Genomic DNA, 57,227 nt, shown 5'->3' on the forward strand with positions numbered 1-57,227 from the left:
GAGTTCCGCCGCGCCTCCACCAAGGCGGCGCGACCACCTTCTCGGGCCGTCACCACCGCCTCCGGGGAGGGTCCGTCACCGCCGCCTCAGGCGAGGACCTCTCCCACCGTTCCCGCTCCGACGGTCTTGCCGCCCTCGCGGATCGCGAACCCGAGCCCGGTGTCCATCGCCACCGCCTTGCCCAGCTCCACCACCACCTCGACCGTGTCGCCGGGCAGCGCCAGAGCCGTGTCCACCAGCGAGACCACGCCGACCACGTCTCCGGTGCGGAAGTGGAACTGCGGCCGGTAGTTCGACGTGATCCCGGTGTGCCGGCCGCCCTCCGCGTGCGAGAGCAGGTACACCGACGCGCGGAACCTCGTGTGCGGCGCGACGCTGCCCGGCAGGGCCAGCACCTGGCCGCGCCGGACCTCGCCGCGCTTCACCCCGCGCAGCAGGACCGCGGCGTTGTCCCCCGCCTGAGCGTGCGACATCGGCTTGCCGAACGTCTCGATGCCGGTGGCGACCGAGGTCACCGCCGCACCGAGACCGACCACCTCGACCTGGTCGCCCAGGCCGAGCACGCCGCGCTCCACCGCGCCGGTCACGACCGTCCCGCGACCGGTGATGGTCAGGACGTTCTCGACCGGCATCAGGAACGGGCCCTCGACGTCGCGGACCGGCACCGGCACGTGCTCGTCGACGGCGTCCAGCAGCGCGACCACCGAGCGCACCCACTCCGGGTCGCCCTGCAGCGCGCGCAGGCCGGACACCCGCACCACCGGCGTGGCGTCGCCGTCGAAGCCGTACCGGGAGAGCAGGTCGCGGATCTCCAGCTCCACCAGGTCGAGCAGCTCCGGGTCGCTCACCACGTCGGCCTTGTTCAGCGCCACCACCACGTGCGGCACGCCGACGCGGTGCGCCAGCACCACGTGCTCGCGCGTCTGCGGCATTGTGCCGTCCTCCGCGGACACCACGAGGATCGCGCCGTCCAGCTGCGCCGCACCCGTGATCATGTTCTTCACGTAGTCGGCGTGGCCGGGCATGTCGACGTGCGCGTAGTGCCGCGTGGGCGTCGCGTACTCGACGTGCGCGATGTTGATCGTGATGCCCCTGGCCAGCTCCTCCGGCGCCCGGTCGATCCGGTCGAACGCCGTGAAGGACGTGCCCGAGGGGTCCATTTCGGACAGCACCTTGGTGATGGCCGCGGTGAGGGTGGTCTTGCCGTGGTCGACGTGACCCATGGTGCCGATGTTGAGGTGCGGCTTGGCGCGCACGAACTCCTGCTTCATCTTCCTGGTTCCTCGGTGAGAACTGCCGGTGGCTCAGGACCGTCGGACCGCTGCGACCCTCCTCCAGCGGTCCTGGAGGAAGGACTGGAGAAGGGTCAGGTTCGGGCGCCGGTCAGCACTGCCGAGGCGACGGCGAGCGCGCCCGCGGGAACACCCGCGCACGTGATGAGCTCAGCCGTCAGGAACATGCCGATGATCGTGGCAGAGCCCTACGGAGCTGTCATCCGGTTTTCCGCCAAGCGGATCAGCGCCCGCGCCGCCGGGCTGTGCGGGCCGGTGGCGCGCCACGCGAAGGCGAGCCTGCTGGACGGAACGGGGTCGGTGATCCGCACCGCGTGCAGGTCGGCGGGCACCATCGACTCGGCCAGCACGGCGGGGCCGAGCCCGCGCTGCGCCAGGGTGATCACCATCGGCGGTGCGGAGGCCTCGAAGGCGATCCGCGGCCGGCGCGCCCCGCACGCCTCCTCCAGCGCCCCGCGCAACCCCGTTCCCGGCGGCAGGCTGATCAGCCCGCGCTCCAGCAGCGCGTCCAGGGTGGCGGATTCCCTGCCGCACCAGGGGTCCGCGGCGGCGACGGCGGCCACGAGCGGTTCGTCCACCAGCACCCGCACCGCCAGCCCGTCGGGAGCCCGCCCCGCGTACCCGATGAGCGCGAGGTCCAGCAGACCGTCCACGAGGGACGCGACCAGCTCGTCGGAGTTGGCCTCCGCCAACGTGATCTCCACGCCGGGGAACGACGCGTGGAACGACGACAGCAGCTCCGGCACGTCCATGATCCCGCACGACACGACCATCCCGACGCGCACGACACCGCGCACCAGCCCGGCCATCTCCTCCACGGTCCGCCGGGCCGACTCCACCGACCCCAGCGCGGCCCGCGCGAGCGGCAGCACCGCCGCGCCCACGTCCGTCACGGTCACGGCTCGCCCCGACCGGTCGAGCAGGTCGTGCCCGAGCTCCCGCTCCAGCCGCCGGATCTGCGCGCTCACCCCCGGCTGCGCGACGTGCACCCGTTCCGCGGCGCGCGTGAACGAGCCCTCCTCGACCACCGCGACGAAGTACTCCAGCTGCCGAAGCTCCATAACCGATGATTATAGGAACGAGCACAACCAGCTCTTGGACATATAAGACCAGGCCAGCGACGCTGGAGGACATGCAGATCTTCCGCCCCGGCGACACCGGCTACGACGACGAACGCAGCGGCTTCCAGACCGGGCTCCGCCACGAACCCCAGGTCATCTTCGCCGTGGAGAACGCCGACGACGTGCGGGAAGCCCTCGGCCACGCGGAGGCCCACGGCCTCGACCACGCCATCCAGACCACCGGCCACGGCCTCACCGCGACGACCACCGGCGTGCTCATCTCGACCAGGCGGATGAACCGCGTCGAGGTCGACCCCGCCACGAGGACCGCCAGGGTCGAGGCCGGCGCCGTCTGGCAGCAGGTCGTCGAGAAAGCCGCACCCCACGGCCTTGCCCCGCTCAGCGGCGACGCGAGCGACGTCGGTGTCGTCGGCTACACCCTCGGCGGCGGGTTCAGCGTGCTGGCCCGCGAGTTCGGCTTCGCGAGCGACCGCGTGACGAGCACCGAGGAGGTCGGGGACGTCGTCACGGCGCTCGAGTTCGAGCTGCTGGAGGTCGACCGGGTGCACGCGGGGGAGATGTTCTTCGAGGCCGAGCACGCCGAGGCCGTGTTCGAGGCCTTCCACTCCTGGGACCTGCCCGACCACGTCACGCCGGCGCTCACCACCCTCGGCGACGTCGTGCGCGTGACCTTCGCGAGCACCCGGCCGTTCGACGTCGGGCACCTGCGCGTCGCGCCGAGGCTGAGCGAGGACTTCGGCCCCCGGCCGTTCGCGGAGGCCGCGGGCAAGCCCCTCCCGCCGCACACCTACCAGGGCGACAACGTCCTGCTCCGCGACCTGCCGCTGGACGCGGTGCAGCAGGTGAGGCGCGCTGCCGAACGCTCCAGCGTGCCGATCTTCGTCGGCGTCCTGCCGCTCGGCGGCGCCCTCGCGACCGAGGCGACCCACCTGCTCAAGCTGCTCTCGCCCCAGATCGGCGTCGAGGACCTGCACGAGGAGGTGTTCGACCTCGTGCGGCCGTACGTGATCGGCAGGACGCGGAACTTCCGGTACGCCGTCTGACTGCTGCGCGCGCAGCAACCGGGTTGGTGTGGTTGCACCTGCACGGACCGAGGCCAGGAGGTGCACTGTGAGGGGGTGGCCACGAGCTCGCTCACCGAAGCCGTGTTCTCGCTGCCGGAGACCGACCAGCGCGGCGGCGTCTCCCTCGCCCGCGAGTTCGCCCGGCACACCGCGCTGACCTGCGGTTACCGCGGCAGTCACGAGGACGTCGTGCTCGTCGTCAACGAGTTCACCACCAACGCCGTGTGCCGCGGCAGCGGCCGTCCGCTCGTGCGCATCGCCGCCGACGAGCACCGGCTGCGCGTCGAGGTGGCCGACGACGCCACCGCCGAACTGCGCGCCGGCAGCTGGGGCCTGAGGCTCGTCACGCGGCTCTGCCGGAGCTGGGGAGTCACCGAACGGGCAGGCCAGAAGGTCGTCTGGTGCGAGCTGCGGGCCTGAACCCGGGCGGACGGGGGGTGATCGTCCACCTGGCCGGGGGAGTGAGGAACACTGGACCGGTCGCAGCCATCAGGCGGTTGGGTGGGCAACAGGTTGTGATGAGGGAGCAACGGCCGTAACGTCGAACGGGTAGCCGGGTTCAGCAGCGTGCTCGGAGTCCGCGTTTCACGTGCTTCGGCCACCGGGGAGTGCTGGTGAACGAAGATCAGTTCAGGGAATCACCGCTGCTCACCGTGCGTGCCGCAGAAGTCGCCGGTGTGGTGGTCGTCGCGGTGGAGGGTGAGATCGACGTGGACACGGCGGACGAGGTGCTCGACGCGCTGCGCGCCGGGTTCTCCTCCGCGGGCCCCGCGCTCGTCGCAGATCTCACGGAGGTCAGCTTCTTCGGCTCGACCGGCATCTCCACGTTGATCACGGCCCACGAGATGGCCGACGACCACGGCAAGGACTTCCACGTCGTGGCGCCTCATCGGGCCGTCAGGAGGCCTCTGCAAGTCACCGGCGTGGCAGATGTGCTGCTGTTGCACGACTCGGTCGACGAGGCGCTGTCCGCGTTGAGACCGGTGCCCAGCGAGTAGACACCGGTCTCCGTAACCTCAGCCCGCGAGCTCCACCAGCTTCGGCACGACCTCGTCCGGGTGCGGCATGGCCGCGATCTCGGCGGCGATGCGGGCGTTCGCGGCCCGCACGTCGCCGTCGGTCAGCAGCTTCGCCGCGGTCTCCTGCACCGCGTCCGACGTGAACTGCTCCGCCACGAGCGCGGCACCCAGGCCGGTGGTCGTGACGAGCTCGCCGTTGCGGAACTGGTCGGCGCCCTGCGGCAGCACCAGCTGCGGCACGCCGTTCGCCATCGAGCTCACCGTCGTGCCGGCGCCGCCGTGGTGCACGACGAGATCTGCGTGCGCGAGCAGATCCGCCTGGGGCACCCACGGGAGCACGTGCACGTTGCCCGGCACGTCCGTCAGCGCGGACGGCTCGACCTGCGGGCCCGTCGCGACCAGCACCTCGGCGTCGACCCCGGCCAGCCCGGTGATCGCGGTCCGCAGCACGTCCGGGTTCGAGAACGCCGTGCCGAACGTGAGGTACACGAGCGGCCGGGAGCGTTCGGTCACCCATCCGGGCAATTCACCCGGTTCGGCGAACGGAACGGGACGCATCTCGATCCGATCGACGTCCGAGAGGAACTCCAGGTCCTGCAAAGACGGCGGAAATGGGTCGAGATAAGGCGATCCGAGCCCGTAATGCTGCCCATTCGGCAAGCTGATCCCGAGTTCGGCGACGTACTCGAGGAACACCTCGCTCATGGCCTCGGGAACGAGGTTCTCGTCCATCTTGCCGAATCCGTGGCAGACGGCCGGAATGCCGGCGCGCAGCGCGGCCAGGCCGGCGCCCGCGTTGATGATCTCGAAGACGACGAGGTCGGGCTTGTCGCGCTCCAGCACGGGTTCCAGGTCGTTCACGAACGCCCTGGGCAGCAGCGATCCGAACGCGTCGACCGCGGTCTGGCGCAGCATGTCGCGGCGGAACGCCGACGTGCCGTGCAGCTCGTTGGCCTGGCGGAACGCGCTCCAGATGCTCATGCCCGCGTCGACGACGGTGAGACCGAGATTTTCCACTGTCGCGTGGAATCCCGAGTCGACGGCGTAGAGGACGTCATGTCCCTGTGCACGGGCGGCGATCGCGAGCGGAAGTATCGGATAAACGTGTCCGTGCGAGCCTAAGCTCGAGAAGAGAATGCGCACTCGATCCACATTAGAGGTTCTCGCATTACGCCGGGGTCACTCTCACGAACCGCGCGTCCACCCCGCGAAACTCTCCCACCCCTGCGCGACCTCCGCCGGTGAGGGCATCCCGGCGATCTCGTCGCGCACCTCGCCGGCGGCCCGCTGCAGCTTCGAGTCCTCGACCAGCCGCGTGAGCAGCGCGGGGGTGACCTCCTCCGGCTTGGCCGCGAGCCCGGCCCCGCGCCCGCTGAGCGCCGCCGCGTGCACGGTCCGGTCGCCGGGACCCGGCTCGACGAGCTGCGGCACCCCGGCCGCGAGCGCGCCGAGCAGCGTGCCCGCGCCGCCGTGGTGCACGATCCCGTCGCAGAACGGCAGCACGCGGGGGATCGGCACCCAGCCCACGGCCTTCACGTTCTCCGGCAGGCCCTCGGTCCGCCCCGGCCGGACGAGCACGAACTCGGCGTCCACCTGCTCCGCGGCCTTCGTGACGGCCGCCATCATCCGCGTGGCGCCGGGGCCGGGGGCGGTGCTGCGGCTGACGAGGATGCGCGGCTTGCCCGACGGTTCGGCGAGCCACCGCGGCACCTCGCCGTCGCCGCTGTACGGGACGAACCGCAGCGGCCGTCCACCCAGGAACTCCGCGAGGCTCTTCGGCGCGGTGCGCAGAACCGTTGCGGGAGACCGCACGTCGGCCCTCATCCGCGCGCCGACCGCGGCCGTGAGGTCGACCCCGTCGAACAGCGACACGTCGTGGACCACCGAGGGCACGCCCAGGGCCGACCCGGCGGCGGCGAGCGGTTCGTGCACCACGATGTCGGGCCGCCAGCTCTCGGCGAGCTCGCGCAACGGCCCGTGCATCGCGTTGCCTACCGCGGCGAAGAGCCGGGACACGAAGTCGAGCCGCCCGCTGCCGCGCAGCTCGCGCTGGGCCACCAGCGGGTGCGTGAGCATGATGCGCATCGCGATCGGTCCGAACCGGACGTTCGCGGGGACCACGTCCTCGACGCGCAGGCCGGAGTCGCGGACCCGCAGCGCCTCGCCGCCGGTCGCGACCACGACGTCGTGGCCCGCGTCGCGCAGGGCGACGGCGAGCGGCATCAACGGGAACACATGGCCCAGCAGCGGCGCAGCGACCACAAGAACGCGCATACCCCCAGGCTACGGCTCGATCCGGCGCGGCACGGCGTCCTCGGTGGATCAGTTGCTCCCAGGCACGGCGAAGGGCCGCACCCGTGCGGGTGCGGCCCGTGGTCCAGCGCGGGGTCACTTGGCCATGTCGAACCAGTTGAAGCCCTCGACCATCTGACGGGTCTTGTCGCTGGGGTAGCGGTCCCCGGTCAGCTCCCAGCGCGTCACGGTCCGGTAGGTGCCCGGCTGCTGCGACTCGTCCTCGCGGGTGTCCTCGTCGTCCTTGACCGGCACGTACTCGGTGATCACGCGCTTGGTCAGCTTCACGTCGAGCGACTCGTAGGCGGACTGGGTGTAGAGGTAGTCGCCCTGCCCGCTGTCGCCCGCGCGGCCGGGGTCGGCCAGCTTCAGCGAGATGGTGTTGCCGTTGAACGAGCCGGTGGCGGACACCACGGTGACGATGTGGCCGCCGGTGCGCTGCAACGAGCCGGTGGCCGGGCCCGCCTTGTAGCGGCCGTAGACGAGCTGGATCGGGCCCTCGTTGAGCTTCTTCGCGAGCTCACCGGCGAAGTCGGGCACGTTGTTGGTGCTCACCACGCCCGCGGAGGTGGTCCAGCCGGCGTCGCGGGCGGGCTTGGTGGCGACGTCCCACGCCTTGCGCAGGTTGGTGAGGTTGGTGCCGCCGTCGTACTTCGCGTCGACGCCGATCCGCCAGATCGAGTTGGTGATGACGCTGAAGTCCGCCGGGTCCTTCGGGCTCAGGTTGCTCACCTTCGTGGTCAGCCAGCCGACCGGCGCGTTCTTCTCGTGGCCCCAGTAGTGCAGGACGTTGTAGAGCGAGGCGGGTCCGCAGTAGGCGCCGCCGTTGCCCTCGAGGCCCGCGCGGTGCTGGTCCACGTCGCTGACGCCGCACTTCTTGACGTTGAAGTCGGGGCCGGTGAGGTCCGCGGCGCCGACGCACGGCGGCGGGGTGCCGATGATCGGGTCGGCCACCGCGGTGGCGGGGGCGACGACGGCGGTGAGAGCGGCGGCGGCGATCAGGGCGTTGCGGATCATCTCGGTGTTCCCCTTGTCTCGTGTTCCCCTGTGGTGACACAAGATTCGCCGGAACGGACCCCCTCAGGCATGAGGGAGGAGCCCTCAACCCGCGGGCGGGAAAGTTGGGTGTATCAGGACCACCCCCACCGCGCTCTGTCTCAGGCCAGAACGCGGGCGAGGTCCTTGCGCCCCGCGATCCCGAGCTTCGTGTAGATGCGCCCGAGGTGGTTCTCGACGGTCTTGGGCGTCACGAACAGCTCCTGCGCGATCTCCCGGTTCGCCCGCCCGGCCGCCGCGAGGTCCGCGACCCGCCGCTCGGACGCCGTCAACGCCTCCGCGCCCAGCACGACCTGCCGGCGCGGCCGGTCGCCGAGCGCCTCCAGCGCCTCCACCGCGCGCGTCCGCGACACCGCCGAGCCGCACTCGCCCGCGAGGTCGATCGCCCGGTGCAGCGGGACGCGCGCGTCCGAGCGGCGGCGCGCCACCCGCAGCGCCTCGCCCAGGTCGACGAGCGAGCGGACGAGCTCCAGACGCGACGGCGAGTCCTCCAGGACCGACACCGACTCGGCGAGCAGCTCCAGCCGGCGGCCGGGGTCGGCGTGCGCCCGCAACCGCAGGGCCGCACCCACCTCGGTCGACGCACCCCACCGGTGCGCCACCTCGAGCTGCTCGGCCGCCAGCTCCAGCGCGAGGTCGTGCCGGCCGAGCAGCAACGCCGCCCTCGCCGCCGGTGCGCGCCACGGGATCGTCGGCGGGTCGACGTGCACCTGGTGCATGGCGTCGCGCTGCCGGTACGCCTCGGACAGCGCGCGCCGCGGGTCGCCCTCCGCCAGCGCGATCAGCGCGCGCACCTCGTGCAGCCAGATCATCGGCATGGTCAGGCGGGCGTGCGCGTGGGCGTCGTCGAACGCCGTGGTGAAGGCCTTCGCCGCCGCGACGTCGCCCCGTTCGAGCGCCGCGTAGACCGCGAAGTGCGTCGAGGTCGCGCGCAGGCTGATCACCTCGGACACCGGGTCCTCGTGCGCGACGGCGGCCAGCGCGCCCTCGGCTTCGGCCTCCACGGCCCGCATGTCCCCGATCCGCCAGTGCAGGAACAGCGACGCGTTCGCCACCATCGCGAACTCGATCGGCGAGCCGTGCCGCCGGACCTTGAGCCGGGCGCGCTCGATCTCGCGCCGCGCGGTGCCGACGCCGTCGGCGGCCATCAGCGCGAGCAGCGCCACCAGCCAGGCGACCATGGCGTCCGTGCTGCCCGTCGCGTCGTCGAGGTAGGCGCCGTTGGCCAACGCGCGCGTCGCCGTCGCGGCCACCTCGTCGTGCGGCCACACCTCGTAGCGGCCCATCTGCGCGAGGAGCCCGAGCAGCGTGCGTTCGTCCGGAGTGCTGCCCGCCAGACCCGCGTAGCCGCTGAGGTGCGCGGACGCGACCTGCCGCTGGTCGGGCAGGAACGAGCGGAACACCGCGAGCCGTGCCTCGAGGTGCAGCCGCGACTCGCCGTCCGGGCGCGCCCCGATGGCCTCGGTCAGTTCCGCGATCGCCGCCGCCGGACCCTCCAGCGCCGCCGTCGCCGACGCGGCGGCCGCCACCAGCTCCGCGTCCGGGAGGCCCTGCGCCGCCGCCTTCAGGTGCCGGTGCGCGGTCACCGCGTCCCCCGTGCGCAGCAACGCCCGGCCGAGCTCGGCGCGCAGGCCCGCGTCGCCTGGTTTCTCGTCGACCGCGCGCGCCAGGTGCCCGGCGGCCGTGTGCGCGTCGCCGGCCGCGAGCAACGCGGAAGCGGCCTTGCGCAACACCTCCACGGCGTCCGGGAGTGTCCCGTGTGGAGCGTGGACCAGGTGGGCGGCGACCCGGTCGGCCGGGGCGTGCCTGTCCCGCAACGCCTTCGCGGCCCGCGCGTGCAGCGAGGCGCGGGCGATCGGTCCGAGATCGGCCAGCACCGCTTCGCGCACGACGGGGTGCACGAACTCCAGGTGGTCGCCGGTGACGAGCACGGTGGCCGCGGTCAGCGCCTCGACCGCGGCCGGGAGGTCGGTGACCTCCGCGAGTTCCGCCGCCTGCCAGGGATCCGCGTGCGCGCCGAGGACGGCGACCGCTCCCGCGAGCGCCACGGCCTGCGCGGGCAGCCGGCCGAGCGTGGCGCGGAAGACGGTGCTCGGCCCCAGCGCGCCGACCTCGGCCGCCGTCGCGGCGTCGTCGAGCGGCAGGCCGAGCGCGGCCAGCTCGTCCACCAGGACCCCGGTGAGGAACGGGTTCCCGCCGCTGGCCGCGTGCAGGGCGGCGATCACGTCCGGGTGCCCGCCGACCAGCGCGGCGAGCGCACCGGTGGTGAGCGGCCGCGGCAGCAACCGGTCGGCCGACACGCACAGCTGCGCGAGCGGCCCGGCGTTGTCCGCGGGCGGCCTGGTCGCGACGACCAGCGCGATCGGCAGGTCGGCGATCCGGCGCGACAGGTAGACGAGGAACTGCAGCGACGAGTGATCCGCCCAGTGCGCGTCGTCCACCGTGATCAGCAGCGGGCGGGTGGACGAGAGGTCGACCGCGATCCACCACAGCGCGTGCAGCGTGCGGGCGAGCTCGGCCTCGCCCGGGTCGAGCGCGGCGTCGTCCAGCGCCCGCAGCGCCGCCCCGGACGGCCCGGCGAGGATCTTCTCGCGGACCTCGCCGGAGTACCGCGACACCGACCGCTCGACCATCTGCCGGACGACGCCCCACGCCATGGCGCTCTCCAGGGCGTCGCCGACGGCCTGCAGCCTCCCGAAACCGCGCTGCTTCGCCAGCGCGCGGCACTCCTGCACGAGCCTGGTCTTGCCGATGCCGGCGAGGCCCTCGATGACGACGACGCGACCCTCACCACGGGTGGCTGCGTCGAGAGCTGCACGGAGGTGCGCGATCTCGCCGTCTCGTTCGAGGGGTTCGCGCACTCGCTGATCGTAGCGGCCGCTCGGCGGGCTACATGCTGGTCATCGGCGGTGCAACCGGGGGACTTGATGCTCCGATCGAGTGATCGTCACCGGACGCAGGAGGGGTCCGCCGGCGCCGGCGTGCCGAGCCGCTCCTCGACGAGCCGCTGCGCCTCGACGGGGTCGACGCGGACGGCCTGACCCGTCTCGACCTCGACGGACCCGCCGGTCGGCAGCGTCGCCGAGGAGATCTTGACGGGACCGCGGAACCGCTGCGCGAACGCCAGGACGTCCCACCCCTGGTCGACCGTGATCGCCGTGCTGAGCTCGCGGGCGAGGGCCGGGGCGTTCTCCGCGGTGATCTTGGCGGCGAGCCCGGCGAGGAACGCCTGGTGCCGCCGGACCCGGTCGAGTTCGCCGCCCGGCAGCCCGCCGCGCTGGCGCAGGAACGCGAGCGCGGTGTCACCGGTGAGCGTCTGCCTGCCCGCGGGGAAGCCGGCGCCGTCGACGGTGTCCCTGCTCGGCGCGCTGAGGCAGACCTCGACGCCGCCGACGGCCTGGGACACCCTGCCGAACTCCGACATCCTGACCGCGGCGTAGTGGTCGACCTCCTCGCCGGTCATCCGCTCGACCTCGTCGACGAGCCGCTGCGGCGACTGCCGGTACAGGTCGTTGATCTTGGCCTGGCCCACGGCGACGTCCTTGGGCACCGAGATCACGGTCACCGACCCGTCCGCGCCGAAGTGCGTGAAGACGAGCGCGTCGGTGCGGTCGGCGTCGTCGATGCCGATGAGCAGGACGTTCTGCGCCGTCACCGGTGCCGTCTGCGTCGCGGGGGAGGCGTCGGTCTTCTCGAGCGCCGTCGGCACGAGCACGGCCGCGGCGGTGGCGGCCGCGGTGAGCGCGGCGACACCGGCGATCACGCCCCACGGCCGGGTGCGCTTCTTCGCCTTCTGCAGCTCGGCGAGCACGATCCGGGGGTCGACGCGCTCCTCGGCCTCGGCGGCTACGGCTTGGCGGATGAGGTCGTTCACGAGTGCACCCCCAGGGTGGCGGATCGAGCGATTTCGTGGGCGCGCAACGTCTGCAGCGCGCGGGCGAGCTGGCTGCGCACGGTCGATTCCGCGCACCCGAGCACCTGGGCGATCTCCGCGTCGGTGCAGTCCTCGTAGAACCGCAGCACCAGCGCGGCGCGTTGCTTGCGCGGCAGCACGGCGATCCGTGCGCGCATGGCCTCGCGTTCGGCGTGCGCGTCCGCCGGATCTGCCATCGACGGCACGTGCCGGGCGAGCTCGGCGCGTTCCACGGCGATCTCGCGCGCGGCCTTGCGGTGCCGCCACGACAGGTACTCGTTGGTCACCATGCGCTTCACGTAGAGGTAAGGCGCATCCATTGCCCCGATGCGCTCCCACTTGCCCTGCGCGCGCATGAGCACGTTCTGCACGATGTCCTGCGCCAAGTGCTTGTCGCAGGTGATCGCCGTGGCGTACCCCAGCAACCGGTCCAGCCGATCAGCGACGAACTGGTCGAACCCCACGCCGCCCCCTTCTCCTCGGTGGTCGTGTGGTTCGGGAAACACCTCGGGCGCCTTCGTCCGCTGCACCGGGTTTTGTGGCCCGGCCCACACGCGTCCCGATCGGGGCCCCGTCGATGCGGCCGCAACGGTTCCCGTCCGGAGCTGTCCGAGAGCAGCAGGTCCGCTAGAGCTTGCGCCCCACCCCGACGTAGACGTCCTCCGGGCCGCCCTCTCCGGCCGGGCCGAGTTCCGGGTGCCACCGCGGCGCCGGGACGACCCCCGGCGCGAGCACGTCCATGCCGTCGAACATCAGTCGGAACCGGTCGAGGGAACGGAAGTACATGGGGTCGCGGCTGTTCTTCATGGCCTCGACGACCACGCCCATCTCGTCCGGCTTGAAGTCGGCCGTCAGGTGCGACAGCGCGATCAGGCTGCCCGCGGGCATCGCGTCGCGGTAGCGGGCGACGACCTCCGCCGGGCCCTTCTCGTCCGACACGAAGTGCAGCACCGCCACCATGAGCAGGCCGACGGGCCGCGACAGGTCGATCAGGTCCTCCACCACCGGGTCGGACAGCACCTCGTCCGGCCGGCACATGTCCGCCTGCACGACGCCCGCGTTGTCGTTGCCCTCCAGGATGAGGTGGCTGTGCGAGACCGCGACCTCGTCGTAGTCGACGTAGACCACGCGCGCGTCCGGGTTCTCCCGCTGCACGATCTCGTGGACGTTGCCGACCGTCGGGATGCCCGAGCCGAGGTCGAGGAACTGGGTGATGCCCTGCTCCATCATCAGCAGTACCGCACGGCGCATGAACGAGCGGTTCGACGCGGCGATGGCCCGCCCGTCGCGCAGGACCTGCAGCACCTTGTCGCCGACGAGCCGGTCCGCCGCGAAGTTGTGGCCACCTCCCAGCAGGAAGTCGTAGACGCGCGCGGCGCTCGGCACGTCCGTGTTGATCCCGGTGGGCACCCACGAGAAAGGCTCGGCCATGCCGAGAACCTACCCGTTCGTGTGCACGCGTGTATCGGCTCGAAATGGGTGAAGCGCCCGCTCCAGCACGTGGAACGGGCTTCACCAGTGCCGATGCACCGCTTGGGCGGGCCTGTCGTCAGGGCAGCAGGTGGCGGAACGCGGCGACCAGCAGCATGCGTTGCTGGTCCACGTCCAGGCCCTCGTCGGACGCGCCGTCGCGCGCCCCGTGCGACTCGACGCGGACGGCGATGTCCACGACATCCGGTGTCATGTCCACTGTGGACTGATCGGCCGGGATCGACTCGTTCTGCCGGAACAGCTCGTAGGAGAACCGCATCCCGGTCGATCCGTCGAAGGTGGCCTGCTCGGTCGGCAGTCGCAGCGCGTCGAACACGACCTGGTAGAGCTCGGCGCCCGTCACGTGCAGCGGGGCCATGACGACGTGCGTGACGCCGAGGTCGTGGCTGCGCACGGACAGCGAGACGGTCGGGCCGTCCGGTGCGGGCGGCACCGGTTGCGGGAACACCGGCAGCTCCGACTTGCGGTCCGCGCGCCACGTCGCGACGAGCCGGTCGGCGGCGTCCACCAGGTCGATGTGCTTGCGGGGAGCCAGGAGCGGCGGCAGCGGTTCCTCGTCGAGCCGCACGATGAACAGGAAGGCGCGCCGCCGCGTCACCTCCCGCGTGAAGGCCGCGGCCCACTCCTCGACGGCCCACTCGGGACGCGCGCTTCCGGCCGACCACAGCAGGACGTGGTAGTCGGAGGTGGCGAGCGCCTCGTCGACGGCCGCCGCCGCGGTGCCCGGTGTCTCCCCCGTCTCGCCGAGGAACGCGGTGACGTTGCGCTCCTCCAGCTCCGCGCGCAGGTGCTCGGCGTGCCGGCGGTCCTCGCCCGCGAACGAGAGGAACACCTTGGGACGGGTTTCGAGCGGCACGGGCTCTCCGTTCTTCCTCAGTCGTCTGCGCAGCGGGCCGGCCGTGGTCTGGACTCCCGCGTCGCCGTACACCGACCAGCAGGCCCACTCGGCGGGGTGCCGGTCGCCGACCTCGCGCAGCGCGTGCTGCAGCGCCTGGTCCCGGGGCAGCCGGGCCAGGAACCTGTCGAACGCGTCGAGCACCGCGCGCGCCGGAGCGTCCCCCGCCGCCCAGCGCGCCGCCACGACCGCTCCCGCCCCCGCCGTGACGGCGGCGCGGGCGAACTCGGACTCGCACGCGCCGAGCACGACGGTGCCGCACGCGCTGAAGTCCATCTGCCGCAACGCTTCCGCGGTCACCCTGGTGTCACCGAGCCGCAGCCACGACTGGGCGGGGCTCAGGCGGTTGGACGCGCTGTCGGCGTCGATCCGGACGCGGTGGACGCGGTGCTGACCGAGAGCGCGCTCCAGTTCCGCGGCGTCGCGGAAGACCGCTGTCTCGTCGCCGCGCTGGCCGCGCGCCCGGCGGCGCAGCGGTGCCAGCGCGGACAGGCACGGCAGGACCGACAGCGCGTGGCCGAGGCCGAGGAAGTGGCCGGCGCCCGCCACGGGCAGGCCCGCGAACGGGACGTCCGCCAGCAGGTCGCCCGCCACGACGGCGATCCTGGTGACGTTCGGCGGCAGCGCGGCGACGACGTTCTCCAGTCCCAGCAACGCCGTCAGCTCGAGGAGCAGCGCGCCGAGCACCGTCGGTTCGTGCTGGGGTTTCCAGGCCTTGAGCCGGCGGACGGTCTCGGTGAGGTCGCTGATGTGGACCTCGGTCGTGAGGTGCGTGACGTCGCGGCCGATGATCACGTGGTGGAGCTCGTCCGGGGTCACGTGCATCATCCACACGACCTGGTCGCGCGGCAGGTGCCGCGTCGTCCTGGCGAGCCAGCGCCGGGCGGCCTTGAGGTCGGTGAACCCCGGCAGGTCGCGCGGACCGGTGAGGACCTCGGCGCGCTTGGCCGTCTCCACCGCGACCACCAGGCCGGGCAACGCCGTGCGGCCCTCGCGCCGCACCCGCCGGACCGCGGCGAGCACCCGTCCGTCGCGCTCGTCCGGGGCGGCGCGCAGCATCCGCAGCTTCGGGGCGTGCTGCTGACCGGCGGCGCCCTGCTCGACGCGACGCGACTCGCGCCAGTACCGCGCGGCCTCGCCCTCCTCGCCGGAGTCGGCGCACGCGTCGCCGAGCTTGCGCAGCGCCAGGGCTTTCAGCTCCGCGTGGTTCGACCGCGCCGCCGCCTCGTGGAAGTGGTGGGACGCCTCGTCGAACCGGTTCTCGGCGTGCGCGATCTCGGCGGCGGTGAGGTGCCACAGCGCGGAGTTCCCCTCGCCCAGCATGCCCTTCGCCTTGAGCAGCTCGCCGTTCGCGACGAGCCTGCGCACGTGGTCGAGCCGGCGTTCGAGGCGCAGCGTCCGGGTGGCGTCGGGGAGCCGGGAGATCACCTCGGGCCCGGCGGCGGACACCAGCAGCGGGAACAGCTTGCGCGCCGACCCGGCCTGCCGCGTCAGCACGAGCAGCACCGTCAGCTCGAACAGCACCGCGAACCGCAGCGAGGGCTCGACCTGGTAGCTGGTGACGGCCCGCGTCATCAGCGCGAGCGCCTCCTCGTACCGCACGTCCCGCCGCAACGCCGCCGACTGCCGCAGGAACTCCGCGGGTGTGAGCGACGTCGGCTCGGGCAGCCGCGGCACCTGGGTGGTCCTGCGCACGTCGAGCAGCAACCGGTCCCTGCCGACGTCCTCGAGGAACTCGCTGCGCCCGGCCCTCCGGAAGTGCCGCTCGGCGGCGTCGAGCTCGCTCTCCGCGGTGGGGTAGTCGTACCGGTCGGCGGCGGCGAGCGCGGCGACCCTGGCGAGCTTGGCCTGCTCCAGCTCGGAGAGCTTGCGGCGGCGCAGCTCGCGGACCTCCTGCGTGGCACCGGCGTGGTCGGTGGCGGCACTGCGGACCAGCGCCCGCAACACCCGCAGCGCGGTGTCGTCGAACTGCGCGAGGTACTCGTCGCACCGCCGGGCGGCCCTGCCGAGCGCGCCGAGGTTCAACAGCGTCGAGCAGTGGTCGTAGGTGACGACCGGACTGATCTTGGCGGCCCTGGCGTACGCGAGGTCGACCCCGAGCACGTTGCCGCGCAGTGCGGCGGACCGCGCGGCCTTGACGGCGTTCGCCAGCGGCGAGCCGGGTTCCATGTCCATCAGCGGCCCCGGACCGCCCGAACGGCGAACGTTTCTACAGCCTCGACCAACGTGATGAGAAGCCCTCTTTGGCGCATGGACGATCCTCCGTGCGTCGCAGATTAACGATCCAGACGGCCCACAGATCGTTTGTCAACTTTCTGTCCATGAACTGCCCGAACGATCTTGTCGGTCCTGGTCGCCACACTGGGAGGACACCGATCAGGAGGAGGGCTCCGTGTGCCGGGACTGCGACCACCCCGCCGACCGGGTGGAGGAACACCTGGCCACCCTGCGCCGCTGCATCGACGCGCGGGGCTGGGCCGTCCAGGTCCTGGAACGGGACAGAGCCCACCCGCCCTGGGCCTACACGGTGGGTCTCACGCTGCTGGGCCTGCCGGAACTGGTGCTGACGGGCCTCCCGGTGCTGCAGGGCGCGCGCCTGCTGGACACCACGGCCGACCACCTGACCCGCACCTGCCTCCCGTCACCGGGAAAGCGCTTCACCCCGCCCGGCGGCCCGCTGCTGGAGGTGGTGGGGGTGGCCCGGCCGTGGGCCCACCTGCTCGTGGCGGCACGCCTGTTCGGCGAGGGGATAGCGGCGCTGCAACTGGTCCACGCCGACGCCGCGGGCAGGTGGCCCTGGGACAGCGAGTACTCCGGGCTGCCGGGCGGTCAGCCGGTGCTGGGGATCAGGGCGAGGCCGCCGGACGGGTGACGCGCGAGGCGAGCCGGACAGGTCCTGGCAGCCGAGGGCGGGGCCGCCGGGCGGGTGATGCGCGAAGTGAGCCGGACAGGTTCCGGCAGTCAAGGGCGAGGCGGCCGGGCGGGTGACGCGCGAAGCGTGCCGGACAGGTCCTGGCAGCCGAGGGCGAGGCCGCCGGGGCGGGTGACGCGCGAGGCGAGCCGGACAGGTCCCGGCAGCCGAGGGCGAGGCCGCGGGGTGGGTGACGCGCGAAGCGTGCCGGGCAGATCCCGGCAGCCACTAGCGCGATGCCGGAGGCGAGCCGTCTTCCCCTGCCCCGTCGCCGATCGTCGCGCAGCGGCGATGAAAACACGCACTTCGTCACGACCCGCACGCCGGATGCGATCTCACTCCGAGGAGACGACACGCGACCTCTCGTCAGCGGTGAGCGTCGGCTCACCCGCCCCCATTCCCCGAGGCCCGCGCAAGGTGGCCCACACCATCCGAGGCCGGAGCAGCCGCCCCATGGGCGCGGACAACGTGAACGCGTCCAGGAACGCCCGAGTCACCGCGGACTCGGTCGTGGCGGTGCGCACCAGCCGATCCACGTACCCCTGCACGACCCGTCCACCGAACGAGAGCGGTTTCCCCACCGCTCCCGGGTAGAGGATGTCCTGGTTGGTGGCCATGGCCCACGCCCCGTCCACCACCTCGCCCACGGCGCGCTGGATCCGCGCGGCACCGTGCCCGGCCGCGAGACCGGCGTCCAGCGCCACGGCGCTCTGCGCCGCGATCGACATCCCGTGCCCGTAAACGGGGTTGTAGGTGGCCACCGAGTCGCCCAGCGCCAAGATCCCGGAGGGCCAGGCCTTCAGGCGCTCGAAGTGGTGCCGCCGGTTCGCCGTGCTGTGCGAGCCGTACACGGGCGACAGCGGCTCGGCGGCCGCGATCAGCTCGCCCACCACGGGGTCGCGCACCGACCGGGCGAACGGCACGAACTCCGACTCGTCGGTGGAGGGCTCGCCGCCGCGCGTGCCGGACAGCGTGACGAGCCACCGGCCGTCCTCGATCGGCAGCAGCGTCGCCGTGCGGCCGGGGTGCGGGTCGCGCGGGTTCGCCTGCACGTTGACGATCGGGAAGTCCGCGGCGGCCGCCGGGGGAGCGCGGAAGATCCGCGTGGCGTAGGCGAGTCCGGAGTCGACCGACTCCGAGGGCACCTCGGGCAGACCGAACTCGGCGAGCCACGCCGGCAGCCGCGAGGCGCGCCCGGTCGCGTCCACGACCAGGTCCGCCTCCAGCGACGTGCGCTCCTGCGAGATCCGGTCCTCGACCACGACGCCGGTCACCGCGTCCCGGTCGCCGAGCAGCGACACCGGTTCGGTGCCGGTCAGCACGGAGAACTTGGCGTCCCGCACCGCCTGGCTGCGCACGACCCAGTCGAGCAGCGCGCGGCTGCACGTGATGATGAACTGCATCTCGGGGAACCGCGGCACCCAGCCCTGCGCGCTCAGCGACACCAGGCCGTCCGGTACGCCGATGCGGTGCGCGCCGGCGGCGGACAGCGCGTCCAGCGTGCCCGGCAGCACCGACTCGATCGCCCGCGCGCCACCGGACATCAGCAGGTGCGCGTGCCGGGCCTGCGGCACGCCCGAGCGCGGCGCGGGCCCGTCCGGGAGCTTGTCCCGCTCCACCACGGTGACCTCGTCGAAGTGCCGGACGAGAACGGACGCCGAGAGCATGCCCGCGAGTCCTCCGCCGAGCACGACGGCGTGTGTGGGTGCCATCTAGTCCAGTCCCCCTGCTGCTTGCACGCGTGCCGCGTCGGCGACGGCGGCGTCCACGATCGTCGAGTGCTGGTACGCCCGCGAGATGCGCACCCACCTGTCGTGCTCGGCGTTGAGGTCGGTGCCGTCGACGGTCTCCGAGGCGGGACCGCGCCGCGCAGGCTTGGACCGGCCCGCCGTTCCCGCGGCCCGCAGCTGAGCCGCCTCCACGACGGCGGCCACGTCGTCCTCGGACAGCGCGGCCTCCCGTGCCCGCGAGGTCGCGGCCTCACCGACCGTCAGGTCGAAGTACGGCGTGAGCGCCCAGCGCCAGTCGCTGAGCTCGATGATCTGCCGCCGCACGCGGTGGTGCGGGTTGAGGAACTTGCCCGGCGCCACCAGGACGATCGCGGGGTTCACGTGCACGAGCGCGCGGTGCAGCGGCCGCAGCGCGAAGTACGTGCGCCACCGCCGCAGCCACAGCGAGGGCGACGGCCGCTGCGGCCCGAACGCGGGCAGCGCCATCGCGATCACCAGCGGGATCATGCCCAGCGAGGCCATCAGCGGCGCGGCGGTGCTCAGCACGTCGAGCCGGTGCGACCCGGCCCAGTTCGCGAGCAGCACGACCAGCTTGACGACCGCGAACGCCACCGGGAACAGGCCCGTCGCGCAGTACCAGAGCAGGCCGCGGGCGAGCCACGGCCGGGCGGAGATCGCCTCGTCGCGCGCGCCCTGCCAGCAGTGGTAGGCCTGACCGCCGCAGCCGACGGCCGTGGCGACGAGGTAGATGAGGAGGAAGACCGCGATCGTCGGCTGCGTCGCGTAGAACGTGTCGAAGTCGACCTGGCGTTCCTCGGCGATCTCGGACTCGAGGAACAGCACGGCCATCGCCGCGACGACCACCGCGTAGCCGACGACGATCAGCCGGACCCGGTGCGACGCCTGCGCGGCGGGATAACGCCAGTACAGCACCAGCGCGAACGCCGCACCGGCGAAGCAGACCACTATCGAGTACACGAGCAGCGCCGCGAAGTTCGGCACACCGCTGGTGGAGTTGATCCACGTGATGTTGGCGGGCGCGGCGAAGAGCACCGCGAACGCGCCGAAGAAGACGGTCGAGATCAGCGCCACCACGCGGGGGTTGCCCCAGCTCGACCGCAGGGCGCGGATCTTGTAGACGAGGAGGAGCACACCGACGGCACCGCACGAGAGGTAGATCAGGTCAAAGATCGCCACGACGCACCCAGCGGGATCTTCCTTCGAGTGCCTCGGCGACCCGCCGGACGTGCGCGGGTTCCTCGGTGGTCGCGGTGTCGGACCACACCCGGTGCTCGGTGAGGCGCTCCAGGAGGTGGTCGGCCAGGTTCTCCGCCTCGCGCTCCTCGTCCTCGGTGAGCGTGGTGCGCCCGGCGATGATCTGCGCCATCCGCGGCAGCAGGTGCGGCGCGAGCTTGCGCAGGCCCTCGCTGCGGCCGAGCGCGACGGGCTGGTGCCGCAGCAGCACGTGCGCGAACTCGTGCAGCAGCACGTGCAGGCGGTGGTACCAGGACGGCGAGTCCGCGCAGATGACGAGGTACGTGCCGTTCTCCAGCAACGCCGTCGCGCCGCTCAGGCAGACCGCGTTGGTGATCGCGGCGAAGCGGACGTCGACGGGACGGCCGAGGCGCTCGCTCAACAGCTCGCAGACGCGGCGGCTCGCGTCGCGGTGCGTGGCGCCGGGCGGCAGGTCGAGGTCGCGGGCGACCTCGTCGACCAGCTTGCGCAGTGTCCTGCGGTTCACCCGTCGCCTCCCTTCGATGTCGTCAGCAGCGGTCCAGACAGCGATCTTCACGCCGGCGTCGTCATCGTCACGTGTGGCCAGGGGAGGGGCGGCGGCCGTTCAACGGGAACGACCACCCCTCACCGCCCTCGAGCGCCTGTCTGAACCCTTCTACCGCAGCAGCCCGGGCCTGTGGGGAGAGTTCGCCCGTGCGTTCGGCCAGCCGGGTGACGAACTCGACGACGCCGAGCTCGCGCAGCGCGAGGAAGTCCGTGAGCTCCGAGTCGACCTTCGCCGCGAGGTCGTCGTCGAAGAAGTACGCCGGGTCGGCGCCGAAGTGGTCGGCGAGGCCCAGGATGTGCTTGAGGCGCGGGTTGTCGCTCGCCGAGCTGAGCAGCTCGCGGATGTAGCTCGCGGAGATGCTGCCGAACCGGCCGGACGAACTGATCGCCGCCGCCACCTCCTCCGGCGACCACGGCCCGCGGTCCGGCGGGTGCACGGCCTCGAAGAGCGTCGTCAACGCGCCCGAGCGCCAGCCGGGCCGTTCCGCGGGGTGCAGTTCGCCGCGACCGCCGAGGAACGCCGCCGGGTGCACGCCGAGCGCGCCCGCGAGGTCGACGATGGCCTGGCAGGTCGGGTTGTCCTTCACCCCGAGGCGCAGCTGCGAGATGTAGCCGTGCCCGATGTCCCCGCCCCGCGCCTTGACCGCGGCGGCGAGCGCCACGTTGGTCACCTTGCCCCGGCCGCCGGGCGGGTTGGTGCACAGCTCGTTGAGGACCTCGGCGAACGGCCTCACGCCACACCTCCGCGGGAGCGTCTCCTGGCCAGAAATCATTCCACTGCTGTGGAACCAAGAGAGCATAGGGCATCACAGGGGTTGAATCCACCAGTGCGTAGCCCTATGATCACACTCCGCCGCTTGCACTGATGTGTCGCGTTTGATCCGAACGACGTCACCTCAGTTGAAGGGGGCTGATCGGACCGGGCCGGAGCTGACGTCTTGGGGGACTCATGGCGACTGCGCGGCCGGATCACGGTTCCTTGCGCCTGCACGACGAAAGCGCGCCCTCGCGCTGCAACGCGTGCGCACAACCGGTCGGCGCGTGGGCGACAGACCGGCTGACGGGCCTGCTGGGCCGCTGGGGCTGGGACGACCAGGCCCCCGCCGTGTACCGCAGGGCCCAGGGCCGCTGGGAACAGGTCGCGCTGCTCGTGGTCGACCTCGACCGCTTCAAGAAGATCAACGACGAGTACGGCCACCCCGCGGGCGACGTGGTGCTGACCGACGTCGCCGACGTGCTGGCCGCCTGCACGCGCCCGACGGACCTGGTGTGCCGCTACGGTGGAGACGAGTTCCTGGTGCTGCTGCCCGACACCACGGGCACCGACGCGGCCGCTGTCGCGGAACAGGTCCTGCGCGGCATCCGCGCCCTGCGTACCGAGGTGACCACGAACGACGGCCACCACCTCGCGCTGCACGACCAGACCGCCTCCATCGGCGTCGCGGCCCACGTCCCCGGCCCCGAGGACACGCTGATCGACCTGGTCCGCGACGCCGACGCCGCCCTGCAACGGGCGAAGCGCTACGGCCGCGCCCGCGTCCAGGTGCACGACCCGCGCGCCGTGGCGGTCGACCGCAAGACCGACACCGTCGCGCTGCACCACCTGGTGGCGTTGCAGGACCTCATGAGCAGCGACCTGCTGCCCCAGGTCGTGGTCGCGCTGTCCGACGGCCCGCAGGCGATGGAAGAACTGGTCCGCGTGCTGGGCCCGCGGGTGATCCTCACCCTGGAACGACTGCAGGACAACGGTTTCGTCATCCGCAGAGCAGCCCGCTACGAACTGACCGCCGCCGCCCGCGAGTGGATCTCCGACGTGCTGCCCGCGGTGGCGGCGTGGACGAACCGCCACCGCGGAACCACCCGCTAGGCGAGCGGAGCAAGCCGCTGCTCGACCTCTTCGGCACTGGCGTGCCCGCGCGCCACCGCGTACATCTCCGACCCGCGCACGGCGATCAGCGTCGGGAACCCGGTCACCCCGAGCCGGGCCGCGAACGCGAAGTCCTCGTCCGGCACGGCACTCCCGAACGCCGCGACGACCGCATCGGCGTCGAGCCCGAAGTCCTCCGCGATGCCCCGGTAGGTGTCCGGATCGGACAGGCTGCGCCCGTCGTGGAAGAACGCCTTCTGCATGGCGACGGCCAGCTCGGCCGCCCGCTCCGGCGCCGCCTCGCGCAACGCGATGAGCCCCCGCGCCGCGGCCTCGGAGTCCATCACGAACGACCCGTCGTCGAGCACGGCGTTGAACGCGTCGCCGAACCGAGCCCCGGTCCGCGCCGTGACCTGCACGTTCGCGTCCTTGATGAACCCGAACTCGCGGATCGGCACCCGCCGCTCACCGGTGAACAGGCCGCCGGAGACCACCTGGACCGGCACGTCGGGGTGGCGGGCCGTGACCGCCTCCAGGGTGCCGGAGAAGGCGTGCGACCAGCCGCAGTAGGCGTCGAAGACGTAGAGGAGCTTCACGACCAGTACCAAGTCGGCGCGGCCGCCCGGCATTCCCGCCTCACCCGGTGGCCTCGACCCCCTTGAACCGCCCCTCCCGGAACGCGTCCACGAACAGCCGGTGGTCCTCGCGGGTCTGCTGCGCGTACTCGAGCGCGAACGACACGACCGACTCCGCGAACTCCTCGTCGCGGTCGCCGATCGCCGCCGAGATCGCCTCCTCGCACTGGAAGTCCACGAGGGTCTGCGAGGAGTCCTCGTCGGCCACGCAGTGCATCTTGGCCGTGGCGCGGCCCAGGTAGCCGAGGACCGGGAGCATGTCCGCGGGCTCGGTGAGGTCGGACCAGTCGAGGTCCGCCTCGTACGGCGAGAGCTCGGACACGACGTAGCCGACGCCGTCGATCTGGGTGTTGCCGAGCCACGGGTCGGCGTGGGCCTGCAGCGCGCGCTGGGAGACGGCCGTGCGGTGGCCGTGGTCGGTGAAGTACTCGCGGATGCGGTCGTCGTGGACGATCCGGCTGGGGGCCGCGACGTTCGCCTGCTTCATGGACAGCACGACGTCGTTCTCCAGCGCCTGCGAGCGGCCCTCGACGAGGATGTTGTAGGCGTGCAGGCCGGCCGAGCCGATGCCGAAACCGCTGCGGCCCACCACGTCCTTGACGGCGTAGGTGCGGCTGCTGGCGCGCTTGCCGGTCGGGATGGTGTCCAGATAGGACTCGAACGCCTCCTCGACGGCGGCGCGCACGTCCGGTTCCAGTTCGTGCGTGCCCTCGCGGTCGCGGCGGAACCGGCGTTCGTAGTCGACGATCGCCGTCTTCTCGTTCAGCAGGCCGATGCGGGTCTCCAGCCGGGCTCGTTGCAGCACGCGGTGCAGGGCGCCCTCGGTGCTGTCGAGGCGGAGGCTGAAGAGCTCGTCGCCGGGGTGCTCGGCGAACGTGCGGACCTGCTCGACGTAGGCCGAGACGTACGCGCGGATGAGGTCGGTGATCACGCTGTCCGGCAACGCCTTGCGCCAGCCCAGCAGGGCCATCGACGCGGCGAACCGGCGGACGTCCCACGTGAACGAACCGAGGTAGGCCTCGTCGAAGTCGTTGACGTCGAACACCAGCGTGCCCTCGGAGTCCATGTACGTGCCGAAGTTCTGCGCGTGCAGGTCGCCCTGGATCCAGATGCGACCGGTGCGGTCGTCGGCCCATTCATCGGGCAATTCGGCCATGTCGGCGTAGAAGAGGCACGCGCTGCCCCGGTAGAACGCGAACGGTTCCGCCGCCATCTTGCGGAACTTGTGCCGGAACGCGGCGGGGTCGGCCGCCATCAGCCCCGAGAACGCGTCCTCGAGCACACTCACGATGCGGTCGCCGCGATCGGTCACGGTGCCTCCCTGTCTCGTACCTGAGGACGCAGATCTCAACACGAGGATGCGCTCACCGCCCGCCGCACACGCGGGAATTCGCCGTCAGTTCCGAACGAGTTGGCCCCAGAACTCAACAAACCGGGCAAGCGCGGCGTTGAGGGGCGTCACGGGAAGACACATCCATGGGGGATGAAGTGTCCAACAGATCGCTGAGACGCGCCTTGCCCGGAGCGGGCGCGCTCACCACAGCCGCGGTGCTCGCGTTCGGCGGCGCCGCGACCGCTCAGGAGCCCGCCCCGCCGTCGGAGGCACCGCCTCGAGCGGTCCTCCGCACGACGGTCGAACTCGACAAGCCGCACTACCTCCTCCACGAGGACATGCGGATGAAGTTCACGATCACGAACATCGGCGGCCAGGTCGCCGAACGCGTGCGGTTCCGCCTGCCGCCGGGCGATCCGCACTACGACCGGTGGAACTGGGCGCCGCTGCGGGAGACCCAGGAGGGCATCCGGCTCGAACCGGGGGAGACCAGGGTCCTCGAGTTCTCCGGCGGGGTCGTCGACAGGTACAACGGCTCCACCGCGGGCATCGAGGACAAGTGGTTCGACTTCGCGGGCCGGCAGGAGACCGGCGAGGACCACTTCACCGCCGTCGCCCCCGTCACGCCGACCGAGGGCGACATCCGGGGCGTCGTGTACGCGGACAAGAACCGCAACGGCCGGCAGGACGCGGGTGAGGCCCTCGCCGGTACCGCGGTCGGCGTCCGGGGCGGGCGCCGGATGCGGGCGGAGCGCACCACGGACGCCGGCGGGCGGTTCCTGTTCGCGAAGGCACCGGGTGGCACCTGGTCGCTCTCCTACTCGCACCCGGACGGCTGGGTGGTGCCGGAGGGGGACGGATCGGTCCAGACCGTCCGCGTCACGCCGGCCGGCGTCGAGCTCTCCGTGCGCGCCGAGCGGCCGGCCTCCGACTCGGTCCAGGCGGAGCTGGCCCTCGACAGGACCGTCTACCGGCCGGGGGACCCCGTCACGATCACGGCCACGCTGACCAACAGCGGCGCTCGTGCGGTGGAGGGGGTCCAGGCGACCTGCCTCGACCACGGCAGCAAGCACCACGTCGGCTCGGGGGCCGGCTGGGGCGACCTGGCGCCGGCGGGACCCGGCGTGACCATCGCCGCGGGCGAGACCAGGACGTTCAGCGTCACCGACGTGGTGCCGCGGGAAGCCCTGGCCCGTGGTGAGGTGCTCGCGGTCTGCCGGTTCGGGCCGCACGTCCTGGACGGCGCCGGCTACGCCGAGGCCACGGCGAGCGCCGCGGTCACCGGGGAGCCGGAGGAGACCTCGCCGCCGACGCCCGGCCCGGTCCCGCCGGGTCCGGGAGGAGCGGCGGTGCCCGAACCGGCCGCCCGCGTGGCGCTGGCCAGGACGGGCGCCGCGGTGCTCGGCCTGGGCCTGCTGGGCGTGCTGCTGGTGGCGTCCGGGGCGGGCTTGCTCAGAGCGAGCAGGAATCGAGAAGCCCGGGACGCGGACCACGCCTAACGTCGGCGGCATGTGCTTCATGTTCGGTGCCGCCGAGGACCACGTCGCACGCGTGCTCGCCGAACTGGCGGAGCACGCCGGCCCGGCGGCGGACGAGATGACGGCGGGCGCGGCGCTCGTGCCCCCACCGGCTCACGCCCGGCACTCCAGCAGCGACTGCGCCGACCCGCCGCCGTAGGCGCTCGGGTCCACCGCGGAGCAGTGCCCGGAGATCCACTCCTGGCGGCCGTGATCACCGCGGCCGCCGGGACCACCGCCCATCCGGTCGCCACCGCTGAGCACGAACTTGAGCCTGCCCTCGGCGACCCAGGTCTGCAGCTGGCCGACCGACGGCGCGTCGTCCGAACCGGAGAACCCGCCCATGCCGATCACGACGTCGTCCGAGCCGAGGATGAACGGCGCGGCGGCCTGCGACGACCCGGCGACCGCGAGCGTGATCTCCGCGCCGCCGCTGTGCGCCCTGGCGTAGTCCAGGATCCGCTTCTGCTCGTCGCTCAGCGTGGCCCGGTCGCCGCCGGGCCCGTTCCGCCGTGGCCGCGGAGCTCCGCCGGGCGGCTGCTGCCCGCCGCGGAAGATCTGCACGCCACCACCGGGCGTGGCCGGTCCGGCTGCGGGGATGCCGCCACCGGAACCGGCCGTCGCGGCCGTGGCCGCCGACCACACCGCGGGCGTCAGCAGCACCGCCACCACCGCCGCCACCAGTCCGGCCCGGCGCAGTCCGAGCAGCAGCACGACGACCGCCACCGCCGCGACCGCGAGCACCGCCCACCGCGTCCAGCCGTGGAACGCCGTGTCGCGCGAGACCACGACGAACGCCCACACCGCCGTGACCGCCACCGACACCGGCAGCAGGAACCGCACGAAGCTCCTGGCGCGCCAGAACATCACGAGCCCGGCCGCGCCGATCGCCGCGACCGCCGGGGCGAGCATCGTCGTGTAGTAGGGGTGGAAGATGCCCTGCGCGAAGCTGAACACCACCGCCGTGACCAGCAGCCAGCCGCCCCACAGGAACCAGCCCGCGCGTTCGGCCGGGTCGCCGGGGACCCCGCGCCGCCACCGCAGCACGCCCGCCACCGACACCGCGCCGAGCACCAGCAGGCACAGCGGCAGCAGCCACGAGATCTGCCCGCCGACCGCCGCGTCGAACATGCGGCCGGCGCCGGGCTGCCCGCCGAACATCGCCCCGCCGCCGGGCCCGCCGACCTCGCCGCCGGGCGGCAGCTGACCGGACGGGAACCGGCCCGGCGGCACCTGACCGAGCTGCCCGCCACCGCGGTTGCCGCTCCCGCCGAACACCCGGCCGAGCCCGTTGTACCCGATGATCAGGTCCCACGCGCCGCCGTCCGTGCTGCCCCCGATGTACGGCTTGGCCCCCGGCCACACCGCGTGCAGCACCACCCACCAGAACGACGACACCACCAGCACCGCACCGGCCGCGAGCAGGTCGAGCACCCGCCGCGTGACCGCCGCACCGGAGCCCACCAGGTAGGCGAGCGCGAACCCCGGCACCACGATCCACGCCTGCAGCATCTTCGTCAGGAACCCGCAGCCGACGAAGAACGCGCACCACAGCAGCCACTTCGTCCGCGGGCGGCTCTCCGCCGACCTGACCGAGCGCGTGAAGGCGTACGCGGCGGCGACGAGGAGCAGCACCAGCAGCGTGTCGGGGTTGTTGTCGCGGTTGATCGCCACGGTGATCGGCGTCAGGGCGAAGATCAGCGCGGCGAGCAGAGCCACCTCCTCGCCCGCCCACAGCCGGACCGCGCGGTGCAGCAGGAACACCGCCGCGACACCTTCGAGCACCTGCGGCAGCAGCACGACCCAGCCGTGGAAGCCGAAGATCCACACAGCGACCGCCTGCGGCCACAACGCCAACGGCGGTTTGTCGACCGTCACCACGCCCGCCGGGTCGAACGAGCCGAACAGGAAGTTCGTGAACGAGGTCGACATCGACTTCGCGGCGGCCGAGTAGTACGAGTTGCCGATCTGCCCGCCCCAGATCGCCCACGTGTACAGGGCACCCGCCAGCACGCAGATCGCGACGAGAACCCAGACGTGCCAACGGGACCGCTGTGCTCCGGCCGGTCGTCCGGCCGGAGCGGCCACTGCGGCAGTGGCGGTCATGCGTCGTCCTTTCGGTCGTCCCTGCGGAACACCCAGCTCCGCAGCAGGAAGAAGCGCCCCACCGTGCCGAGGGCGGAAGAGCCCAGCAGCACCACCAGTTCCAGTGCGCGCGGCGGATTGGGGGAGGCCGCGTGCAGCACGAGCAAAGCGGCCGAGGTGAACGCGTAGTAGAGCCCGAACACCACGAGGCCCTGCAGGTGCGTCTTGCCGCGGGCGGCGTTGCGTGCGGTGAAGGTGAAGCGGCGGTTGGCCTCGGTGTTGACGAGGGTGGTGATCACCAGCGCGGCGAGGTTGGCCGCGAGCACCGGCCACCACAGCCGGAACACCCCGTACAGCGCCAGGTTCGCGAGCGTGGAGAGCACGCCGATCACCGCGAACGACAGCATCTGCCACGACAGCCCGCCCTCGCTGCGGCTCAGCACGGCGTCGGGGTGGATCGCCTTCGGTTCCGGCCGCCGCGGCAGGCCGGAGACCCGCGCGGTGCCGTTGGCCTTCGCTCTGGCCACCCGGACCAGCCCCTTGATGTCGTCGACCGCGGTGCCGACCACGTCGACCCGGCTGTCGACGTCCTCGACCCAGTCCACCGGCACCTCGTGCACGCGCAGGCCATTGTGCTCGGCCAGCAGCAGGAGTTCGGTGTCGAAGAACCACGCCTCGTCGCGCGCCTGGCCGAGCAGCGGCCGGACGACGTCCGTGCGGGCGGCCTTGAAACCGCACTGGGCGTCGCTGAACCGGGCGCCGTGCGTGAGCCGGATCAGCGCGTTGTAGGCCCGCGAGACCAGTTCCCGGCGCGGCCCGCGGACCGTGCGCGACCCCGGTGCGAGCCGGGAGCCGATCGCGAGGTCCGAGTGCCCGTTGAGCAGCGGCGCGACCAGCGGCAGCAGCCCGTCGAGGCCGGTCGACAGGTCGACGTCCATGTAGACGACGACCGCCGCCTCGCTGGCGCCCCACGACTCCCGCAGCGCGAGCCCCCGGCCCTTGCGGTCGAGGTGGTGCACGCGCACCCGCTCGTACTTCTCCTCCAGCTCCCGGGCGACTTCGAGGGTCCGGTCGGTGCTGGCGTTGTCGACGACCACGATCGACCAGTCGAACGGGAACTGCTCGCTCAGGAACCGGTGCAGCACCTCGACGCAGCCCGGCAGCGCGCGTTCCTCGTCGTAGACGGGGATCATGATGTCGACTGTTCCCGTGGCCTGCGCGGTCATCACCGCCATGAGGTTCTCCGTTCCACTGTGGACACCGAAGTGGCCGTTGTGCAACCGAGCGTGCTGACGTCGCCGTGAGAACGTCCTTGGCCCGCGCTGAGAGAATCGTGAGAGCGCCGATGCACAGGTGGCTCACAGGCTCCGGCCCTACCGTCGCTGCCATGAGACTGCTGGTGGTGGACGACGACCCGGACGTGCGGGACAGTCTGCGCCGCAGTCTCGAGTTCGAGGGCTACGAGGTCACGACGGCCGCGGACGGGGCCGAGGCGCTGACCAGGCTGCCCGGCGCCGACCTCGCGATCCTCGACCTGATGATGCCCGTGCTCGACGGGTCGGAGGCGTGCCGACGGCTGCGCGCGGCGGGGGAGCGCCTGCCCGTGCTGATGCTCACCGCCCGCGACGCGCTGGGCGACCGGGTCACCGGCCTGGACGCGGGTGCCGACGACTACCTGGTCAAACCGTTCGCGCTGGAGGAGCTGCTGGCCCGCGTGCGCGCGCTGCTCAAGCAGAACCGGAACCGGCCGGTGCCGCGGCTGCTGCAGTTCGCCGACCTGCGGATGGACCCGGACGCCCGCGAGGTCGTGCGCGGCGGCGAGCGGCTCGACCTGACGCCGACCGAGTTCGACCTGCTGGCCGTGTTCCTGGCCGAACCGGACCGGCTGCTGACCAAGAACCACCTCAAGCACGCCGTGTGGGGCAAGGACCCCGGCACGAACCTCCTCGAGGTCTACATCGGCTACCTGCGCCGCAAGACCGAGTCCGGCGGGCGGCCGCGGCTGCTGCACACCGTGCGGGGCCTGGGTTTCCTGCTGCGCGAGTCGCCGTGACCCGCCCGGTCCTGCTGCGCAGCAAGCTCGCGCTGATCACCGCGTTCGTCGTGGCGGTCGCGATCGCCGGGATCAGCGTCGTCACGTGGCTCGCGACCGAGCACAACCTGCGCTCGCAGCTCGACAGGTCGCTGCAGGCGAGCCTCCCGCCGCGGATCAAGATCCGGTGCGACGCGAGCGTCCCGGCGGAGGGCCTGCGGCAGGTCCTGCAGGGCATCCAGACACTGGGCCCCGACGGCGGCACGTGCGCGCCGCCCGGCGTCGACCCCGTGGTGACCACCGCCGGCGACCTCGTGACCACGCGGACCTTCCGCGACGGCGTCACGCAGTCCGGCGCCGAGGCACGGGTCCTGCTGCAACCGCTGGAGAACGGCGAGGTGCTGGTCCTCAGCCGCAGCACCGCCGAGATCGACACCACCCTGGCCACGCTCGCGGGCGTCCTCGTCGGGGTGTCCGTCCTGGGCGCGGTGGTCGTCGCCGCCGGAGGGCTGTGGCTGACGCGCCGCGCGTTCGCCCCGATGGAACGCCTCACCGAGGCCGTCGAGCACATCGCCCGCACCGAGGACCTCACCACGCCGGTCACCGTCTCCGGCCGCGACGAGGTGGGGCGCCTCGGCCGTGCGTTCACGTCGATGACCGCGGCGCTGGCCGAGTCGCGGCGGCGGCAGCGAGACCTCGTCAACGACGCCGCGCACGAGCTGCGCACGCCGCTGACCTCGTTGCGCACCAACATCGACCTGCTCGTCCGCAGCGAGCGCACCGGCCGCCCGCTGCCCCAGCGCGGCGAGGTCCTCGACCGCCTCCAGGCCCAGAGCCGGGAGTTCGGCGACCTCGTCACCGAGCTCGTCGTGCTGGCCCGCGACGACCGCGAGCTGGCCAGGGACCCGGTCGACGTCGCCGGGGTGATCGACCGGGCCGTCCGGCGCGCCCGCAGCCGTGCCCACGACCACGTCTTCGACGTCGAGCGCGCGGACTGGTCGATCGTCGGCGACGCGGGCGCGTTGGAGCGCAGCGTGCTCAACCTGCTCGACAACGCCGTGAAGTTCTCCCCGGCGAGCTCCACGATCACCGTCCGCTCGAAGCCGGGCTGGCTCACCGTCAGCGACGAGGGGCCCGGCCTCCCGTTCGAGCACCGGCGGTCGGCCTTCGAACGGTTCTGGCGCGCGCCCGATGCCCGCGGCCTGCCCGGCTCCGGCCTGGGGCTCGCGATCGTGGCCGACGTCGTGGCGGTGCACGGCGGCACGGTGCGGTTCGTGCCGAGGCCGCGCGGCGCGTCGGTGTTCGTCCAACTGCCCGAATTCCGTTGAGCAGCAGACGATCGACGGTGGTTCGCGAGGGCCGCTCTGCACCACGGTGGTCACATGGACCGCAGACACCGGCGCCCTGCCCTGCTGATCACCGCGTTCCTCTCGGTCGCGATGGTCACCGCCGGCAACTCCGCCGCAGCCCCTTCCCCCGAACAGCCGTCGAACCACTGGCAGTACGACCACTGGCTCCAGCAGCAGCCGTGGCAGCAGTCGGGTGAGACCGCGCGGGTCTTCGCGCAGAACGGTTTCCCCGGCCCGATCGACCCGCAGAACTGGGTCAACCCCGACCACATGACGTGGGAACGCGACTACCGGAAGATCCCCGGCACCAACTGGGCCGACCCGTCGGTCAAGGGTTCGGTGCGCAACTTCAAGGGCGCACTGGTCCTGCTGGACTACCCGAACCAGCCTTTCGTCGTGACGCAGCCGGGCGGCTCCACGGTGTTCGGCAACCCGAGCACCGAGGCGAGCGGCGTCCCGCGCGCCCAGGTCGGCCAGTTCTACCAGGACTTCCTCAACAAGCCGGGCGCGCTCAACCGCGGCCACACCGTGCACGAGTACTGGATGGAGACCTCCGGCGGTCGCTACGGCGTCGAGCTGAACGCGTTCGGCCCGTACACGATGCCGGGCAAGGACCACGAGTACGCCATGGAGTTCCAGGGCGGCACCGGCTGTCCCGCGGGCGACAACTGCAACCGCAACATCCGCACCGACGGCCGTGCGGCGTGGGTGGCGGACGTGGGCTCGCAGGTGCCCGCGGGCTACGACTTCATCTACTACCTGTCGGCGGGCCAGGACGAGTCCGGCACCTGGCAGGAGTTCGGGATGATGAAGTTCCGGACCAAGGAGGACGTGACCGACGACTTCGGCCCGCCGGACCCGGCGCTGCCGAACTGGTCGAACACCCGTTACGTCGACTGGACGTCGTGGGCGGCGGGCTCGTCGATCTGGCCGAACGCGGGCGGCGGCTCGTCCACCCAGGCCGAGAGCTCCGGCCAGGGCGTGTACGCGCACGAGCTGAGCCACATCCTCGGCATCGGCGACAACTACAACAACCCGTACGGCTCCCCGCCGCGCCGTGACTACAGCGGCCCGTGGGACATGCTGTCGCGCGGCTCGTTCAACGGCCCCGGCGGCCCGCACTCGCGGTGGACGATCCCGGCCACCGGCGGCGGTTCGCTCGGCGCCCAGCAGACGTTCCGCAACCGGATCAAGCTCGGGATCGTGGACGAGCAGAACGTCCTGCGGCTCTCGCGCGAGGCGCTGGCCGGGTCCGGCACGGTCATCGCGAAGATCACCGCCCGCGAGGTGAACCCGGGCTCCGGCGGCTTGACGGGCATCAACCTGGCGATGGGCACCGGCGACAAGACGCCGTCGTGCAACGTCTCCACGAACCCGTTCTGCGACGGCGGCGGTTACAACAACTACACGCTCGAAGTCGTCGACCGCATGGGCGCCGACTCGTTCACCCCGGACTCGGGCGTGCTGCTGGCCAAGACGAAGAACGCCGACGCCGCACCGTTCACGTGGGTGATCGACGCCAACCCGCAGGACATCGGCATGACCGACTACGTGCTGCCCGACGGCACCAGGGTCCCGATCACGATCGGCGACTACCGCCAGCTGTCCGACGCCCTGTTCCACGCGGGCACGAACTCGGGCAGCGAGTACGAGTTCGTCGACCAGGCCAACCGCCTGCACTTCTACGTGCTGGACCTGCAACGCGACTCGCGCGGCGTCCTGTCGTACACGGTCGCGGTCCGGTCCCTGGACGGCGCCGGCCCGCAGCAGCGCGGCGTGCGCGTCACGCCCACCGCCGCCCGTGCCGGTGCGGACGGCGTGGCGACGTGCCGCTTCCCGCTGACCAACACCGGCCGTGCCGCCACCCCCGGCTCGCAGCACCCGGAGCCCGTCGACCAGTACCTCGACGGCGACGTGTACCGCGTGACCGCGACGGCTTCCGCCGGCTGGACCGTCTCGGTGCCGAACGCGTTGGCCACGGCCAAGTTCGGCGGCCGCGTCGACGTGCCGGTGCACGCCCAGCGCGGCAGCGGGCAGGTCATGTCGAAGGTGACGCTGACCGCGGTGTCGGAGAGCAACCCGGCGAAGACCGCCACCGCCACCTGCACGGTGACCGGCTAGCGGTTCCTGCTCCGGGCCGGTCTCGGCCGGCTCGGAGCACGTCGCCGTTGGGGCGCACCGGGTCCGGACGTCAGCATCACGAAGCACGCCGTCAGCAGGATCGCCCCGCACGCCACCCACGTGAGCGTTCTGACCACCGCCACCGGCGCGGGCACCCCGATCCCGAGCAGCAGCAACGGCATCCCGAGCGCGTAGGTGACCCCGGCCGCGAACGTGCGCCCGTTCCCGTTGAGCAGCAACGGAACCGCGCCGATGGCCACCAGCACGGCGAATGCCAGCCACGCGTACGTCAGTCCCCGGTGCAGCCCGACCGTGACGTCGATGCCCTGCTGCGCGCGGATCGCCTGCTCGGCCGCCGCCGCGGTGGCGAACCCGACCGCGGCCGTCGTGCCCGCGATGGCCGCGGTGAGCAGCAGCGACGCACCCAGGATCGTGCGACCGCGCCGCACCGGGTCGACTCGCTTCCTGGTGTCCACGAACCCCAGTCTGTTGCCGGGAGCGCTCCCCGCTCCACCGCACACGCCGAGGTGCACTCAGTAGTGGTACGGAATGCGCGCCATCGGCTCGACCAGCTCACGCTCCTCATAGGACAGGTGCGACAGCAACGTGTCGGTGAGCAGGTCGACGGCCTGCGCCACCTCCGTGATCCTCTTCGGCTCGGCGACCGTGTTCACCAGGGCGGCGTCCAGCCGTTCGAGCACGTCGTGGATCACCAGGTGCTCCTCGGACAGCCGGTCCAGCACCGGCCCGAGCCGCGCGTCCCCCGCCCGGAGCTGGGGGTAGAGGCTCCGGTCCTCCAGCGTGTGGTGGAGGGTGACGAGCCGGCAGTAGGTCTCGCAGTAGGCGCCCATCGTCCAGTTGTTCTGGCGCATGGTCATCGCGTTGATCTCGTCCCGCGCGTCGCCGATGTCGGTGATGCCGTCCGCGACCTGCCGGACGACCTGGCGGATCTTGGTCAGCTCCTCGCGCAGGTGGTCGTGCACGCCGACGAGCTGACGGCTGTGCGCCCGCCCGGCCGCGGTGTAGACGGCGTCCTTCTCCGGCTTGGGCCCCCGTGGCCGCGCGGCCTCGTCCCACAAGGTCTCCGCGGAGAGGCGTTGCCCGTCGTCAGGCGTGGGCGTCACGCCCAGCGCTTTGGGGAGGGCATCCCGTTCCTTCCTCACCATCTCCCGCACGGCCGGCGCGACCTCCTCCGCGAACGCCCGCACCTCGTCGTCGGTGTCGACCATGAGGATGAACCCGCTGATGCCGTGCTCGAGCGCCAGTTCCGTGAGTTGCTCGGCCGTGAAGCCGGGCGAGATGTTGTAGAGCCGCTTCACGTCGCCGGGCTCTCGCCCCGCCTCACGAGCCGCGTCGTCGATGATCGCGTTCATCGCCCCGAGCTGCTCGGGCGGCGCGTACGAGCTGGACGGCAGCCACCCGTCCGCGGCGCGTCCGGTGAGCTGCAGCATCCGCTTCTTGTAGGCCCCGAGCCAGATCCCGACGTCGTGCGCCGGGAACGGCCCGGGCCGCGCACCGCCGAGCGAGTAGTGCTCCCCCGCGATCCGCGTGGTCCTGCCCGGCGTCCACAACGCCCGGATCACCGCAATGGCCTCGTCGAGGGCCTTCACGGACTCACCGGGCGTCCTCACCGGCCCACCCATGGCCCCGATGGCGTCCCAGAACGCCCCGGCCCCGAGCCCCAGCTCGACCCGACCACCCGTGATGGCGTCCAGGCTCGCCACCGCGCGCGCCAGCATCGCGGGCGGCCGCAACGGCAGGTTGGCGACGTTGGGGAACACCCGCACGTTCGTCGTGCTGGCCGCGATGACGGCCAACGACGTCCACGTGTCGAGGTGCGTGGCGTTGTACGGGTGGTCCTGGATGCTCACGAAGTCGAGTCCCAGCACGTCAGCGGCCTGGGCCAGCCGCAGAGCGCTGTCGAACCGTTCGGCGGTGGGCGCCAGGAACACCCCGAACTCGACCGGGTGACCGTAATCTGTCATGCCGAAAGTATGCCATGCAGATGTTCTGCTGAGCAGACGTTCTGTCGCCGCTATCATTGCGGGGGTGACGGCTCTGGAGGACGACTTCGGCTGGACCCTCGGCGTGGTCTTCCGCGCTTTCGTGAAGGCGACCAACGCCGCCGTGGGCGACCTGCCCGGCGGCCACCGCGGCTACCAGGTCCTCACCGCGGCGGTGCGCGACCAGCCGGAAAGCCAGTCCGCGCTGTCCCAGCAACTGGGCGTGGACCGCACGGTGATGACGTACCTGCTGGACGACCTGGAGCGCGCCTCCCTGGTCTCCCGCAGGCCTGCGCCGACCGACCGCCGAACCCGCCTGGTCGTGGCCACCCCCGCCGGCCGCGAACGTTTGCGCGACCTGGAACTCCGCCTGTCGCACGCCGAGGCCCACGTCCTGTCCGGCCTGCCCGAGGCGGACCGCTCGACGTTCCGGTCCCTGCTGCGCCGGTTGGCGGGGCACGTCAACGAGCTGGACCCGGTGCCGAGCGCGTGCGCGGCGGTGCAGGACATCGCGGCGGGCACGCCTTAGCCGGACAGCTCGCGCACGTTGCCGGTGACGCTGCCTGGCAGGATCACCGGTCGTGGCGGTGACCAGGAGCACGGTGCGGAAGCTGGCCGACGAGAAGTCCTTCGAGCGGGGAGAGCGGTACTTCGCGGCCGGTCAGGTCCGGCGGATCGAGGTGGACGGGGCGACCGTGACCGCGGCGGTGGACGGCACCCGCACCTACCGCGTGCGGCTCGAGGTGACGCCGAAGGGCCTGCGCGGGCGGTGTTCCTGTCCGTACGGAGCCGAGGGCGTGTTCTGCAAGCACTGCGTCGCGACGTCGCTGGCGTGGCTGGAGCAGGGCGGCGAGGTGGGGGAGCCGCGCGCGAAGCCGTTGTCGGACAAGCGGTTGCGGTTGTTCTTGCGCGGCTGTGAGCAGGAGTGGCTGATCGACGAGCTGATGAGGGCCGCGAAGTCGGACCGGGTGCTGCGTGCGCGGCTCGCCGCCGCGGCCGGTCAGCGGGACGCGTTCGACGACCACGACATCAGGGAACGTCTGGAACGCGCGATCGACATCCCCGACTTCGTCGACCACGCCGAGGCGTACGGCTACTTCCTGCACGTCGGTGACGCGCTGGACGAAGTCGAACGACTGGTCGGAGCCGGGTTCGCCGATGCCGCCATCGCCCTCGCCGAGCACGCGCTGGAACTCCTGGAGACCGCTGCCGAACGGGTGGACGACTCCGACGGAGGGTTGTCCGAGGCCTTGGCCCGCGTCGAGGAGATCCACCTGGTGGCCTGCGCGGCGGGCTCCCCGGACCCGGTGGAACTGGCCGAACGCCTGGTCGCGCGGGCGTTGAGCAGCGAGTACGAGGTGTTCCTCGACGTGCTGTCCGAGTACCGGGACGTGCTGGGCCCGGCGGGCCTGGCCCGGTACCGGGGACTCGTCGAGCAGGCGTGGCGGGAACTGCCGCCGAAGAAGGCGAACGACCACAGCGCCCGCCGTTTCGCCATCGCTCATCTCATGGAGAACCTGGCCGAGGCGTCGGGAGGGGCGGACGGGTTGGTGGAGGTGCTGGCCCGGGACGTGACGAGCTCCTACGACGTGCTCCGCATCGCCGAACGGCTGTGCGCCGACGACCGTGACGACGAGGCGCTGACCTGGCTGGAGCGCGGCCTGTCGGACTTCGAACCGGACTTCCGCCTGCGCGACCTGGCCGCCGAGGTCCACGTGCGCGCGAACCGGCGCGACCGGGCGGGCGAGCTGCTGTGGGCCAACTTCACCGACCGCCCGTGCCTGGCGACCTTCCGCGCGCTCCGCGAGGCCACGGCCGGAGACTTCCCGCGGTGGCGGGAACGCGCGCTGGCCTTCCTCGCCGAACTGCCGCCGGTCCGTTCCACGCTCGTGGAGGTCCTGCTGGCCGAAGGGGAGGACGAGGCCGCCTGGCGAGCCGCTGTCGACGGCGGCTGCTCGGAGAGCCTGTGGCTGCGCCTCGCGCGCGTCCGGGCCGCGAGTCATCCGGCCGACGCCATCCCGATCCTGCTCGGCGCTGCCGATCGGGCGATCGAGGTCCGCAACCGTGACGCCTATCAGGCAGCCGTCCGGCTGCTGGTCGAGGCCGGGGCGTTGTTCGCCCGCTGCGACCGCGACGACGACTTCCGCGCCCACTTGGCCGCCGTGCGCGACGCGCACCGCACCAAGTGGGCCCTGCGGCAGGAACTGGACTGGGCCCGGTTGCCCTGACCGGCCGGGGTCAGAAGCGTCCGAAGAACACGCTGCCCGGCACGTCGGGGTCGTTGGACAGGTAGTGCTCGCGCACCGCCCGGATGAACTCGTGGCGGGAGATCGCCCCGTCCCCGTCGGTGTCCAGCTGGTGGAACGAGTCGAGGGCCTCGGGCGCGTCGGAACGCCAGACGTCCCGCAGGAACCGCGCGAACTCGTCGTTGCCGATCTCGTTGTCACCGTCGGCGTCGATCACGTCGAAGATCGCGTGAGCGCCGCCCTCGGTGAGGTTGAGCCTGCTCGTGTCGATCGTCGCCAGCCGGGTGGCGGTGACGAACTGGTCCTTGCTGAGCCGGTCGCTGTCCACACCCGCGTGGCGCAGGAGCTCCAGCCAGCTGATCTGGCAGAACGACAGCAGCGCACGGGTCCTGCGATCGGTCCTGTCGAGCTGGTACGCCTGGACGTAGCGGTTGCCGAGGGCCTCGTAGTCCGTCCAGTCCAGGAAGCCGTCGTGGTCGCTGTCCAGGCTGTCGAACGCCCGCTCCAGCTTGAGGCTGATCAAGTCCCGCGTCGTGGTGGTCATGCCTGGCCCTTCCTGTGGCGGTGCCGATCGGACCCGATCAGCATGCTCAGGGCCGGGCAGGGCAGGCCACGGCTACCACGCCACCTGGTGGTATTCGACCTCGAACCGGTTGTCGCGGACCGTGGGTGCATACCGCGGGTAGCCGTAATGCTGCACAGTGTCACCATTTCGAGACGGCCCTCGGCCGGTAAGCTGCGTCGAGCCCAGGACTACGCCGGGTTCTCCGCGACCGCGAGGTAGTCCGTGTAGATCTGCGGCGAGCCCGAGAACGAGGCCAGCTGCTTCCACTCCTCGTACATCTGCTTGGTGTCGCGGTGAGCGGCCGCGAACTCCGCGGCCACCCCGGTGGCGATGTCGGGCTCGGGGTAGAAGACGTCCAGCGCGTCCAGGCTCGCGATCTCCATCATCATCACGTACTGGTCGAGGCGGTTGCCCCGCTCGCCCTTGAGCACGTGGAACCGCCAGTCCGGGTAGTCGTCGATCCGGTGGTGGTTCTCGGCGATGAAGCGGTCGAACACCTCCTCCGTCACGCCGGCGCGCAGCGCCAGGTTGTGGATCCCGATGACGCGGGCGACGGGCTCCTCTCCCGGGCGGTCGCGGTAGCGGGGGCCGGGCGTGACGGTGCTCCGCGGGTTGTCGGCCAGCAGCCGGTAGTCGGTGAACAGCGTGGGCAGCTCGCCGAACGTGCCCAGCCGCCGCCAGCGCGCCAGCACGGCCTCCGCCTCGGGGTGCTGCGCCCAGAACTGCCGGGCCGCCTCGGTCTGCTCGCCGCGGGCGGTGACGTAGCGGTCGCGCTGCTTGGCGCTCTCGATCTCGAACAACATCAGGTACTGCCCGGTCCGCTCGCCGCGCAAGCCGCGCAGCAGGGTCCACCGCCACCCCGGGTACACGGGCAGGTGAACGCCTTCGGCGCGGACGAAGGTCTCGAACTCCTCCGGCGTGACACCGGACTCCGTGTCGATGGCGATGTACTGGAAGGTGAACACCGACGAGCGTCCCATTGCGTCCAATCCACGAGCCGGAACAGCGGAAAACGACCGAAGGCGACCCGGTTCGCGTACTCCGCGAACACAGATCGCCTTCGTCTTCGGTGCCCCCGGCAGGATTCGAACCTGCGCTCCCGCCTCCGGAGGGCGGTGCTCTATCCCCTGAGCTACGGGGGCCGTAGCTACGTGGAAGATCCTAGCGCACTCCGCGGACCCCCAACGACACCGGCCCCTGCAACGGCGCGGACGTGGCCTCCGTCACGACATCGGGTGGGAGGGAATACGTCGGATTGCACTCATGCGCATATCGCTATATGTTCCGGAGCATGGGTCACGGCCATGGACACGGGACGGCGTCGGCGAGCGGGCGGCACGCCGGCAGGTTGTGGGTCGCGTTCGGCATCGGCGCTGTTTTCATGGTGGTCGAGTTCGTAGTCGGGTTCGCCACAGGCTCGCTCGCGTTGATCTCGGACGCCGCGCACATGCTCACCGACGTGCTGGGCGTGGGCATGGCGCTGGCCGCGATCCTCGTCGCCAAGCGGGCCAAGGCCGGGAAGAACCGCACGTTCGGCTTCTACCGGGCCGAAGTGCTCGCCGCGCTGGCCAACGCCGTGCTGCTCTTCGGCGTGGCCGGGTACGTGGTCTACGAGGCCGTCGGGCGGTTCCAGGACCCGCCGCAGGTGCCGGGGTGGCCGGTGCTCATCGCGGCGACCCTGGGTCTTGCCGCCAACCTCGTCAGCTTCAGCGTCCTCAAAGAGGGCGCGAAGGAGAGCATCAACGTCAAGGGCGCCTACCTCGAGGTGGTGGCCGACCTCGTCGGGTCCGTCGGCGTGCTGATCTCCGCCCTCGTCACCCTCACGACCGGGTGGAAGTACGCCGACCCGATCATGGGCGTGCTGATCGGCGTCTGGGTCCTGCCGCGGACGTACGCGCTGGCCAAGAACGCGTTGCACATCCTCTTCCAGCACGCGCCGGAGCGGTTGGACGTCACCGAGATGCAGCAGGCCCTCGCGCGGATCGACGGGGTCGCCGAGGCGCACGACCTGCACGTGTGGACGCTCACCAGCGGCATGGAGGTGGCTTCGGCGCACCTCACGACCACCGAGAAGGCCGATCACGCCGACGTGCTCAGGGCGGCGCAGGCCCTGCTGGCCTCCGAGTACCACATCGAGCACGCCACGCTGCAGGTCGAGGGCGGCTCGTCAGCGCAGCGGTGCCGGGAGCTTTCCTGGTGATGCGGGGAGATCCCGCAGATCGTCCTTCGTGGACGGGGTTCCTGTTCGTGACGGAACGGTCTCGGTGCGAGGATCGGGAACCGCCACCCAGACACGGCCTCGTTCGAACGGCACCACAAGAGCCTCCCCGTCACCGCAGCATGAACCGCCAAGATCTCATCGGAGTATGTCCGAAGGGGATAGCTCCTTTCAGGTGAATGGGAAAAGCCGCGCTCCGTGACGGAACGCGGCTTTTCGCTCAAGCGGCTGTCAGTTGGTCGTTACAGCCCAGTGCACTGTCCTGCCTTCGGCCCCTTCACCTCGTTCGCGAAGCCGTTGTTGACCGGCGCCGGGTCGTTGCCGGTGCAGGACAACGGGCCGCCGACCGCGGAGAACGCCACGACCGACCTGGTCTTGTTCGACGTCAGCGACACCGGGCCGCCGACCGAGGTGTTCTCGACCGCGACCTCGGTGGCGGAGCCGTGCACCGTCACCGGGCCGCCGACCTTCGTGCCGACGAGCACCACGGAGGCCGCGTCGGCCGCCGAGATCGGGCCCTTGACCTCGCCGCCGAAGACGTACAGCGTCGCTCCGCGGGCCACGGTCACCGGACCGTTGATCGTCGCGCCGTCCACATAGGTCACGCCCTTGACCTGCATCGGACCGTTGACCGCGCCCGTCACCGTGGTGGTGGGGGCCGCCAGCGGCTTCGACAGCAGCTCGAACTCCGCGAGCGCGACGTCACCGGAGAACTCCAGGCGGTAGAAGTTGTAGCGGCCCGGCGAGGCGATCTTGAACGACCGGGTGTACTGCTGCCACTGGAACTTCTCGCCGGAGCGCTTGTCGACCGTCGCCCACGTCTTGCCGTCGTAGGAGCCCTTGAGCTCCCACGCCGAGGGCGCCGTGCCGGTCTTCGCGCTGGTCAGGGTGTAGAACTCCGCCTTCTCCCTGGCGTCGGCCGCCTTGAAGTCGAGGGAGCCGACCACCGCGGAGGTGCCGGAGTTGTCGTCCACCAGCGCCGCGGTGCCGACACCGGAGGCCACGTCGCGCAGCGGCGCCGGGACGGCGTCGCCCTGGGTGATCGAGTCCGGCACGTCGTTGGCGCCCGTGCCCCACTTCGACGGCTTCGGGCCCATGTCGAAGTCGAGCGTGCCGCCGGCGGCGAGCACGTCGTGCGGCAGCGACGTCTTGTTCCACGCCTTGCCGTTGACCTTCACGCCCTGCACGTAGATGTTCTTCGCGCTGTTCTTCGGGGCGTTGACGACGAGCTTCTTGCCGTTCTCCAGCTTCACGGTCGCCTTGGTGAACAGCGGCGAGCCGATCGCGTAGGCGGGCTTGCCCATCTGCAGCGGGTAGAAGCCCAGCGCCGAGAACAGGTACCAGGCCGACATCTCGCCGTTGTCCTCGTCGCCCGCGTAGCCCTGGCCCTCCTGCGAGCCCACGTACAGGCGCGACAGGATCTCGCGCACCTTCTCCTGGGTGCCCGACGGCTTGCCCGCGTAGTTGTACATGTAGGCGATGTGGTGCGACGGCTGGTTGGAGTGGCCGTACTGGCCCATCCGCACGTCCCGCGCCTCGATCATCTCGTGGATCACGCCGCCGTAGCCGCCGGGGAACTTCGCGGTCTCGGGCAGGGTGAAGAACGAGTCGAGCTTCTGCGCCAGCTTCTCCCGCCCGCCGTACAGGTTCGCGAGACCCTGCCCGTCGTGCGGCACCGAGAACGCCATGTTCCAGCCGTTGGTCTCGGTGTAGTCGTAGCGCCAGTCCTGCGGGTTGTACTTCGCCGGGTCCTCGACGCGCCACGACCCGTCGACGTTGCGGCCCTGGAAGAACTCGATCCGCTTGTCGAACGTCAGCACGTAGTTCTGGGCGCGGTTGAGGAAGTACTCGTACTCCTCGGCGTAGCGCTTCTCGCCCGTCTTCTCGTGCAGCGCCTTCGCCATCGACGCGATGCCGAAGTCGTTGACGTAGCCTTCGATCGCCCACGACCAGGCCTCGTCGAGCTGGTCGTTGCCGGTCCAGCCGAGGAACACCGACCGGTCCATGCCCTTGCGGCCGACCTGCTGGTTCGGCGGCACGACGGACGCGTTCTTCACCGCGGCGTCGTAGGCGGCCTTGATGTCGAAGTTCGTCACGCCCTTGAGGTAGGCGTCGGCGAACGCGACGTCGGAGCTCGTGCCCGTCATCAGGTTCGCGTAGCCGGGGGACGACCAGCGCGAGATCCAGCCGCCGTCCTTGTACTGCTGGACGAAGCCCTCGGCCATCTCACCCGCCTGCGACGGGGTGAAGAAGCTGTAGGCGGGCCAGGTCGTGCGGTAGGTGTCCCAGAAGCCGTTGTTGACGTAGACCTTGCCGTCGACGATCTTCGCGCCCGTCTTCGTGGGCGTGTTCTCGCCGACCGCGGGCGCCACCGGGGACGCGTACTGGATCTTGTCGCCGACCTTCTCGAAGCCCGAGTTCGGGTAGAGGTAGAGCCGGTACATGTTGGAGTACAGCGTGATCAGCTGGTCCTCGGACGCGCCCTCGACCGACAGGATGCCGAGCACCTCGTCCCAGGCGGCCTGCGCACGGTCGCGCACCGACTCGAACGTGTCGGAGCCCTTGACCTCCTGCTCCAGGTTCGACTTCGCCTGGTCGACGGAGATCAGCGACGTGGCGATGCGCAGCTCGACGGTCTTGTCGCCGAACGAGAAGTAGCCGCCGGCGTTGTCGCGGCCCGCGCCGGTCAGCCGGCCGCTCGCCGTGACCGCCTTGTCGACCTTGCCGTAGACGAACAGGCGGGTCGCGCCGGTGGACAGGCCGCTCTTGACGTCCGAGTAGCCCGTGACGACGCCGTTCGCCGCGTCCAGGGTGAGGCCCGCGGAGTTGTTGACGTTGTCGAACACGAGGTTCCTCTGGCCCTCGTCGGTGAACGAGAAACGGAAGACCGCCGCGTGGTCCGTCGGCGCGATCTCGGTCTTCATGCCGTTCTCGAAGGTCACGCCGTAGTAGTGCGCCTTCGCGACCTCGTTGTCGTGCCGGAACGGCAGGGCGCGCAGGGCGCGGTCCTGGGTCGGCGCGATGGTCGACGGCATGACCTGGAACGTCTGGCGGTCACCCATCCACGGGCTGGGCTCGTGGGAGGCGGTGAACGCCTGCAGCGTCGGCAGGTTCTGCGCGTTGTTGCGCTGCTGGTACTCGTAGAGCCACGAGATGGACCCCGCGTTGGTCATCGGGGTCCAGAAGTTGAAGCCGTGCGGCACCGCGGTCGCCGGGAAGTTGTTGCCCCGCGAGAACGAGCCGTTCGAGTTCGTGCCGCGCGTGGTCAGCACGTAGTCCGACGGCTTCGCGTACTGCTTGGTGACGACGTCGCCGATGCGGATGTCGTCGTACCAGGCGCCGAACTCCGTCGGGCCCTTCGGACCGTCGTAGGCGACCAGGACGCGCTTGATCGTCTTGCCGGCCGCGACCGCGCCGATCGTGGACGCCACCTTGTTCCACTGGTTCGTGTAGAGGAACTTGCCCGCGCCCTGGCCCTGCGGCGACAGCACGGCACCGTGCTGGTCGACGGCCTTGAGGTCGCTGAGGTACGTGCCGTCGGAGAACGCGAGGTCCACCGCGGAGTACGTGCTCGGGTAGTCCAGGTTGTCGGTCACGAAGTCCGGGAACACCATGTACGACAGCTCGGTCTTGGCGCCGACCTTCACGTCGACGTCGAAGACCTTGTTGTAGCTGTACGCACGGCCCTCGGCGGTGTGCCTGCCCTGGGCGCGGAACGCCTTCACGCCGGTCCAGCCGACGCGCGACTTGGCCGTGTACCCGCCCGTCGGGCCGTTGCCCACGACGCTGCGCATGTTCGGCGGCGGGGGCGTGGTGGACCCGTCGGAGAGCTGGACCTCGGCGAGCTGCACGATGTTCGTGGAGCCGTTGTTCAGCGTCACGTCGAGCTTGTACTGCGTGAACGCCTGCGGCGCCGCGATGTCGTAGGTCTTCGTCTGGAACCGCTCCGGGAACGCCTCGCCGGTGCGGGTGTCGACGACGGTCCAGTCGGTGCCGTTGTTCGAGCCCTGCAGCGTCCAGTTCTTCGGGTCGCGTTCGGGGGAGTCGTTGGCGGACGAGAGCGCGTACGTCTTGATCGTCTGCTGTTCGGCGAAGCGGAACGACGCCCAGCCCGTGGTGGCGAAGACCAGCCACTTGGTGTTGACGCTGCCGTCGACGAGGTTCTCCTTCACCTCGCCGCCGTCGGTGTTCTCGCCGTTCGCCTTGACCTCGAGGACCTTGTCGGAGACGTTGCCCGGGATGCCGGACCCGTCGGACCCGATCACGCCGGACGACTTCGGCTTGCCCGCCGCGTCGGTCTCGACCGCGTTGGCCCACGACGGCTGGGGTTGACCGTCCTCAAAGGACGAGGAAAAGCCCACGCCTTGCTCCTCTGGTGCGGCGGCCGCGTACCCGTTGGTGACGCCGCACACCAGTGTCGCAGTGATCGCGACACTCAACAGAGTTCTGGTTCGTCTCTTCCCCAGTTGCCTCATCGCAACCCTTCCGCCGCCAGACCTGCGCCTTTTGGGTGGGAGCGTTTCTGCACGTGACATCGTTGTCAAGGGACAAGACGGTAATTGTCGCGCAACCTGTCCTTTCAACAGTTGCGCGCTGACCCGGTCGTTCAAGATCTAGAATCGGGCGGGTGACGGACCGCAAGCCCCCAGAGGTGGGTACGCCCGCGGGCATGCGCGTGCTGAACCAACGCGCTGTGCTGGACCGGCTGCGCCGTCTGGGTGCCGCCACCCGCCCGCAGGTCGCCAGGGACACCGGTCTGTCGAAGCCGACGGTCGGGCAGGCGCTGGCCGACCTCGAGCGCCACGGCCTGGTCCGCCCCACCGGCCGCACGACCGCGGGACCCGGCAGGTCGGCGGTGGTCTACGAGCCGAACCCGGCGGCCGGCTACGTGCTGGGCGTCGACATCGGGCGCGAACGGATCCGCGTCGCCGTGGCCGACCTGGGCGGCGCCGTCGTGGCCCGCGTGGACGAGCGCAACCGCTGCCGCTCGGCCGCCACCCTCGTGCGCACGGTGACCGGCCTGGCCGCGCGCACCGTGGCGGACGCCGGCCTCGCGCTGACCGACGTCGTCGTGAAGGTGATCGGCAGCCCCGGCGTGGTCGACCAGCGCTCCCGGGTCGTGCGGCACGCACCGAACCTGCCGGGCTGGGAGTCCGCGGGCGTGCTCGACGGGCTGGAGTCGTCGCTCGGCCCGGTGGTGGTCGTGGAGAACGACGCGAACCTGGCCGCGCTGGGGGAGCACGTGTACGGCGCGGCTCAGGGCGTGCGCGTGTTCGTGTGCGCGACGGTCGGCACGGGTGTCGGCATGGGCATCGTGGTGGACGGCAAGCTGTTCCGCGGCGCGCACGGTGCCGCGGGCGAGGTCGGGTTCCTGCCGGTCGCGATGTCCACTTCGGACGTCCACGGTGGACGGTTTGAGCAGATGACCGCGGCGGAATCCGTTGTGGCGCAAGCGCGGGAGCGCGGTCTCGTGGCGCGGTCCGCCCGCGACGTCTTCCGGCTCGCGCGGGCGGGCGACGCGGCCGCGGCGGAGGTCGTGCGGGTGGAGGCGGAACGGCTCGCGTTCCTCGTCGCCTCGGTCACCGCGGTGATCGACCCCGCGCTCGTCGTGCTGGGCGGCGGGATCGGGTCGAACGCCGACCTGCTGCTCGGCCCGCTGGAGACCGCGCTGCGGGCGATGACGCCGCTGGCGCCTCAGGTCGTGGCGGGGTCGCTCGGTGACGGCGCGGTGCTCTCCGGGGCCATCGCGATGGGCCTGGAAGCGGCCCGCGAGCTGGTCTTCGAAGTCACTCTCTGAGAGTAGTCGAGTAACCCTCACCTGGTAGTTCACTCAATCGTCGTAACTGTTAACGCCGTTTTGTGGCTTAGCGTTACCGCACCTCCTCCTGGAGGGGTTGTGTCCTTCCGTTGCAAGGGGAGTCGGTAGGGGGATGCGGGGGACGTAGCCCCCTACCGGCCGAGCGCACTGGGCAGGTGCCGCGCCCGCACCACCATCAGCCTGCCCAGTGCAGCAACGGGAGCTACCTCGGCGTCGGGCGGTGGACGTTGCCGGCGGCCGACGCGCGGTGCGCCGAGTCCGCGATCCACCTGCCGGGGATGGACGGGTCGACCACACCGTCCTCGAGCCACGTGAAGCCGCCGTCGAGGACCTGCTTCGCGAGCGCCTGGTCGCTGTCGTCGGTGTTGGTCCAGAGCTTGTCGAACAGCTCGTCGACCCGGATGCGAGCCTGCTTCGCGAACGCGTCGGCCAGCACCCTCGAGTTCGGGTTGGCGTCCTGCGCGGCCCGCACGCACGCGGCGCTGATCGCGAAGAGCTCGGCGCCGATGTCGACGATCCGGCTGAGGAACCGCTGCTTGCGCTCCATCTTCCCCTGCCACCGCGACATCGCGTAGAACGTCTGCCGCGCCAGCTTGCGCGCCGACCGCTCGACGAACCGCAGGTGCTTCGCGAGCGGCCCGAACTCCGCGTACGAGGCGGGGCTCTGGCCCTTGCCGACGACCAGCGTCGGGAACCACTTCGCGTAGAACCCGCCCGCCTTGGCCGCGGCCCTCACCTTGGCCTGCCGGTCGGCGTCGGGGTCGATGATGTCGCCGGCCACGCTGAGGTGGGCGTCGACGGCCTCGCGCGCGATCAGCAGGTGCATGATCTCGGTCGAGCCCTCGAAGATGCGGTTGATCCGCAGGTCCCGCAGCACCTGCTCGGCCGCGATGCCGCGTTCGCCGCGCGCCGCCTGGCTCTCCGCCGTCTCGTACCCGCGCCCGCCGCGGATCTGCACCAGCTCGTCGGCCACCAGCCAGGCCTTCTCGCTCGCGTAGAGCTTGGCCAGCGCGGCCTCGATGCGGATGTCGTGGCTGCCCGCGTCCGCCAGTTCGGAACTGAGGTCCAGCACGGCTTCCAGCGCGTAGGCGGTCGCGGCGATGTAGGCGATCTTGCCCGCGATGGCCTCGTGCCTGCCGACCGGCAGTCCCCACTGCACCCGTTCGGTGCTCCACTCGCGGGCGATCTTGAGGCACCACTTGGCGCTGCCCGCGCACAGGGCGGGCAGGCTCAGCCGGCCGGTGTTCAGGGTGGCCAGCGCGATCTTGAGGCCGGCGCCCTCCCTGCCGATGACGTTCTTCCCGGGGACCCTCACGTCGTGGAACCGCGTGACGCCGTTCTCCAGGCCGCGCAGGCCCATGAACGCGTTGCGGTTCTCGACGGTGATGCCCTCGGCGTCCGCCTCCACGACGAACGCCGTGATCCCCTTGTCCGGCACCTGCGCCATGACGACGAGCAGGTCGGCCACGACCCCGTTGGTGGTCCACAGCTTCACGCCGTTGAGGACGTAGTCGTCGCCGTCCCTGGTGGCGGTCGTGCCGAGCCGCGCCGGGTCGCTGCCCACGTCCGGTTCGGTGAGCAGGAACGCGGTGATCTCGCCCCGGGCGCACCTCGGCAGGAACTCCCGCTTCTGCTCCTCGTCGCCGAACATGGTGACGGGCTGGGGGACGCCGATGGACTGGTGAGCGCTCAGCATGGCGCCGATCGCCGGGCTGGCCGACCCGACCAGCATGAGGGCCTTGTTGTAGTAGACCTGGGTGAGGCCGATGCCGCCGTACTCGGGCTTGATCTTCATGCCGAACGCGCCGAGGTCCTTGAGGCCCTTCAGGACGTCGTCGGGGATCCGGGCGTCCTTCTCGATCTTCGCGTTGTCGACGTGGGTCTCGGTGAACTTGCGGAGTCTGGCCAGGAAGGCCTCGCCTCTCTCGTGGTCCTCTCTCGTGCCGGTGGGGTGGGGGTGGATGAGGTCGAGGCGGAAGTGACCGAGGAAGAGCTCCTTGCCGAAGCTCGGTCGCTGCCAGCGGGTTTCCCGTGCTTGTTCGGCGACCTGCCGGGCCGCGCGCTCGTCGACGGACATGGTTACCTCCGAGTAGGGGTGTGACCCACGTTACTCAGGGGTAGGCGGATGTCCACGGTTTGCGGAGCGTGGGGGCCGTTGGATGCGTCGGCTCGTCTTCCACCGGAAAATCGAAGGGCCGCCCCCTGCCGGGAGCGGCCCTTCGTGCCGGACGGACACCGTGGCTACGGCAGCGGGGCGGCTCCGCGCTTCGCCAGGTAGTCCTTCATCAGTTCGGTCTCCGAGGCCTGCGACTTCAGCATGTTCTCGGCCAGGGTTCGCACGAACGGCTGGCTCGCCCTCGTCGAGGCGTACTCCGCCATCGGTGCGCCGCCCACGTGGTGGCGGAGCATCAGCTGCAGGAAGTACACGTCGAAGTCGCGGCCCGCGGGCATCGTGCGGAGCTTCGTCAACTCGTCGGTCACGGCCATGCCCGGCATGAGGGGCTTGCCCGCCTCCGGGGTCGTGGCGCCGTGGCCGTGGACGCCGGAGTCGTTCATCCACGACATGTAGACGCCCGAGATGTTCTGCTCGTGCTCGTTCCACATCATCAGCCAGCCCTTCATGCGGCCGACCTGTTCCAGCTGGGTGCTGGCGATGTCGAACGCGAGCTGGCGGATCTCGGTGTCGGTGGAGCGGTCGCGGGCGATGTTCGCCATCTGGATGCCCTGCAGGTGGTGCTGGGACATGTCCTGGCAGAAGCCCACGTCCACGGAACCGGAGGCCGGGGCCGCGGAGGACGAGGCCGAGCCGGGGAGCTTCACGAGCAGGCCCACCGCCGCGCCGAGGAGCAGGACGGCCAGCACCGCGGCGCCGATCACGAGGACCCGGGCGACCCCGGAGGGGCGCCCGGTCTCGTCGGCGGGAGACGTCATCAGCTCGACGGGGGCGTGGAGGCCGAGCCCGACGCGGGCGGCGTGCTCATGTTCGGCTGCTGGCCCTGCTGGCCCTGCTGGCCCTCGGTCTGCGAGTCGTCCTTGCCACCGTCCATCGGCACGGCGTCGGCGCCCGGCTTCTCGGCCACGAACGGGGCCGGGTTCGACAGGAACGCCGTGTTCTCGCAGGACGCGCCGACCTCGGGGTAGGTGTTCGGGTTGCGCAGCAGCGAGGAGATGAACTGGTCGATGCGCTCGTCGTCGGCGTTGTCGACCTTCAGCTGGTGGCCCCAGGACTGCAGGGAGATCGGCTTGTCGAGGCCGGGGTACGGCGACAGCATCATGTACGGGATGCCCTCGACCTTGACCTTCAGCTTGTTCAGCGCGTCGTCCTTGACCTGGTCCGGGTTGTACGCGATCCAGACGGCGCCGTGCTCCAGGCCGTGGACCATGTTCTCGGTGCGGACGGCCTTGTCGTAGACGACGCCGGTGCAGTCGGCCCACTGGGCGTCGTGCGGGCCGCCGAACGACGGGGTCTGGTCGTACGCGACGCGCTGCGTCGGCTCGACGTGGCGGGAGCCCTTGTACTCCTTGGTCACGATGCCCGCGAGCTGCGTCGACGGGTCCTTGTTCGTGTCGGAGGGCTTCCACTTGGCCAGGGCGGCCTCTTTGACGTTGTTCGCGTGGATCTGCGAGTACGCATACCCGAAAACGCCGCCCGCGAGGCCCAGCACGGCGATCACCGCGATGATCGTGCCCCACGGCTTCGGCTTGCTCGCCACCACCGAGGAACGGGCCGCGGCCACGCTGTTGCGCGTGGCCTTCGTCTTCTTGCCGCTGGTCATGTCCGCCTCAGATGTCGTCCTGGTCAACCGGCGCCAGTGTAGGGACTCCGTGTCTGGTCGCTGTCAGCGCAGGGCGATACCACGTGCGCGTTAACACTTGCCGTCTCACCCTCCGAGACCCGGTAACCCGGTCGAGACCTGCGACAACGCTTCTCTAGACTCATGCGGCGTGACCCCCGAAGCGCTTGCCGATCTGGTCCGGACCACGGTTGCCCGGCTGCTGGCCGACCGAAGCCTGGACACCTCTGCTCTCCCCGGGCAGGTGACGGTCGAGCGCCCCAGGAACCCCGGGCACGGCGACTACGCCACCAACGTCGCGCTGCAGCTCGCCAAGAAGGTCGGCGTCCAGCCCCGCGAGCTCGCCACGTGGCTCGCCGAGGCCCTGCTCGCCCAGGACGCCATCGCGAAGGCCGACGTCGCCGGTCCGGGCTTCCTGAACCTCACGATCGCCACCGAGGCCCAGGGCGCGATCGTCCGCGCGGCCCTGCAGGCCGGCTACGGCACCGGCTCCGAGCTCGCCGGTCAGCGGATCAACCTGGAGTTCGTCTCCGCCAACCCGACCGGCCCGATCCACCTCGGCGGTGCGCGCTGGGCCGCCGTGGGCGACGCGCTCGGCAAGGTCCTGCAGGCCCGCGGCGCCGAGGTCACCCGCGAGTACTACTTCAACGACGCGGGCGCGCAGATCGACCGGTTCGTCCGGTCGCTGATCGCCGCCGCGAAGGGCGAGCCCGCCCCCGAGGACGGCTACGCGGGCACGTACGTGAGCGACATCGCCGCCGAGGTGCTGCGCCGCGAACCGGGAGCGCTCGGCGACCCCGAGACCGTGCGCCGCGTCGGCGTCGGGCTGATGTTCGACGAGATCAAGCGGGCCCTGCACGAGTTCGGCACCGACTTCGACGTCTTCTTCCACGAGGACTCGCTGCACCGCAGCGGCCGCGTGGACGAGGCCGTCGCGAAGCTCAAGGCCACCGGCTCGCTGTACTCCGAAGACGGCGCCTGGTGGCTGCGGTCCACCGCCTTCGGCGACGACAAGGACCGCGTCGTCATCAAGAGCGACGGCGACCCGGCCTACATCGCGGGCGACATCGCCTACCTCGTCGACAAGCGCAGCCGCGGGTTCGACCTGTGCATCTACATGCTCGGAGCGGACCACCACGGCTACGTCGCGCGCCTGAAGGCCGCGGCGGCCGCGCTGGGCGACGACCCGGCCGTCGTCGAGGTGCTGATCGGCCAGCTCGTGAACCTGGTCAGCGAGGGCCAGCCCGTCCGGATGAGCAAGCGCGCCGGCACCGTCATCACGATGGAGGACCTGGTCGACGCCGTCGGCGTGGACGCGGCGCGCTACGCCATGACCCGGTCGAGCGTCGACTCGTCGCTCGACATCGACCTCGACCTGCTGCGCAAGCACAGCAACGACAACCCGGTCTACTACGTCCAGTACGCGCACGCCCGCATCTCCGGTGTGCTGCGCAACGCCGCGGACCTCGGTGTCACGCAGGGGGACGACCTCTCCCTGCTGGTCCACGAACGCGAGGGCGACCTGATCCGCACCATCGGCGAGTTCCCCAGGGTGGTGGCGACCGCGGCGGAGCTGCGCGAACCCCACCGGGTGGCGAGGTACCTCGAAGAACTCGCGAGTTCCTTCCACCGCTTCTACGACCGCGAGCGCGGCTGCCGCGTGCTTCCCCAGGGCGACGAGGAAACCACCCCGTTGCACCGGGCGAGGCTGACGCTCTGCGCCGCGACCAGGCATGTTTTCGGAGCGGGCCTCGGCCTGCTCGGCGTCACCGCACCGGAGCGAATGTAATGCGAGCACATCCCGCGGGACCTCGGCACGCCGACGTCCTGGCACCCGGCAACACCGCCGGTGACCGCCCCTCGACCTCGGAGCAGCTCGACTTCCTGCACCCGAACGTGTGGCCCCGCAACGCCAAGCGCACCGAGTCCGGTGTCGTGGAACTGGCCGGCGTGGACGTCCGCGGCCTCGCCGAGCAGTACGGCACGCCGCTCTTCGTCATGGACGAGCAGGACTTCCGCGCGCGCTGCCGCGAGCACGCCGAGGCGTTCGGCGACCCGACGCTCGTGCACTACGCGTCCAAGGCGTTCCTCAGCGTGCAGGTCGCGAAGTGGGTGGCCGAGGAAGGCCTCTCGATCGACGTCTGCAGCGGCGGAGAGCTGGCGATCGCGCTGCGGGCCGAGTTCCCGGCCGAGCGGATCGCGTTGCACGGCAACAACAAGAGCGTTCCCGAGCTGATCGCCGCCGTGGAGGCGGGCGTCGGCGGGGTCGTCGTCGACTCGTTCCACGAGATCGCGCGCCTCGACGAGATCGCGCGCGACCGCGGTGTGGTGCAGAAGGTCCTGATCCGCGTGACGGTCGGCGTCGAGGCCCACACGCACGAGTTCATCGCCACCGCGCACGAGGACCAGAAGTTCGGCTTCTCGCTGTCCTCCGGCGACGCGGCCGAGGCGGTGCGCCGCGTGCTCAAGGCCGGTGGCCTGGAGCTCGTCGGCCTGCACAGCCACATCGGCTCGCAGATCTTCGACGCGTCCGGCTTCGAGGTCGCGGCCCGCCGCGTCATCGGGCTGCTCGCCGACATCCGCTCCGAGCACGGCGAGATCCCGTCCCTGGGCGTCGTCGACCTCGGCGGCGGCCTCGGCATCGCCTACACGCCGGACGACGACCCGCCCCCGCCCGCGGAGCTCGCGCGCCAGCTGCACAACATCGTGCAGAAGGAGTGCGAGCACAACGGCCTGGAGATGCCCCGCATCGCGGTCGAGCCCGGCCGCGCGATCGTCGGCCCCGGCACGGTCACCGTGTACGAGGTCGGCACGATCAAGGACATCGAGCTGGACGGCGGCGCGCGGCGCCGGTACGTCAGCGTCGACGGCGGCATGAGCGACAACATCCGCACGGCGCTCTACGACGCGGTCTACGACTGCAAGCTGGTCTCACGCGCGTCCGAGCCCGAATCGAGGGCCGTGCTGTGTCGTGTGGTCGGCAAGCACTGCGAGTCCGGTGACATCGTGGTGCGCGACTGCTGGCTGCCCGACGACCTCGCGCCGGGCGACCTGGTTGCGATCGCCGCCACAGGGGCCTACTGCTACTCGATGGCGAGCGGGTACAACCGACTCCCGAGGCCCGCGCTCGCCGCGGTGACCGAGGGGCAGGCGCGGCTCGTGCTGCGCCGCGAGACCGAGGACGACCTGTTCCGTCTGGAGGTATGAAAGCCGTGAAACCGATTCGGGTCGCCTTGCTGGGTTGCGGCACGGTGGGCACCGAGGTGGTCCGGCTGCTGACGGACCAGGCCGAGGACCTCACCCAGCGCATCGGCGCGCCGGTGGAGCTCGCCGGGATCGCCGTGCGCAGGCCGAACAAGCACCGCGAGGTGCCGGCGCACCTGCTCACCACGGACGCCGAGGCGCTCGTGAAGTCCGACGACGTGGACGTGGTCGTCGAGGTCATCGGCGGCATCGACCCGACGCGCGGTCTCCTGCTCGAGGCGCTGCGGGGCGGCAAGTCCGTCGTGACGGCCAACAAGGCGCTGCTCGCCGAGCACGGCTCCGACCTGTTCGAGGCGGCCGACGCCTCGGGCGCGGACCTGTACTTCGAGGCCGCCGTCGCCGGAGCGATCCCGTTGCTGCGCCCGTTGCGGGAATCCCTTGCGGGAGACCGGATCACGCGCGTCATGGGCATCGTCAACGGCACGACGAACTTCATCCTGTCCGCGATGGACGCCACGGGCGCCGGTTACGCCGAGACGCTCGAGGAGGCCTCGCGCCTCGGGTACGCCGAGGCCGACCCGACCGCCGACGTCGACGGGTTCGACGCGGCGTCCAAGGCGGCGATCCTCGCCTCGCTCGCGTTCCACACGCGCGTGACGGCGTCGGACGTCTACCGCGAGGGCATCCGCGCCGTGTCGGCCGCCGACATCGCGGCGGCGAAGGGGCTGGGCCGCACGGTGAAGCTGCTCGCGATCTGCGAGCGCGTCGTCAGCCCGTCCGGCCAGGAGTCAGTCGCCGTTCGAGTCCACCCGGCCATGATCCCCCGGACGCATCCGCTGGCGAGCGTCAACGGTGCGTTCAACGCGGTGTTCGTCGAGGCAGACGCGGCGGGGGAGATGATGTTCTACGGGCAGGGCGCCGGTGGCGCCCCCACGGCGAGCGCGGTGCTCGGCGACCTGGTCGCCGTGGCGCGCAACCAGGTCGCGAGCGGACGCGGTCCGCGCGAGTCGGCCTACGCCGCGCTTCCCGCGCAGCCCATGGGGAACACCCCCACGCGCTACCACATCAGCCTCGACGTGGCGGACAAGGCGGGCGTCCTCTCGCAGGTCGCCGCCGTGTTCGCCGAGCACGACGTGAGCATCGCCGCCGTGCGCCAGGAGGGCCGGGTCGAGGACGCCAGCCTGGTGATCGTCACGCACGCGGCGACCGACGCCGCGTTGCGGTCCACTGTGGACAAGATCGGCGGTCTTCCCGTGGTGCGGGACGTCGTCAGCGTGATGCGGGTGGAGGGCGAAGAGTGAGTTCTTCGAGAGCAGGCTGGCCCGGGCTCATCAACGCCTACCGGGACCGCATCGAGATCCCCGAGGGCGCCGAGGTCGTGACGCTGCACGAGGGCGGCACGCCGCTGGTGCACGCGAAGCGGCTGTCCGCGGCCACGGGCTGCGACGTGTGGGTCAAGGTCGAGGGCGCCAACCCGACCGGGTCGTTCAAGGACCGCGGCATGACCGTGGCCATGACGTACGCGCTCGCGTCCGGCCTGAAGGCGGTCATCTGCGCCTCCACCGGCAACACGTCGGCGTCCGCGGCGGCCTACGCGGCCAAGGCGGGCCTCACGGCGGCCGTGCTGGTGCCCAGCGGCAAGATCGCGATGGGCAAGCTCGCCCAGGCCGTGATGCACGGCGCGAAGATCCTGCAGATCGACGGCAACTTCGACGACTGCCTCGAGCTCGCGTCGAAGACCGCCGCCGAGTACCCGGTCACGCTGGTGAACTCGGTCAACCCGGTGCGGCTCGTCGGTCAGCAGACCGCGGCCTGGGAGGTCTGCGACGTGCTCGGCCAGGCGCCGGACGTGCACTGCCTGCCGGTCGGCAACGCGGGCAACATCACCGCGTACTGGAAGGGCTACACGTCCTACGACCAGGGCCTGCCCCGCATGTTCGGGTTCCAGGCCGCCGGGGCCGCGCCGCTGGTCAGCGGTGCGCCGGTGCCGAACCCGGAGACCATCGCGACCGCGATCCGGATCGGGTCGCCCGCGTCGTGGACCGGGGCGGTGAACGCGCGCGACGAGTCCGGCGGCCTGATCGACGCCGTCACCGACGACCAGATCCTGGCCGCCTACCGGCTGCTCGCGTCGTCCGAGGGCATCTTCGTGGAGCCCGCGTCGGCCGCGTCCATCGCCGGTCTGCTGATGGCCGCCGAGGACGGCAGGCTGCCCCGCGGGTCCACGGTCGTGTGCACCGTCACGGGCCACGGTCTGAAGGACCCCGACACCGCCCTGCTCGGCACCACCGAGGTCGAGCCGGTCCCGGTCGACCCCGGAGCCGTCGCGCACGCGCTGGAGCTCGCGTGAGGTTCCTCGTCTCCGTCCCCGCGTCGACCGCGAACCTCGGTTCGGGGTTCGACGCGCTGGGCATGGCCCTCGGGATGTACGACGACGTCGAAGTGGCCTCAGCCGAGGACGGCCACCTCTCGGTCGCGGTCGACGGCGCCGGATCGGCCGGCGTCCCGCTCGACGAGACCCATCTCGTCGTGCGGGCCGTCCGCGCCACCGGCTACACCGGCGGTCTCGTGCTGAGGTGCCGCAACACCATTCCGCACGCGCGCGGGCTGGGCTCGTCGGCCGCCGCGGTCGTGGCGGGTGTCGCAGCGGGATTCACCCTGACGGGTCGCGAGTTGGACACGGACGCGTTGCAAATCGCCGCCGAGTTCGAGGGCCACGCGGACAACGCCGCTGCTTCTCTCTTCGGCGGCGTAGTCGTTGCGTGGTCCGAAGGAGAGCGCTACCGCTCCGTCCGGGTGGACCCCGACGCACGCGTGCGCCCGGTCGTGCTGATCCCGGAGCAGGAGTCGTCCACCAAGACCACCCGCGGCCTCCTCCCGGCCGAGGTGCCGCACGCCGACGCCGCGCACGCCGCCGGGCGCGCCGCCCTGGCCGTGCACGCGCTGACGTCCGATCCGTCCCTTCTCCTTGCCGCTACTGAGGATCGCCTCCACCAGGACTACCGCGCGCCCGCGTGGCCCGAGACCGTCCGGGTGATCAACGATCTTCGCAAGCTCGGAGTTCCCGCCTGCGTGTCCGGAGCGGGACCCACCGTGATCGCGTTCGGCGATCTCCCTCCCGAGGTCGACCTGCACGGCTTCCACGTGCGGAGACTCGACGTCGACAGGGCCGGCGTGCGCGTTCGTCCATTGGACTGACACGCCCGACCCCGGTTGTTGCATGGTGGAAGAGGGGCGTCTACCCTCGGGGGCGATCAGTCACCGCGCGCACGGGCGCCGGTGTCGCGCCCGGACACTCGTTCCGGGTCGCAATCCTTTTGTGTTCCGGCCCTGTGCCGTGCGGGCGGGGCGGATACAAAAGAGGCACCCGATCGCCGTGTGACCTGAGAAAAGTCCCGTGCTTGCCGGAAGCGGTGTGTGCTTCCGTCTGCATCGGACTGACCGCCGTTCCCCAGTTGACGCGGGAAGGCGGGTCCGCTGGGCCGCGTAGGAGGCGGGGCCTGGTCAGGAAGGACATGTGTGAGCAACACCGATTTGCTGAGCAGCGACGTCGCAGCTGCGTCTGGTTCTGGAGCCGAGGAGAACGCTCTGTCCACCCCTTCGAACGGCACGACGCCGCGCCGGCGCGCGGGTCTGTCCGGCATGGTCCTCGCTGAGCTCCGTGAGCTCGCCGGCACGCTGGGCATCACCGGAACCGCAGGTCTGCGCAAGGGCGACCTGATCGCGGCCATCAAGGAGAAGCAGGGCTCGGGTGCCCCCGCCAAGGCGGAGAAGCCCGCGAAGGCCGAGAAGGCCACCGCGAAGGCCCAGGCCCCCGCGGAGAAGCCCGCGGCTGCTCCCGTGGCCGAGAAGCCCGCCGAGAAGCCTGTTCAGCAGCAGCTCGACGTGGCGGAGAAGCCCGCCGCCGCCGCTG

Annotated in this window: 46 protein-coding genes and 1 tRNA gene; 20 read left to right on the plus strand and 27 right to left on the minus strand. The window is 71.4% G+C overall.

Annotated elements, in window-relative coordinates; genetic code table 11:
• Positions 1-86: 86 nt before the first annotated feature.
• Together tuf and ACFWGZ_RS08095 are read right to left on the minus strand one after the other, a co-directional pair.
• The gene (gene tuf / locus ACFWGZ_RS08090; RefSeq protein ID WP_382450752.1) at positions 87-1,271 is read right to left on the minus strand and encodes an elongation factor Tu; all 1,185 of its coding nucleotides are present in this window, start codon (positions 1,269-1,271) and stop codon (positions 87-89) included.
• Positions 1,272-1,480: 209 nt separating this feature from the next.
• Positions 1,481-2,353 (minus strand): LysR family transcriptional regulator, encoded by an 873-nt coding sequence (locus ACFWGZ_RS08095; protein WP_382450753.1) that lies wholly within the window; start codon positions 2,351-2,353, stop codon positions 1,481-1,483.
• A gap of 71 nt (positions 2,354-2,424) precedes the next feature.
• On the opposite strand from ACFWGZ_RS08095, the gene ACFWGZ_RS08100 reads away from it, so the two are divergent.
• The 3 genes from ACFWGZ_RS08100 to ACFWGZ_RS08110 all read left to right on the plus strand — a co-directional run bounded on the left by ACFWGZ_RS08100 (position 2,425) and on the right by ACFWGZ_RS08110 (position 4,436).
• Positions 2,425-3,417 carry an FAD-binding oxidoreductase gene (locus tag ACFWGZ_RS08100; protein WP_382450754.1) on the plus strand — a complete coding sequence of 331 codons (993 nt, stop codon included), beginning with the start codon at positions 2,425-2,427 and terminating at the stop codon, positions 3,415-3,417.
• Positions 3,418-3,492: 75 nt separating this feature from the next.
• The gene (locus ACFWGZ_RS08105; RefSeq protein WP_382450755.1) at positions 3,493-3,858 is read left to right on the plus strand and encodes an ATP-binding protein; all 366 of its coding nucleotides are present in this window, start codon (positions 3,493-3,495) and stop codon (positions 3,856-3,858) included.
• A 194-nt stretch (positions 3,859-4,052) separates the two neighbouring features.
• Complete coding sequence (locus ACFWGZ_RS08110) at positions 4,053-4,436, plus strand: STAS domain-containing protein (RefSeq protein ID WP_382450756.1); 384 nt, start codon at positions 4,053-4,055, stop codon at positions 4,434-4,436.
• Between the two features lie 18 nt (positions 4,437-4,454).
• Here ACFWGZ_RS08110 and ACFWGZ_RS08115 read toward each other — a convergent pair whose 3' ends face one another.
• From ACFWGZ_RS08115 to ACFWGZ_RS08150, 8 genes are all read right to left on the minus strand, one after another.
• The gene (locus tag ACFWGZ_RS08115) at positions 4,455-5,609 is read right to left on the minus strand and encodes a glycosyltransferase (protein WP_382450757.1); all 1,155 of its coding nucleotides are present in this window, start codon (positions 5,607-5,609) and stop codon (positions 4,455-4,457) included.
• Positions 5,610-5,642: 33 nt separating this feature from the next.
• Positions 5,643-6,731 (minus strand): nucleotide disphospho-sugar-binding domain-containing protein, encoded by a 1,089-nt coding sequence (locus tag ACFWGZ_RS08120; RefSeq protein ID WP_382450758.1) that lies wholly within the window; start codon positions 6,729-6,731, stop codon positions 5,643-5,645.
• A gap of 114 nt (positions 6,732-6,845) precedes the next feature.
• Positions 6,846-7,766, minus strand: coding sequence for a hypothetical protein (locus tag ACFWGZ_RS08125; RefSeq protein ID WP_382450759.1), 921 nt, complete (start codon positions 7,764-7,766; stop codon positions 6,846-6,848).
• Positions 7,767-7,906: 140 nt separating this feature from the next.
• Positions 7,907-10,666 carry an AAA family ATPase gene (locus ACFWGZ_RS08130; RefSeq protein WP_382450760.1) on the minus strand — a complete coding sequence of 920 codons (2,760 nt, stop codon included), beginning with the start codon at positions 10,664-10,666 and terminating at the stop codon, positions 7,907-7,909.
• Positions 10,667-10,752: 86 nt separating this feature from the next.
• Entirely contained in the window at positions 10,753-11,679 is a 927-nt protein-coding gene (locus ACFWGZ_RS08135) for an LCP family protein (protein WP_382450761.1), read from the minus strand.
• Positions 11,676-12,182, minus strand: coding sequence for a SigE family RNA polymerase sigma factor (locus ACFWGZ_RS08140; RefSeq protein ID WP_382450762.1), 507 nt, complete (start codon positions 12,180-12,182; stop codon positions 11,676-11,678). The genes ACFWGZ_RS08135 and ACFWGZ_RS08140 overlap by 4 nt, the downstream gene beginning before the upstream one ends.
• A 163-nt stretch (positions 12,183-12,345) precedes the next feature.
• Positions 12,346-13,149 (minus strand): SAM-dependent methyltransferase, encoded by an 804-nt coding sequence (locus ACFWGZ_RS08145; protein WP_382450763.1) that lies wholly within the window; start codon positions 13,147-13,149, stop codon positions 12,346-12,348.
• 118 nt (positions 13,150-13,267) lie between these two features.
• Positions 13,268-16,279 (minus strand): TIR domain-containing protein, encoded by a 3,012-nt coding sequence (locus tag ACFWGZ_RS08150; protein WP_382450764.1) that lies wholly within the window; start codon positions 16,277-16,279, stop codon positions 13,268-13,270.
• Positions 16,280-16,496: 217 nt separating this feature from the next.
• Between ACFWGZ_RS08150 and ACFWGZ_RS08155 the strand changes: the two genes are divergently transcribed.
• On the plus strand, positions 16,497-16,976 hold the full coding sequence (locus tag ACFWGZ_RS08155) for a DUF4262 domain-containing protein (protein ID WP_382450765.1): 480 nt from the start codon (positions 16,497-16,499) through the stop codon (positions 16,974-16,976).
• Positions 16,977-17,350: 374 nt separating this feature from the next.
• Here the strand turns inward: ACFWGZ_RS08155 and ACFWGZ_RS08160 are convergent, their stop codons facing one another.
• From ACFWGZ_RS08160 to ACFWGZ_RS08175, 4 genes are all read right to left on the minus strand, one after another.
• Entirely contained in the window at positions 17,351-18,727 is a 1,377-nt protein-coding gene (locus ACFWGZ_RS08160; protein ID WP_382450766.1) for an FAD-dependent oxidoreductase, read from the minus strand.
• The gene (locus ACFWGZ_RS08165; protein WP_382450767.1) at positions 18,728-19,942 is read right to left on the minus strand and encodes an MAB_1171c family putative transporter; all 1,215 of its coding nucleotides are present in this window, start codon (positions 19,940-19,942) and stop codon (positions 18,728-18,730) included.
• Positions 19,929-20,486 (minus strand): hypothetical protein, encoded by a 558-nt coding sequence (locus tag ACFWGZ_RS08170; RefSeq protein ID WP_382450768.1) that lies wholly within the window; start codon positions 20,484-20,486, stop codon positions 19,929-19,931. The genes ACFWGZ_RS08165 and ACFWGZ_RS08170 overlap by 14 nt, the downstream gene beginning before the upstream one ends.
• A 67-nt stretch (positions 20,487-20,553) precedes the next feature.
• On the minus strand, positions 20,554-21,261 hold the full coding sequence (locus ACFWGZ_RS08175; RefSeq protein WP_382450769.1) for a hypothetical protein: 708 nt from the start codon (positions 21,259-21,261) through the stop codon (positions 20,554-20,556).
• 245 nt (positions 21,262-21,506) lie between these two features.
• Between ACFWGZ_RS08175 and ACFWGZ_RS08180 the strand changes: the two genes are divergently transcribed.
• Positions 21,507-22,394 (plus strand): diguanylate cyclase, encoded by an 888-nt coding sequence (locus ACFWGZ_RS08180; RefSeq protein ID WP_382450770.1) that lies wholly within the window; start codon positions 21,507-21,509, stop codon positions 22,392-22,394.
• Here the strand turns inward: ACFWGZ_RS08180 and ACFWGZ_RS08185 are convergent.
• Both ACFWGZ_RS08185 and ACFWGZ_RS08190 read right to left on the minus strand, forming a co-directional pair.
• On the minus strand, positions 22,391-22,990 hold the full coding sequence (locus tag ACFWGZ_RS08185) for a DsbA family protein (protein WP_382450771.1): 600 nt from the start codon (positions 22,988-22,990) through the stop codon (positions 22,391-22,393). The genes ACFWGZ_RS08180 and ACFWGZ_RS08185 overlap by 4 nt on opposite strands.
• A gap of 40 nt (positions 22,991-23,030) precedes the next feature.
• Positions 23,031-24,284 (minus strand): DUF2252 domain-containing protein, encoded by a 1,254-nt coding sequence (locus ACFWGZ_RS08190; RefSeq protein WP_382450794.1) that lies wholly within the window; start codon positions 24,282-24,284, stop codon positions 23,031-23,033.
• Between the two features lie 233 nt (positions 24,285-24,517).
• On the opposite strand from ACFWGZ_RS08190, the gene ACFWGZ_RS08195 reads away from it, so the two are divergent.
• Both ACFWGZ_RS08195 and ACFWGZ_RS08200 read left to right on the plus strand, forming a co-directional pair.
• A complete protein-coding gene (locus tag ACFWGZ_RS08195) occupies positions 24,518-25,861 on the plus strand; it encodes an SdrD B-like domain-containing protein (protein WP_382450772.1) in 1,344 nt (447 codons plus the stop codon).
• A 10-nt stretch (positions 25,862-25,871) separates the two neighbouring features.
• Positions 25,872-26,039 carry a hypothetical protein gene (locus ACFWGZ_RS08200; protein WP_382450773.1) on the plus strand — a complete coding sequence of 56 codons (168 nt, stop codon included), beginning with the start codon at positions 25,872-25,874 and terminating at the stop codon, positions 26,037-26,039.
• On the opposite strand, the gene ACFWGZ_RS08205 is transcribed toward ACFWGZ_RS08200, so the two are convergent.
• Both ACFWGZ_RS08205 and ACFWGZ_RS08210 read right to left on the minus strand, forming a co-directional pair.
• Positions 25,994-27,985 carry an ArnT family glycosyltransferase gene (locus ACFWGZ_RS08205; protein WP_382450774.1) on the minus strand — a complete coding sequence of 664 codons (1,992 nt, stop codon included), beginning with the start codon at positions 27,983-27,985 and terminating at the stop codon, positions 25,994-25,996. The two genes, ACFWGZ_RS08200 and ACFWGZ_RS08205, sit on opposite strands and share 46 nt — an antisense overlap.
• Positions 27,982-29,190 (minus strand): glycosyltransferase, encoded by a 1,209-nt coding sequence (locus ACFWGZ_RS08210; RefSeq protein ID WP_382450795.1) that lies wholly within the window; start codon positions 29,188-29,190, stop codon positions 27,982-27,984. Before ACFWGZ_RS08210 ends, ACFWGZ_RS08205 begins: the two co-directional genes overlap by 4 nt.
• Before the next feature lie 161 nt (positions 29,191-29,351).
• Between ACFWGZ_RS08210 and ACFWGZ_RS08215 the strand changes: the two genes are divergently transcribed.
• The 3 genes from ACFWGZ_RS08215 to ACFWGZ_RS08225 are packed head-to-tail and all read left to right on the plus strand — an operon-like array spanning position 29,352 to position 33,466.
• A complete protein-coding gene (locus tag ACFWGZ_RS08215) occupies positions 29,352-30,017 on the plus strand; it encodes a response regulator transcription factor (protein ID WP_382450775.1) in 666 nt (221 codons plus the stop codon).
• Entirely contained in the window at positions 30,014-31,324 is a 1,311-nt protein-coding gene (locus tag ACFWGZ_RS08220; RefSeq protein WP_382450776.1) for an ATP-binding protein, read from the plus strand. The genes ACFWGZ_RS08215 and ACFWGZ_RS08220 overlap by 4 nt, the downstream gene beginning before the upstream one ends.
• A gap of 54 nt (positions 31,325-31,378) precedes the next feature.
• Positions 31,379-33,466, plus strand: a complete 2,088-nt coding sequence (locus tag ACFWGZ_RS08225) for a M6 family metalloprotease domain-containing protein (RefSeq protein ID WP_382450777.1) — start codon at positions 31,379-31,381, stop codon at positions 33,464-33,466.
• Here the strand turns inward: ACFWGZ_RS08225 and ACFWGZ_RS08230 are convergent.
• On the minus strand, positions 33,463-33,942 hold the full coding sequence (locus ACFWGZ_RS08230; RefSeq protein ID WP_382450778.1) for a hypothetical protein: 480 nt from the start codon (positions 33,940-33,942) through the stop codon (positions 33,463-33,465). The genes ACFWGZ_RS08225 and ACFWGZ_RS08230 overlap by 4 nt on opposite strands.
• 57 nt (positions 33,943-33,999) lie before the next feature.
• Complete coding sequence (locus ACFWGZ_RS08235; RefSeq protein ID WP_382450779.1) at positions 34,000-35,451, minus strand: LLM class flavin-dependent oxidoreductase; 1,452 nt, start codon at positions 35,449-35,451, stop codon at positions 34,000-34,002.
• A 64-nt stretch (positions 35,452-35,515) separates the two neighbouring features.
• Here ACFWGZ_RS08235 and ACFWGZ_RS08240 point away from each other — a divergent pair, with 64 nt between their 5' ends.
• Positions 35,516-35,998 (plus strand): MarR family winged helix-turn-helix transcriptional regulator, encoded by a 483-nt coding sequence (locus ACFWGZ_RS08240; RefSeq protein ID WP_382450780.1) that lies wholly within the window; start codon positions 35,516-35,518, stop codon positions 35,996-35,998.
• Between the two features lie 52 nt (positions 35,999-36,050).
• Complete coding sequence (locus ACFWGZ_RS08245) at positions 36,051-37,697, plus strand: SWIM zinc finger domain-containing protein (protein WP_382450781.1); 1,647 nt, start codon at positions 36,051-36,053, stop codon at positions 37,695-37,697.
• A 10-nt stretch (positions 37,698-37,707) separates the two neighbouring features.
• Here the strand turns inward: ACFWGZ_RS08245 and ACFWGZ_RS08250 are convergent, their stop codons facing one another.
• The 3 genes from ACFWGZ_RS08250 to ACFWGZ_RS08260 form a co-directional block, all read right to left on the minus strand.
• A complete protein-coding gene (locus ACFWGZ_RS08250; RefSeq protein ID WP_382450782.1) occupies positions 37,708-38,259 on the minus strand; it encodes an EF-hand domain-containing protein in 552 nt (183 codons plus the stop codon).
• A 209-nt stretch (positions 38,260-38,468) separates the two neighbouring features.
• Positions 38,469-39,260 carry a hypothetical protein gene (locus ACFWGZ_RS08255; protein WP_382450783.1) on the minus strand — a complete coding sequence of 264 codons (792 nt, stop codon included), beginning with the start codon at positions 39,258-39,260 and terminating at the stop codon, positions 38,469-38,471.
• A gap of 90 nt (positions 39,261-39,350) precedes the next feature.
• A tRNA-Arg gene (locus ACFWGZ_RS08260) sits at positions 39,351-39,422 on the minus strand.
• Positions 39,423-39,571: 149 nt separating this feature from the next.
• Here ACFWGZ_RS08260 and ACFWGZ_RS08265 point away from each other — a divergent pair.
• Complete coding sequence (locus tag ACFWGZ_RS08265) at positions 39,572-40,480, plus strand: cation diffusion facilitator family transporter (protein ID WP_382450784.1); 909 nt, start codon at positions 39,572-39,574, stop codon at positions 40,478-40,480.
• A gap of 260 nt (positions 40,481-40,740) precedes the next feature.
• Here the strand turns inward: ACFWGZ_RS08265 and ACFWGZ_RS08270 are convergent, their stop codons facing one another.
• Complete coding sequence (locus ACFWGZ_RS08270) at positions 40,741-44,973, minus strand: GH92 family glycosyl hydrolase (protein WP_382450785.1); 4,233 nt, start codon at positions 44,971-44,973, stop codon at positions 40,741-40,743.
• Between the two features lie 194 nt (positions 44,974-45,167).
• Here ACFWGZ_RS08270 and ACFWGZ_RS08275 point away from each other — a divergent pair, with 194 nt between their 5' ends.
• The gene (locus ACFWGZ_RS08275) at positions 45,168-46,295 is read left to right on the plus strand and encodes an ROK family protein (protein WP_382450796.1); all 1,128 of its coding nucleotides are present in this window, start codon (positions 45,168-45,170) and stop codon (positions 46,293-46,295) included.
• A gap of 223 nt (positions 46,296-46,518) precedes the next feature.
• Here ACFWGZ_RS08275 and ACFWGZ_RS08280 read toward each other — a convergent pair whose 3' ends face one another.
• From ACFWGZ_RS08280 to ACFWGZ_RS08290, 3 genes are all read right to left on the minus strand, one after another.
• A complete protein-coding gene (locus ACFWGZ_RS08280; RefSeq protein WP_382450786.1) occupies positions 46,519-48,393 on the minus strand; it encodes an acyl-CoA dehydrogenase family protein in 1,875 nt (624 codons plus the stop codon).
• Between the two features lie 164 nt (positions 48,394-48,557).
• Positions 48,558-49,247 carry a DUF305 domain-containing protein gene (locus ACFWGZ_RS08285; RefSeq protein WP_382450787.1) on the minus strand — a complete coding sequence of 230 codons (690 nt, stop codon included), beginning with the start codon at positions 49,245-49,247 and terminating at the stop codon, positions 48,558-48,560.
• Positions 49,247-50,092: a DUF3105 domain-containing protein gene (locus tag ACFWGZ_RS08290; protein WP_382450797.1), complete on the minus strand. Its 846-nt coding sequence runs from the start codon at positions 50,090-50,092 to the stop codon at positions 49,247-49,249. The genes ACFWGZ_RS08285 and ACFWGZ_RS08290 overlap by 1 nt, the downstream gene beginning before the upstream one ends.
• A 169-nt stretch (positions 50,093-50,261) precedes the next feature.
• On the opposite strand from ACFWGZ_RS08290, the gene argS reads away from it, so the two are divergent.
• The 6 genes from argS to ACFWGZ_RS08320 all read left to right on the plus strand — a co-directional run.
• Positions 50,262-51,899 (plus strand): arginine--tRNA ligase, encoded by a 1,638-nt coding sequence (argS, locus tag ACFWGZ_RS08295; RefSeq protein WP_382450788.1) that lies wholly within the window; start codon positions 50,262-50,264, stop codon positions 51,897-51,899.
• Complete coding sequence (gene lysA / locus ACFWGZ_RS08300) at positions 51,899-53,317, plus strand: diaminopimelate decarboxylase (protein ID WP_382450789.1); 1,419 nt, start codon at positions 51,899-51,901, stop codon at positions 53,315-53,317. The genes argS and lysA overlap by 1 nt, the downstream gene beginning before the upstream one ends.
• Positions 53,314-54,615 (plus strand): homoserine dehydrogenase, encoded by a 1,302-nt coding sequence (locus ACFWGZ_RS08305; protein ID WP_382450790.1) that lies wholly within the window; start codon positions 53,314-53,316, stop codon positions 54,613-54,615. The genes lysA and ACFWGZ_RS08305 overlap by 4 nt, the downstream gene beginning before the upstream one ends.
• The gene (gene thrC / locus ACFWGZ_RS08310) at positions 54,612-55,664 is read left to right on the plus strand and encodes a threonine synthase (protein WP_382450791.1); all 1,053 of its coding nucleotides are present in this window, start codon (positions 54,612-54,614) and stop codon (positions 55,662-55,664) included. The genes ACFWGZ_RS08305 and thrC overlap by 4 nt, the downstream gene beginning before the upstream one ends.
• Entirely contained in the window at positions 55,661-56,512 is an 852-nt protein-coding gene (gene thrB / locus ACFWGZ_RS08315) for a homoserine kinase (RefSeq protein ID WP_382450792.1), read from the plus strand. Before thrC ends, thrB begins: the two co-directional genes overlap by 4 nt.
• A gap of 321 nt (positions 56,513-56,833) precedes the next feature.
• Positions 56,834-57,227: Rho termination factor N-terminal domain-containing protein (locus tag ACFWGZ_RS08320; RefSeq protein WP_382450793.1), on the plus strand; the 394-nt coding region annotated here is incomplete at its 3' end.

Origin of the sequence: Lentzea sp. NPDC060358 (assembly GCF_042725365.1) — a bacterium.
In the GTDB taxonomy this organism is placed as follows: domain Bacteria; phylum Actinomycetota; class Actinomycetes; order Mycobacteriales; family Pseudonocardiaceae; genus Lentzea.

Coding starts and splice junctions, on each gene's coding strand:
- ACFWGZ_RS08210 (WP_382450795.1), bottom strand. CDS start 29,190: ATGACCGCGCAGGCCACGGGAACAGTCGACATCATGATCCCCGTCTAC.
- ACFWGZ_RS08145 (WP_382450763.1), bottom strand. CDS start 13,149: ATGGCCGAGCCTTTCTCGTGGGTGCCCACCGGGATCAACACGGACGTG.
- ACFWGZ_RS08160 (WP_382450766.1), bottom strand. CDS start 18,727: ATGGCACCCACACACGCCGTCGTGCTCGGCGGAGGACTCGCGGGCATG.
- ACFWGZ_RS08095 (WP_382450753.1), bottom strand. CDS start 2,353: ATGGAGCTTCGGCAGCTGGAGTACTTCGTCGCGGTGGTCGAGGAGGGC.
- ACFWGZ_RS08125 (WP_382450759.1), bottom strand. CDS start 7,766: ATGATCCGCAACGCCCTGATCGCCGCCGCCGCTCTCACCGCCGTCGTC.
- ACFWGZ_RS08285 (WP_382450787.1), bottom strand. CDS start 49,247: ATGACGTCTCCCGCCGACGAGACCGGGCGCCCCTCCGGGGTCGCCCGG.
- ACFWGZ_RS08280 (WP_382450786.1), bottom strand. CDS start 48,393: ATGTCCGTCGACGAGCGCGCGGCCCGGCAGGTCGCCGAACAAGCACGG.
- ACFWGZ_RS08305 (WP_382450790.1), top strand. CDS start 53,314: ATGAAAGCCGTGAAACCGATTCGGGTCGCCTTGCTGGGTTGCGGCACG.
- ACFWGZ_RS08265 (WP_382450784.1), top strand. CDS start 39,572: ATGGGTCACGGCCATGGACACGGGACGGCGTCGGCGAGCGGGCGGCAC.
- ACFWGZ_RS08120 (WP_382450758.1), bottom strand. CDS start 6,731: ATGCGCGTTCTTGTGGTCGCTGCGCCGCTGCTGGGCCATGTGTTCCCG.
- ACFWGZ_RS08235 (WP_382450779.1), bottom strand. CDS start 35,451: ATGACAGATTACGGTCACCCGGTCGAGTTCGGGGTGTTCCTGGCGCCC.
- tuf (WP_382450752.1), bottom strand. CDS start 1,271: ATGAAGCAGGAGTTCGTGCGCGCCAAGCCGCACCTCAACATCGGCACC.
- ACFWGZ_RS08275 (WP_382450796.1), top strand. CDS start 45,168: ATGCGCGTGCTGAACCAACGCGCTGTGCTGGACCGGCTGCGCCGTCTG.
- ACFWGZ_RS08205 (WP_382450774.1), bottom strand. CDS start 27,985: ATGACCGCCACTGCCGCAGTGGCCGCTCCGGCCGGACGACCGGCCGGA.
- ACFWGZ_RS08225 (WP_382450777.1), top strand. CDS start 31,379: ATGGACCGCAGACACCGGCGCCCTGCCCTGCTGATCACCGCGTTCCTC.
- ACFWGZ_RS08290 (WP_382450797.1), bottom strand. CDS start 50,092: ATGACCAGCGGCAAGAAGACGAAGGCCACGCGCAACAGCGTGGCCGCG.
- ACFWGZ_RS08200 (WP_382450773.1), top strand. CDS start 25,872: ATGTGCTTCATGTTCGGTGCCGCCGAGGACCACGTCGCACGCGTGCTC.
- ACFWGZ_RS08250 (WP_382450782.1), bottom strand. CDS start 38,259: ATGACCACCACGACGCGGGACTTGATCAGCCTCAAGCTGGAGCGGGCG.
- ACFWGZ_RS08100 (WP_382450754.1), top strand. CDS start 2,425: ATGCAGATCTTCCGCCCCGGCGACACCGGCTACGACGACGAACGCAGC.
- ACFWGZ_RS08215 (WP_382450775.1), top strand. CDS start 29,352: ATGAGACTGCTGGTGGTGGACGACGACCCGGACGTGCGGGACAGTCTG.
- ACFWGZ_RS08190 (WP_382450794.1), bottom strand. CDS start 24,284: ATGGCGGCCGACCCCGCCGCGTTCCGGCACAAGTTCCGCAAGATGGCG.
- ACFWGZ_RS08270 (WP_382450785.1), bottom strand. CDS start 44,973: ATGAGGCAACTGGGGAAGAGACGAACCAGAACTCTGTTGAGTGTCGCG.
- ACFWGZ_RS08255 (WP_382450783.1), bottom strand. CDS start 39,260: ATGGGACGCTCGTCGGTGTTCACCTTCCAGTACATCGCCATCGACACG.
- lysA (WP_382450789.1), top strand. CDS start 51,899: ATGCGAGCACATCCCGCGGGACCTCGGCACGCCGACGTCCTGGCACCC.
- ACFWGZ_RS08150 (WP_382450764.1), bottom strand. CDS start 16,279: ATGGACATGGAACCCGGCTCGCCGCTGGCGAACGCCGTCAAGGCCGCG.